Consider the following 57,072-nt stretch of genomic DNA (forward strand, 5'->3'; position numbering starts at 1 on the left):
CGGGGCGGAGCGGGCAGCCGACAGCTAGGCCGCCCGGCGCATCAAGGAGGCCGCCCGGCCCAGCAAGGCGCACAACCCCGCTCCGGCCTCATTCCCAAACTATCCACTCAAATCCGCCAAACTGCAGACCCATTGCCTCAGAATGACCGGTTTTCAGCGTTTTTTGCCGAATGGGTCTGCACTTTGGCGGCATCCCCTAAAATTGACAGCAGGTCGAAGGAGACACGATGGATACGCATACGATCCACACCATTGCTACGCATGCTCACACCGCCACGGGGGCCGACAGCACCAGGCGGCATGCCCTCGCCCAACGAGCAAAAACAGGCGACCTGGTGAGGATCGCTCCAGGCTACTACCTCGATACCGAGGCAATCACCACGCATCCTGCCCCGAACGTGGCCGTCGATCTGGCGCGACTGCTGGCCATTCAGCACAGGCACCCGCACCTGATCGCATCCGGCCCCACCGCCGCGTGGCTCCGGGACTTACCGCTTCTGCGCGAGCATCCACTGCACGTCACCACGACCTCGGACCATCACCCGCGTCCGGTCACGCTTCCCGAGATTCAGGCGGGCCTCCTCCATGTCCCAGCCGTCACGGTGCGCCCGCACCGACCGCGCGGCGGGCGATCGCCAGCCATGGTCCGCTGCGGCGGGGAGATCATCAGCGCAACCCTCGAGGACACAATCATTGAGTGTGCACTCACCCTCAAGCAGGAGGAGGCTTTTGTCGTAGCCTGCACCGGCTTGCATGAACTGGCACGATATCGGCGTTTCTATCGCGATGATTCCCGTCGGCGCGAGGAGAACAACCGGTCTCGATTGCTTCGTATCATCGGTTCCATAGGACCGCATACACCGGGAAGAACCTCTGCGCGCTGGGTGATCACACACGCGGACGCAGGGTGCGAGAGTGCGGGGGAATCGCGCTTGCTTTACCTGCTGGTGCGAGGTGGCCTGCAGGGGTTGGAAACTCAGTACCCGGTTTCAGCAGCAAATAAGTGGTACTTCATCGACATCGCACTGCCTGAGGCGCGCATCGGCATCGAGTTCGACGGCCGTGGCAAGTACGGTTCCGATGTTGACTCGGTCCACCGTTCCATCGAGGCCGAGGAGCGCCGCCAGCGCTTACTCGAAGCGCAGGGCTGGCGGATCCGCCGCTTCCGATGGGAGGCTCTCGCCCACCCCGAGGAAGTCATTGCACAGATCCGGGCGTTGCACGGCCGCAGCTAGTTCAGTCGTGCAAGGTTGAGCCTCAAACAGGCTCCGGGCATTGGGGCGCTGGGCACTGGGGCGCTGGGTGAGGTTTCCGCACGTCACCAGGGACGGGATCCGACCTAGGTCTGCGCATCGCATACTCCCACACCGCTTGGATACCCCCGCAGGGGTTCGTCCTTGCACCATTTGTCGCACTCGCAACCACAATCCGCCAAACTGCAGACCCATTGCCTCAAAATGACCGATTTTCGGCGTTTTTTGCCGAATCGGTCTGCACTTTGGCGACTACATCACCTCAAGTCGCGGCCTCACCGCCACCGAACAAGGGGCATTGCATCATTAGAGATCGAACACGCCGACGAAACGCCGATAGCCTGCTTCAAATGCGGCGAAACCCCGACCACAGCCGGTGCGGAGGGCACCGTAAGACCGGAGGGCACGGCTGCGGGGCCTGGCTGCAGCACCCAGGAGTGATGGCAGAGACACATACCCAAAATCTCGCACGTAATTTCCCTTGGTCAGTTTTTAATTAGCCCCACAAACGTTGCAATTCCAACGGTCTGAATTCAAAATTTGAAATAGTCGCGGGGGAATTAGGTGCGACATTTTTGGGGAACCATGCCGAGGCCAGGGCGGAGCGGGCAGCCGAAAGCTAGGCCGCCCGGCGCATCAAGGAGGCCAGCGACAGGTCCGCCCGGCCGACAGCGATTACGACTCGGCGACCTCAGGGCGCGACTCACCCGAAGGCTCCGCCCCAGCCTCGTCCACGGACACCGCGCCGCGCGGCTCGCGCAGGGCCAGGCCGCGGTATCGGTTGATGGCCGCGCCCACGTCGATGAGGCGCGGGCGCGCCAGGAACGCCGGGTAGGAGCGGGCCCCGAACTTGCAGACGGCGTCCAGGCCTTCGGAGGCGAGGCGACGGCCGAGCTTGGCCATGAGCTCGGGCATCGACTGCTTGCCGGCCATCTCCTCGAGGACGCCGCGCACGCACCAGGCGATGGCCTCGGCCTGCCCGGGGTCGACGACGCCGGCGACGTCGGAAATGTCGACGGCGGTGCGGTCGATGGTCAGCACGGACGTGCCCGAGGCCTTGGTGCGCGGGCGGTCCACGCGGGCCTTCGCGGCGGGTACGCGGGGTGCGGCCTCCCAGGAGGTTGGGGCGTCGGTGCGGGGGCGCGGCAGGTCGGCGACGACGGAGCGCGCCCGGGAGGTGACGTCGAGGCAGCGGTAGTTGTCCATCATGAGGACCCGGTCGGCGGCGTCGAGGAAGGCGCCGGAGCCGCCGACGACCATGATGAGGGAGACTCCGGCCTCGGTGAGGGAGGTGACGCGGTCGACGAGGGGCGTGATGGGTTCCTTCTCGGCGGCGACGAGGTCACGCATGCGCGTGTCGCGGATGAGGAGGTTGGTGGCGGAGGTGTCCTCGTCGATGAGGAGCGTGCGCGCGCCCAGCTCGAGGGATTCGATGATGGAGGCGGCCTGCGAGGTTGAGCCGGAGGCGTTCTCGGTGGAGAAAGACGTGGTGTCGGCCCCGCCGGGCAGGTGGGTGATGAACGGTGAGATGTCGACGCCGGTGACGGCTCGGCCGTCGGCGGCGCGCACCTTCGTGGCGGTGGGGTCGGTGGCGACGAGTTCGCGGCCGTCGCCGGGCACGTGCGCGTACACGCCCTGGGCGATGGCTTCGAGGAGCGTGGACTTGCCGTGGTAGCCGCCGCCCACGATGAGGGTCAGGCCCGGGGGGATCGCCATGCCGGACACCTCGCCGGCGTGCGGCAGGGTGACGGTGGCGCGCAGGGACTCGGGGGCGGCAAAGGCGACGACGCCGTCGCCGGCCAAGGGCGCTTCGGACACGCCGGAGCGGCGCGCAAGCATGGCCTCGTCGGCGACGAAGGACACCCACCCGCGCTCCTCGAGGATCCCCTGGAGGGCGCGGTAGTCCTCGTAGGCGGCGACGTGGCCGAGGAGGCGGGAGCGTTTGCGGGTCGTCGCAGAGTCCTCGGAGACGAAGTCGAAGCAGTCCATGACGATGTTGGGCACGTCCACGTCGAAGAGGCGGGCGGCGCTCTTGCCCAGGATCGTGCGGCCTCGCGCGGGGAGCTTGACCTGGAAGCGGACCTCGACACGGTCAGGCATGACGGTGGCGTAGGAGCGCTGGAGGATCAGGGCGCCGGCGCGGGCGATCGACACGTCGCGCGCGCCGCGGGCGCGGATAGCCTCGTCGAAGGCGCGGGCAATGAAGTCTGCGGCGGCCAGGCGGGCGTCGGACGAGGCCAGGGTGGCCTCGGGCAGTCCCATGGCCTCGGGGCGGGCCCAGGCTCGCAGGGATGAGGGCGGGGCGTAGGGGTCGGCCTGCACGTGGTCGATGGCGAGGGTGAAGTCGCCGTAATCCCAGGTGCCGAGGGTGTTTTTGTAGAAGCCGTAGGGTCGGCCGTCCGCGTGGCGGAGTTGGTCGAGCAGGTCAGCGTCGGTTCCGGAAATCGAGCGCGAGGGGGCTTCGTATCGGGGAGTCATGCCTTTAAGAATACAGGCGGAGCCTGCGGGAACGGGTCACCGTTCCCGCAGGCTCGCAGGTGTGATGAGTCGCGGCGCACGCGGCTCTCGGGAGCGCGCTCAGTCGAGGATGCCAACGATGATCGCCACGACAACGAGGAAGAATATGAAGCTCGTTGCGATGATCGTAACAACCTTCGCGGCCTTCGTGACGGTGAGGGTCGGAGATGGGGCACCCATCCGCTCGGCCTTCGAGTGATTGACAATTGCCCAGACCATCGCCGGGATCGTCAGAATGAGAGGCGCAACGAAGAAGCTCACCACCGCCAGGACCATCGCGAAGATCGCCTGGGTCCTCATGCTGTCGAATTCGCCGGACATCGCCGATGAGTACATCGGGGACCCATAGACAGGCTGGCCGTAGCCGCCCTGTCCGTAGCCCGGCTGGCCGTAGGCACCCTGTCCGTAGCCGCCCTGGCCGTAGCCCGGCTGTCCGTAGGCACCCTGGCCGTAGCCCGGCTGGCCGTACCCCGGCTGGCCGTAGGCACCCTGTCCGTAGCCCGGCTGGCCGTAGGCGCCCTGGCCGTACCCTGCATTAATGGCCTGGCCGTCAGGGGACTGCCCATACATAGAACCCGAAGCGTAGGGGTTAACGGGGTCGCTCACGATCGTCTCCACATGATGCCGTTGACTATGACGGACCACATCCTAGCAGCGAGGGAAGGAAAGGCGCGGGCCCGGGGAAACCAGACGTTTCCCCGGGCCCGCGCCTGTCAAGCGTCATCAGTGGGAGGATGCTGCCGCGCCGATAAGACCGAAGAGCAGGAAGAGCAGGAAGCCACCGACCATGAACACGATCTGAATGATCGCGCAAATCTTCGCGGTCGAACGAGCACCCTCCACGTCGCTCATCACGTCCATCGGGGCGCCGTACATCTGGGCATCCTGCACCAGCTTGTTACCCCAGATCCACATGCCACCAGAGAGGAAGAGGCCGCCAAACAAGAAGCTCAGGAACGACAGCAAGCGCACCGTCGACGCGTTCGAACGCAGACTCTGCACCGCCGGGTTCATGGCGTAGACGCCCGGCTGGCCGTAGGCCGCCTGGCCATAGCCCTGCTGGGGTGCTTGGCCGTATCCGGGCTGGCCGTAGGCCGCCTGGCCATAACCCTGCTGGGGTGCTTGGCCGTAGGGGCCCTGGTCGGCGGGGCCCTGCTGCATGTAGGGGTTAACAGGATCGCTCATGGGAAACTCCAAATGGATGTGTCGTAAATGCAGGATTCATCCTAGCGCACGACTCGCACGAATCAACGAGGCCGTGGCCAATTCCTCCTTGACGGGCAGGTGAGCGGCGGCCCGAGCACCATCCCCGGCCTCGCCTCAACGCGCCCCGGCCTCGTCCCGCGCGCACAAAACGGCGCGGGGGCCGGTTTCCCGACCCCCGCACCACCCGACAAACGGGCGCCACGTCACAGCATGCAGGACACGCAGCCCTCAACCGCCGTGCCCTCCAGGGCCATCTGGCGCAGACGCATGTAGTACAGGGTCTTAATACCCTTCCTCCACGCGTAGATGTAGGACTTGTTCAGGTCACGAGTCGTCACCGTATCCGGGTAGAACAGCGTCAGCGACAGGCCCTGGTCCACGTGCTGGGTGGCCACCGCGTAGGTGTCGATGATCTTCTCCGGGCCGATCTCGTACGCGTCCTGGTAGTACTCCAGGTTCTCGTTCGTCATGTACGGCGCCGGGTAGTAGACGCGGCCGATCTTGCCTTCCTTGCGGATCTCCACGCGGGAGACGATCGGGTGGATCGACGACGTCGAGTTGTTGATGTACGAGATGGAGCCCGTCGGAGGCACGGCCTGCAGGTTCTGGTTGTACATGCCGTACGTGGCGACGTCGGCCGCCAGGGCCTCCCAGTCCGCCTGGGTCGGGACCTTGATGGACGAGGCGGCGAGCAGCTCACGGCACTTGTCCGTGGTGGGAGCCCACTCCTCGTCAATGTACTTGCGGAAGAACTCGCCCGACGCGTACGCGGAGTCCTCGAAGCCCTCGAAACGCTCCCCGCGCTCGCGCGCGATTGTGCACGAGGCCTTGATGGCCTCGAACAGGACCGTCATGAAGTACATGTTCGTGAAGTCGAGGGCCTCCTCGGAACCGTAGTGCACGTGCTCGCGCGCCAGGTAACCGTGCAGGTTCATCTGGCCCAGGCCAATCGCGTGGCTCATCGCGTTGCCGCGCGCAATCGACGGGACCGAGCCGATGTCCGAGAGGTCCGAGACGGCCGTCAGGCCGCGGATCGCCATCTCGATCGTCTTCGAGAAGTCCGGGGAATCCATGGTCTTCGCGATATTGAGCGAACCCAGGTTGCAGGAGATGTCCTTGCCGACGTGCGAGTATGACAGGTCGTCGTTGTAGGTCGAGGCCTCGGACACCTGCAGGATCTCCGAGCACAGGTTCGACATGGTGATGCGCCCCTTGATCGGGTTCGCCTTGTTCACCGTGTCCTCGAAGACGATGTAGGGGTAGCCGGACTCGAACTGGATCTCCGCGATCGTCTGGAAGAAGCGACGAGCGTTGATCTTGCGCTTGTGGATGCGCCCGTCATCCACCATCTCGTGGTACTTCTCCGTCACCGAAATCTCGGAGAAGGGCACACCGTACACGCGCTCCACGTCGTAGGGGCTGAACAGGTACATGTCCTCGTTCTTGCGGGCCAGCTCGAACGTGATATCCGGGATGACGACGCCCAGGGACAGCGTCTTGATGCGGATCTTCTCGTCCGCGTTCTCACGCTTGGTGTCCAGGAACTGCATGATGTCCGGGTGGTGCGCGTGCAGGTATACGGCACCCGCGCCCTGACGCGCGCCCAGCTGGTTCGCGTAGGAGAAAGAGTCCTCGAGCAGCTTCATGACGGGCACGACGCCGCTGGACTGGTTCTGAATCTTCTTAATGGGGGCGCCCGACTCACGCAGGTTCGTCAGTTGCAGGGCGACGCCGCCGCCGCGCTTGGACAGCTGCAGCGCGGAGTTGATGCCGCGCGCGATCGACTCCATGTTGTCCTCGATGCGCAGCAGGAAGCAGGAGACCAGCTCGCCGCGCGCCGCCTTGCCGGCGTTGAGGAAGGTCGGGGTGGCCGGCTGGAAGCGGCCGCTCATGATCTCGTCAACGAAGCTGCGAGCCAGCTCGATGTCGCCGCGCGCCAGGTACAGGGACACCATGGCGACGCGGTCCTCGAAGCGCTCCAGGTAGCGCTTACCGTCGAAGGTCTTGAGCGTGTACGACGTGTAGTACTTGAACGCGCCCAGGAACGTCGGGAAGCGGAACTTGTGGGCGTAGGCCTGCTTGTACAGCTCCTTCACGTCCGCGAAGTCGTACTGGTCGAGCACATGCTGCTCGTAGTAGCCCTCATCCACCAGGTACTTCAGCTTCTCCTCAAGGTCGTGGAAGAACACCGTGTTCTGGTTGACGTGCTGGAGGAAGTACTGGCGAGCGGCCTTACGGTCCGCGTCGAACTGGATGTGTCCGTTCGCGTCGTACAGGTTAAGTTGCGCGTTCAGCGCGTGGTAGTCAAGCTCCGGCGAGGGAGCGTCCTCTACGCCTGTGTCGGTGTAGTTTTCTGCCAAAACTGTTCCAGTCCTTCGCGAACTCTGGAGACATCCTCGGGCGTACCGAGGAGCTCGAACTTATACATGTGGGGGACCCCCAGCTTGGCCGCGATGATGTCGCCCGCAATGCAGTAGGCCTTGCCGAAGTTAGTGTTGCCCGACGAAATGACGCCCCTGCACAGGGCCCGATTGTCAGGATTGTTGAGGAACTTGATGACCTGTTTGGGCACCGCTCCCTTGAGATTGCCGCCGCCGTAGGTGGGCACGATGAGCACGTACTCGTCGGTCACGCGCAGAGGTTCATCCTTGGGAAGCAGCGGAATCCGCGCGGCCGGGAAGCCGAGTTTTTCCACGAAACGGCGGGTATTGCCCGTCGCCGACGAGAAGTAGACGACGCTGCCCATAGTGTTCCTTCCGACTTGTCGAGACGGTGAGTTTCTAGTGTCTCACTGACGAGGCCTTGGCGGGGGCGCCTCGGTCGCGTGTCCCCGTGTGGGATGGTCGACGCCGCATCGGACCCGGTGTGCGCGCCTGTTTGCGGCTGGTGTGCTAGCGAGCAGATACGACCGTTTACGCTGGTCGCACAGCGTGTCACGCACGGCCACCCCGAGGGATTCCGCGCCGTTTGCGCGAGGGGACCACGGCCTCGTCAATGCCCGGTTATGCGAAAGCCCCGGCCGGGCGGCCGGGGCTTAGCGGCGCGACTCAGGCCGACATCGCCAGGGCTGCGGCGGCGATGGCCTTGATGCGGTCGGGGCGGAAGCCGGACCAGTGGTCCTCGCCGGCCACGACGACGGGGGCCTGCTGGTAGCCGAGGCCCTTAATGAAGGCGAGGGAGTCCGCGTCCTGGGTGACGTCGATCTTCTCGTAGGAGACGCCCTGCTTGTCGAGGGCGCGGTAGGTCGCGTCGCACTGGGGGCAGCGGGGCTTGGAGTAGACGGTGATCGACATGTTCGTGTCTCCTTGCGGCCTGGGGCCGGACGTTGCTTACCTAATTGGCTTTCTGGCGGCTCGTTCGCCGCGAACACCACAACACTACACCTTGGGGCCACCTGCGCAACCGACCCCTAGATGTTGTGTGCAACGCTCCTGGGGACAGCCAATGGGAACACCCTGTGGACAGAGCGGGCGGTCAGGATCACACCCGCCATTCGCGCACTTGTCGCCCCCCTGACGAAGGTCCCCTCAGATGCGCACAAACACGTGGGTTTATCGCTAACCCTGCGCCACCAGAGCACCCTCGCGCGGAGCCCCCACACCCCTGTGAGCACTGTGGACAGTGTCGTCACCAGCCTGTGCATAACCGCATGACAAACAGTCAATTTGTGACGAGCGCTACATCAATTCGAGAAGGCTTGGGCGTGTCGCACCCGCACATCTAGGGGTCGTTGGCAGACAAGTACCCCTAGATGTAGGGGTTGGGAGCCATTTCGGACAAATGCCTGAAATGCCGCGGAAAGCTGCGCGGGACGGGCTGCCTGGGGGCCAGGCGGGGCCTGGGGGCATGGGTAGGCGGCCCACTGCCGGGCCGCCAGCACCACGGGCCACCAGCCCGCCCCCGGCCGCCAGCACGCGGCCGCCGGACACAGGTCCGGCAGCCAGGAAACTTACAGCCCCAGGAACGCCTTGATTGCGGGCATCTCCCGCACGGCCTGAACCAGGCCGGCTCGGTAGGTGGCTTCGAGGCGCTCGCGCCGCGACTCGGTGTTGTTGATCCACAGGTTGTCGGGAGCGAACACGTAGGCCTGGCCTCGTTCCTCGAGTTCGAAGAGGAAGCGGCGTCCCGCGTTGTAGCGGTCGGTGCGCAGGGCGACGCCCTCGAAGACGGACGGGAATGAACGGTAGGCGGTGCGCAGGAGGGCGCCGACGCTGGCGGGCATGGGGTCTTTGACGAAGTCGCGGGGACGGGTGAGGACGACGAGGAGCTTGCGGTATCCCTCACGCAGGGGCTGGTCGAAGGGCAGACCTCCGTTGGGGCCGAGCGCGCCATCGACGTAGGTGTCGCCGTCGATTTCGACAGGCGGCATGAGGATGGGCAGCGTGGAGGAGGCTCGGATAATGGGTCCGAGCGTATCCAGGGTGCTCATTTCTTCCTTGGAGAACCAGCGTTCTTCGCCGCGCGATGCGTTGAAGGTGGCGACGCGCGTGATGGCCGGGTTCGCCAGGAAGGTGTCCATGTTGAAGGGCAGCGCGCCGTCGGGGTAGCAGATCTGCTGGTAGATGTACTCGGCATTGAAGTAGCCGTGCCCCTTGCGGAAGTGTTTGAGTCCGCCAAACTCGGGGTCTTCGACGAGGTCAACGAACGTGTCGTGAGAGCGCTGAGCGTCGCGGGAGGTGAAGTTGCACAGGTGGCTGGAGCCCGCGGAAACCCCGGAAATGTGGGGGAAGTTGATGCCTTCGGCGATGAGTCGGCTGACGAGCGCGGCCGTGTAGGCGTTGCGCATGCCGCCGCCTTCGAAGACGAGGGCGGTGTCGTCGATGGTGACCATCGTGGCGATGGATTCTTCGGGGGTCGGGTAGTGCTCTGGCGTTTCCTTCACGTGTCGACCCTACCGCCGCGCCTCGAACCTACGCGCGCGTACCCCCGGTGAAGACCACGTAGTGATAAAAGTAGAAGCGGAACGCGGTGCCCAGGGCGAAGCCGACGACGTAGACGGCGATATTGTCGGCCAGCGCCGAGGTGAGCTCGAGGAAGTGGTGGGTGAAGAGGAGGCAGAACTGGGAGATCCCGATGCCGCAGGCGTTGGCGAAGAGGAAGAGGATGGCCTCGCGCGTGGCGTTGTCTCGGGTGCGCCCGCGGTAGGTCCACAGGCGGTTGGCGACCCACGAGTACAGGGTCGCTATCACGGCGGCGATAAACTGGGCGGTGTTGGGGTGGCCGGCGAGCACGCCGAGCGGGCCGTACTGCAGGAGGTTGAACAGCCCCATGTCGATGACGAAGGCGGTCGCGCCGACGAGCCCGAATTGGATGAATTCGCGCACCCAGGCGAGGAGCCGCTGGGTGAAGGTCATCGACGAGGCCTGGGCCCCTTCCCCTTCCGCCTGCCCTTCGCCGGTGGTGGGGTGGGTGTGGGCGTGCGGCGCGCTGGGTTGCGCGGGTGCCGCGGGGTCGAGCGCGGCAGCGGATCCGCGCGAGGGTTGTTCGTCGATCACTCCCCTAGTGTCGCATGCCTGCCCGCTCGCTTCTACCGTCAGTTCAGTATGTCGGCATCACCACGCCACCCCCCAAATTTCGCACGTAATTCCCCAACCCCCCTTCTGAACACCCCCTCAGAAACCGCAGAATTCCAACGATCCCATTTCAAAACCTGAAATACACACAGGCGAATTACGTGCGACTTTTCTGAGCAACCACGCCTTGGCTGCGTCATGACAGGCCCGCACCCCAAGCAGCCCGGAGCACAACCAGGCCCCAGAGCCCAGACCGGGCCCGGGAGCACAACCGGGCCCGGAGCCCAGCCGGCCCCCAGAGCTCGACGAGAGCCCCGCCTCTAAGATGGTCCCCATGACTGAGACGACCCCGCACCACGCACCCCAGGCCTCGCCAAACACTCCCCCGGTTGCCCCGAAACGTTATGGGCATCGGGTACGCGACCAGTTCGGACAGCATTTTGATGACCCGTGGGATTGGTTGCGCGACGGCGGCAACCCCGAGGTCCGCGCGCACCTGGAGGCGGAGAACGCGTGGGCGGACGCGGTGACCGAGCCGACGCGCGAGGCGGCCGCGCGCCTCGTGGAGGAGGTCAAGGCCTCCACGGCGCTCACCGACGTGACGGTTCCGATCCGCGAGGGCGAGTTCTGGTATTTCCGGCGTTTCGCGGAGGGCCAGTCCTACGCGACGCATCACCGCGCGCCGGTTCAGCGCGACGAGGCCGGGGTGCCGGTCCCGCTCGTCCCCCAACCGGGCGTGCCCACCCAGGGTGAGGAGCTCCTCGTCGATGAGAACGAGTGGGCGTGCGGGCAGGAGTTTTTCCGCCTGGCGGACCTGTATCCCTCCCCGGATGGGCGCCTGATCGCGTGGGCGCGGGACACGAGCGGGGATGAGCGCTACACGTGGGTCGTGCAGGAGGCGTCGGGGCGCGTCATTGACGAGGCTGTTGTGGACGCCGGATATGGCTTCGCGTGGGCGGATGATTCCGCTTCCTTTATCTACATGGGCGTGGACGACGCGTGGCGCGCGTGCGACGTGTGGTGGCACCGCGTGGGCACGCCTCGCGAGGCCGACGAGTTGCTGTTGGTCGAGCCGGACGAGGGCTTCGAGATGGGGTTCGCGCCCTCGGGCTTCCCGGGGCACGTCGTCATTCATTCCTCGTCGTCGACGGCGGGCCGCGCGTGGCTGTGGCTGCCCGCCCACCCGTCCGTGCGCCCGCTGCCGCTCATGCCGGTGCGCCCGCGCACGCTGGTGTCGGCGGATTCGGCCGGCGACCGCCTGTTCATCGTGCATACGGGGCTGACGCAGGAGGGCTCGCTCGCTCAGGCGATGCTGCCCGCTGGGGGGTCGCCCGAGGCCTTGGCGCGCCTTGGCGTCACGTCCTCCTCCGCGTATAGTCGCCAGGCGCTCGCGGATCGCACGCCGGGCACTCCCCTGCCGGAGGACGAGCCCGCGCCCCTCACCCCGTTTGAGTCCTGGGAGCCGCTGCGCAGCCCCGGCCCCGGCGAGCGCATCACCGACGTCGAGGCCCACGCGGGCTACGTGGCGCTCTCACTTCGTTCGGGCTCGCTCACGCAGGTCGACGTGTGGGATCGCCGCGAACAGACGCCCACGTGGCGGCGCGTGGAGGTCGATGCCCCGGTGCGCACGATCGCGACCGTGCCGACCCCGTGGGCCGATCCGCTGCGCGTGGAGTTCCAGTCGCAGACCGTGCCCCCGACGGTCGCCGAGGTTTCTCTGCCGGACCCCACCCCCGCGAGCACCCCCGCCCCGGCATCCCCGGAAGGACGCGGAACCGATAACACGGCCCAGGCCTCGTCCCCCGAGGACCCGCACCCCGAGAACCCCGAAGGCGCGACCCTGACCGTGCGCACCCTGCGCACCCGCGAGGCGCCCGGCTGGGACCCCGCCGAGTTCGTCGAGGAGCGCGTGTGGGTGCTCGCGCGCGACGGCGCGACCCGCATCCCCGTCACCCTCATCCACCACCGCGACGCGCGCCCGGACGGCACGCACGCGGGCTGGCAGATCGGGTACGGCTCCTACGAGGTCAGCTACGACCCCGAGTTCGAGACCCTGCGCCTGCCGATCCTGCGCCGCGTCGTCTACGCGATCGCGCACGTGCGCGGCGGCGGCGAGATGGGCCGCGCCTGGTACGAGGACGGTAAGGAGCTGGTCAAGGAGCACACCTTCACGGACTTCATCGACGTCGCCGACTGGCTGGTCGACTCCGGGTGGGTGGCGCCCGGCCGCCTGGTCGCCGAGGGCCGCAGCGCCGGAGGCCTCCTCATGGGCGCGGTCACCAACGCCGCCCCCGACCGCTTCCGCGCGATCCTGGCGGGCGTGCCCTTCGTGGACGCGCTCACGACGATCCTGGACCCGACCCTGCCGCTCACCGTCGGCGAGTGGGAGGAGTGGGGCAACCCGCTGACCTCGCGCGCCGTGTTCGACGCGATGAGCCGCTACACGCCGTATGAGAACGTGCCCGACGGCGTGCTCCTGCCCGCGATCATGGCGACGACGTCGGTCAACGACACGCGCGTCGAGTTCATCGAGCCCACCAAGTGGGTGCAGCGCCTGCGCGAGGCCACCGGCCAGGTTCCCTTCACCGGGGACGAGGCCGGGGCTGGGCAGCGCTGCAATTGCTGCGATTCGGGGGCGGCCGGGGATTCCGGTGCGGTCGGCGTCGACTCCGGCGGCGGCGAGAGCACGGGCGCGGAGGCCAGCCACGGCCTCGTCGCCGCGCGCGACCCGCGCGAGCGTCCGATCATCCTGCGTACCGAGATGGTCGCCGGGCACGCCGGCCCGTCCGGGCGCGAGGGCCGGTGGGCGGCGCGCTGCGAGGAGTTCGCCTTCGCGCTGGGCCAGGTGGGCGTCACGGTGTAACAGGTGGGGGCGGTCTTCGTTGGAAGACCGCCCCTCTCGCGTTGCGTCACTGTGCCGCGCGGCTGCACGCGTTACTGCGCGCCACCGTCCCAGCCGGGGCGCAGGGTGAAAGCTTCAATCTCTCGCACGTGGCTATCGAGAAAGCTCGGACTCTCGAGATAGCCCGCCAGTTTGGAAGTCGTCCAGACCACGCGCCTCTCTCCGCTCTCCCACGGTGTGAAAGACAGGGTGACGTGGTGATCGTCCCAGCGATCCTCGAGCGCGTAGACGCCCGTCTCAGTCACTTGGAACAACACTCGCGAGGAGTCCTCCATTGTGTGCGAAAACAGGTAGCGACCTCGCCCACTCGTCAGGTCCACTGTAAACGCATCCCCGTCTTCGCTGATGAACCGGTACTCGTCACCAACCTGGACCCCTCTGTAGTGAAAAATGCTGCGGTCCCTGTTCACTTCGATGGGATTTTCCTGTTCATCGATCACGGGAACGATCGTGCGCTGTCCGGTCGACAGGTCCCAGCGTTCGAGAACCATCGTTCCTTCCTCTCTCCCTTCTGCCATCACACGCGTGGCCCGAGAGTCGCCCGTTTGGACGCTCGGTATCGTGATCACGTCCCCCTCGCAGGCGAACTCTCGCTGCCCCGACACCAAGCCGTCGATCATTGGCGCGACACCAAGGAGTCGAGGAGTATCACCATCACGATCATTCAACTGAATGACGACAGACAGCTCCTCCGGTTGCTCACCATCGCCGCCCGACTGTGCGGAGTAAGCCTCGAAAGCCTCTGACTTCATGCGCCAGAGCTGCTTCGTGTCAACAATCGACAGGATCCGGTCCCCGCACTGCCCCACGTCCCCACGCGTTCCGGGAGTTGACACACTCGTCACGCTTCCATCAAGTTCGATCGTATCGACTTGATAAGCCAGGTCCATCTCGTAAGAAACCACGATGATTCGGCCGTCCGACAACTCATAACGCTGGACCTCCGAGGAATTCCATCCGGATCGTTTGTCCCGACGCGTTCCGTGCTCCGTCGTCAGATAGTCCCACTGCTCGGAACCGTAGGAGATCCCACGTTCGGTCCACAGAAGTTCGCCAACATTTTCTTCTTCAAGAAGAGCAGCTGTGTGCTTTCCTTGAGCGTCCAGAAGCATGATCCAGTTGTCATGAATCGGCGCGCTCAGACCGGACTGCGATCGCGCTTCACCCATGCGAATAGCAATCACAGCCTCACCCGTACTCAGCTCATCCACCGACGAACTGATCAGGTAGCCCTTCGGAATGCAGCTCCACATGAGCAACCCAAGCGCGAAGGCAAGCGCGAGGAGACCCCACGGGCGGGACCGCTTCCGCTTCGCCGTACCACTTCCCTCTCGCTGAGGCGCATTCGTCTCGTGCTGTTCATCGCTGCGAGTGCTCATGGTCGTCTCCGTCCTCATCGTTGCGGCGAAGGGCGCTACCACGCCCACCCCCGATTTTAGAGCACGAGGCAGAGGCTGCCCCGGCCTCGTCCCGTTGCCCGAACGAGCCGTGCCTCGTCCCCCTTCCGATCAGGCCTCGGGATGCCGATAGGATGAGGGCATGACGATTACGGCGGCAGCAGACGGTTCTTCCCTCGGCAATCCCGGGCCCGCGGGGTGGGCCTGGTACGTGGACGAGGACACGTGGGACGCGGGCGGCTGGCCGCAGGGCACCAACAACATCGGTGAGCTGACCGCTATTCTGCGTCTGCTCGAGGCCACGGCCGAGACCGGCGAAGAGCTGCACATCCTCGCCGACTCGCAGTACGCCATCAACGTCGTGTCCAAGTGGCGGCTCGGCTGGAAGAAGCGCGGCTGGACGAAGGCCGACAAGAAGCCCATCAAGAACCTCGAGCTCATCCAGGAGATCGACCGCGCCATGGAAGGGCGCCGCGTCACCTTCGAATGGGTCAAGGGCCACGCCGGGCACCGCATGAACGAGCGCGCCGACGACCTCGCGCGCGCGTGCGCCGAGGCCTACCAAGCCGGGCGCACACCCGAGCCGGGCCCCGGGTTCGGAGGCGGCGGCGCGCGTGTCAGCACGAGCGCAACACAGGCGAACGAGGGCGAAGCCGACGCACCCACTGCATCTCCGTCAGCAACCCCTCACGATGCCACCGCCGCTGATGCGCCAGCGACTGCATCTTCTTCGCGTGGCAGTTCCACCGAGGATACCGCGCCCTCTTCGTCAAAACCGGCACAGCCGCAGGGCATTGCCACCTCTGACGTCCCCGCGACCGAGCCACCTTCGCGCAGCGCGTCGGCAAATGACGCGGGCCCGGCCACCACGGCCTCGGCCGCTGCACCCGCTTTTCGTTCTCATCCCAGTGTTTTCTCCGTATCCACACAAGCGCGCGGACCAGCGGAGGAAGCCACGGCCTCGTCGACGAGCGAGGCCTCGGAGAGCGCGGCGTCAGTAAGCACCGCCGACGCCCTCGCCCGCGAGCGCGAGTTCATCCTGGCGTGGACCGGCGGGGACGAGGCTGCGCTGGCGGCCATGACGGACGCGCGCACGACGCGCATCTGGCCGGGCGGCGCGGCGACCACGACGCTGGGAGGGCCCTCGCCCGCCTCGCCGTCCGTGGGCCGCATCGACGTACAGGACTTGGGCGGCGCGTTCCTGACGCGCTACCGAGTGCGCTGGGAGGGTGGCGCGTCGCTGGAATCCAGCGTGTGGGCGCCGGCGACTTCTGGTGAGCCGCGCCTGGTCATGGTGCACCACCAGTCGACGCTGATCGGCTGAGAGCGGGTCATCGCGGGCAGGTGTTCGCGGGCGTGCACAGCTTGCAGGCACGGGGCGCGTTAGATAATCCCGCGGGGCACCGGGCCACAGCGCGGAGATTACGTCTCGACAGCCAGCCGCACGCGTCCCGGCCCAACCCAGCCCCTCACGCGGATAGGTTGCTCGCATGCGGATAGGTTATGCACACGCGGATAGGTTATTAAGGTATCCGCATCGTCGTAGCCTATCCGCGTAGTCATTTCCTATCCGCGAACCCCAACGATCACCTGCGCGACGCTGCACCAGTTAGGGAGCATTACACCACCTCCTATCTGGTGTAATACCCGACTAAGTGCTGTAACACCACTTAAGAACAAGCCCAAACGCGGAACACCCCCAACCGAGCGTGCCACAGGGCCATGCTGCGGTGTCCGTGGGCGGCGGCAGGGCCTGGCCGGGCTTCGAGATCGATCACTCCGAGCCGAAGGCTCGCGTGTGGCGATCTCGCGGGCGGGCCACCGCCCACGGGCGCACCAAGCAGACAAGCCCTTAGAGCTTGGCGCCCTCGAAGCTGAAGATGTCGAGGAACTTGCGCGCGCGATCCGAGGACGGGTCCGCGAAGAACTTGCGCGGCGGGTCGACCTCGACGATGCGGCCCTCGTCCATGAAGACGATGCGGTCGGCGATCGCGCGGGCGAAACCCATCTCGTGCGTGACGATGAGCATGGTCATGCCGGTGCGCGCCAGTTCGAGGACGACGTCGAGGACCTCGCGCACCATCTCCGGGTCGAGGGAGGCGGTGACCTCGTCGAGGAGGAGGATCTCGGGGTCCATCATGAGGGCGCGCACGATGGCGACGCGCTGACGCTGCCCGCCGGAGAGCTGGCGCGGGTAGTCGTCGGCACGGTCCGCCAGGCCGACGCGCTCGAGCAGTTTGTGCGCCCGCTCCTCGGCGTCGGCGCGCGATTCTCCCGCGACGAGGCCGGGGGCGAGCGTCAGGTTCCCCATGACGGTCAGGTGGGGGAAGAGCTCGTAGGACTGGAAGACCATGCCGATGCGGCGGCGGACCTCGGGCCAGGAGACGCCGGGCGCCGCCAGGTCGGTCCCGTCGAAGAGGATCTGCCCGGAGTTGATGGGCTCGAGGCCGTTGATCGTGCGCAGCAGCGTGGACTTGCCGCAGCCGGAGGGGCCGATGATGACGACGACTTCACCGTCGGCGACGTCGAGGGAGACGCCGCGCAGGGCGTGGTGCCCGCCGGGGTAGGTCTTGTCGAGGTCGACGAGGCGCAGCTGCGGGTCGGAGGTCAGTTCTGCCATGTTTTCTCCATGTGGCGTGAGAGGAGCGAGATGGGCCAGCAGATGAGGAAGTACAGCGCGAAGATCAGGCCGTAGATCCACAGCGAGGCGGTCGGGTAGTTGAAGCGGTTGGCGTCGATGATCTGCTGTCCAACCTTGAGGACTTCGACGACGCCGATGAGGACGACGAGGGATGTCGTCTTGATCATGCGGGTGATGAGGTTGACGGCCGGGGGCGCGAGCCTGCGCAGAGTTTGCGGCAGGATGACGCGGCGCATGGTCTGCCTCGGGGAGAGCCCCAGAGCGTAGGCGGACTCGTACTGGTGGCGGGGGATCGCGACGAGCGCGCCTCGCACGAGGTCGCCCATCTCGGCGCCACCCCACAGGGTGAAGACGAGGACGGACGCGGTGATGCCGTCCAGGTTGATCCCCGCGACGCGCGTGAGCCCGAAGTAGGCGACGAACAGGAGGACGAGCTGGGGCATGATGCGCACGAACTCGAGGTAGAGCTGCATGAGCCAGCGCAGGGGCCGCCACCGCGAGCGCATGCCGAGGCCGACGAACACACCGAGCACCAGCGACAAGACGACGGACAGCGCGGAAATGCCGACGGTGACGCCCAGGCCCTCGAGGATGCGCACGAGGTTGCGGCCCTCGAAGATGACGTTAATTCCCAAATCCGCCACGGCGCACCTTCTTTTCGATGAGTCGGGCCGCGATGGACACGGGCAGGAGGATCACCAGGTAGGCGAGGACCAGGAGGATCAGCGCTTCTGAGGTGTTGTAGGACATGCCGATGAGGTCTTTCGCGACGTACACGAGGTCGGGCAGGGCGACGACGGAGACGACGGAGGTTTCCTTGATGAGGAAGATGACGTTGGCGGCGAGCGGCGGCACGGAGGTCGCGATGGCCTGCGGGAGGGCGACGTGGCGCAGCGTCTGCGTGCGCGTGAGGCCGAGCGCGGACGCCGACTCCCACTGGATCGTGGCGATCGAGTCGAGGCCGGAACGCAGGGCCTCGGCCATGTAGGCGCCGCCCAGGAAGATCAGGCCGACGATCGCGCAGGTCTCGCCGCTCCACTTGATGCCCACGCGCGGCAGGCCGAAGTAGATGAAGAAGAGCTGCACGAGCAGGGGCGTGTTGCGCGACAGTTCGACATAAGCGGCGCCGATCTGGGTGGCGACGGGGATCCGGTACTGCCGGATCGCGGCCACGAGCAGGCCGACCGCAAGGGAGCCGACGATGCCGATGGCCGCGATCCTCAGGGTGAGGATGGCGGCGTCGACGTACAGGGGCGCGTATCGCGCCAGGATCTCAAGATTCATAAGCGAAATCTGGGACGAGGCCGTGGCCACGCCGGGCGATCACCCGCGGCGGGTGGACCCGTGAGGGGGCCACGGCCTCGTACCTGCGTCAGTTGGTGGAAGTGGTGTCCACGCCGCCTTCGACGACCAGGTCGTCGGGGGTCGCGGCGTCACCGTAGACGGGGGCGAGGGTCTGCTCGTAGTCCTTGTGGAAGAAGTTTTCCTCGCCGAGGTCCACGAGTTCGTTGTTCAGCCAGTCGAGGAGGGCGGTGTTGCCTTTCTTGACGGCGGCCGCGATGTAGCTGGTCTCGCCCAGGCTCTTGATGCCGACGCTGAAGCCGGGGTGCTGGATCGCCCAGGCGATGACCTCGGTGTTGTCGGTGGAGAAGGCGTCGCCGCGGCCGTCCTCGAGGGCCTGGTAGGCGTCGGAGTACTGGTCGTACTTCTGGAGCTTGACCTCGGGGTGGTTGGCCTCGAAGTAGGCTTCTGCGGTCGTGCCCTTGGTGACGATGAGGGTCTTGCCGGCCAGCTGGCTCACGTCGGTGATTTCAGCCGAGGTGGGCGAGACGACGCCGAGGGAGACCTTGAAGTAGGGGTTCGCGAAGTCGACCTTTTCGGCGCGTTCGGGGGTGACGGTGAAGTTGGCGAGGGTGATGTCGACCTTGTTGGAGGCGAGGACCTCGGTGCGGGCGGCGGCGTCGACGGGGACGTACTTGGCGGTGACACCCAGGTCGGCGGCGATACGGTCGCCGTAGACGACGTCGTATCCGGCGGGCTTGCCGTCGGCGTCAATGTAGCCGAAGGGGGCCTTGTCAGAGAAAATGCCGATGACAATTTCGCCGGATTCCTGGATCTGTTCGGGGGTGCGGTCGCCGACCTGCGCGCCCGAGGAGGACGAGGAGGTGGCCGCGCCACCGGAGCATGCGGCCATGCCGAGGGCTGCGACCATGGCGACGGCGGCCGTGGCGAGTCGAAGGAATGGCTTCTTGCGTGCGTGAGTGGCGCTCATGAGGGCTCCTGATCTGCGGATTGAATGAGGGACGCCGAGGCTGGTGGCACCTCGGCGTTGACATTGATCCTTCCACCACCTGGAAGGATTTGCGAGGGGCTGGTCCACTTTTGACACAATGTGACAGCCGATAGACACGTGAATACCCCTTTATATAAGATGGGACTTAGGACCCACAAAAACGTGGAAATCATCACGTGCATGCGCGCCCGCTCGCATATGCACGGGCTAACGCGCCAGAATTGCACCCGTGCCTCAGCCATTCCACAGCGTGAACGTCCCCATGCCGGCGAGCCCTACCCGCGTCGAGATCATCGAAGGTCTGCGCATCACGGCTCCCGTCGCGGCTGGCTATATCCCCCTCGGCCTGGCGTATGGCCTACTGGTCGTCCAACTCGGCCTGCCCTGGTGGATCGCCCCAGCCCTCTCCCTGGCCGCCTACTCGGGGTCAGCCGAGCTGCTCGTCGTCACCCTGGCCTCGCACAACACGCCCCTGGCGGTGATCGCCGTGACAATGCTGCTGGTGAATTTCCGCCTCCTATTCTTCGCGTTCTCATTCCCGCTCCAGGTCGTCGAGGGACGCCTCGCGCGCCTGTTCTCGATGTACGCCCTAGTCGACGAGGCCTACGCCCTGACCGCCGCTCGTCCCAACGGCTGGACGAAGCCTCGCCTGCTAGCCATGCAGGTGCTCTTCCATCTCACGTGGCTCGTCTCGGGCCTCGTCGGGGTGCTCGCGGGAGGCCTGATCCCCACGCAGATCGAAGGCCTGGACTTCGCCCTCACGGCCCTGTTCATCACGCTGACGCTGGACTCGGCGCGCTCGGTGCGCGAACTCCCCTCGGTCGCCCTGGCCGGCGCCTCCTTCGTGGTCGCGATGGCGGCGCCCCCGTCCCACCGCCTCCTCGTGGCGCTGCTGATTTTCGTCGCATGCCTGGCAGTGCGTCACGTCCTCAATCGACGAGGCATCCTGCGCTCCCCCAATCCCCTTCCCCCGGAGGACGGGTCAGCTTTCACGCGCAAGGGGGACGCCTCATGACGACGTCGCTCACCTACCTGCTGACGATCCTGGCCCTGGTTTTCGTCATCGACTTTACGCTGCGAGCGCTGCCCTTCAAGATACTGGAGCCGCTGCGCGGCTCGCGCTTCGTCTCCGACATGGCGGTGTGGATGCCGCCGGGGATCATGCTGATCCTGGTCCTATCGACGCTGACACACAACGCCCACACGGCGGGAGACCACTGGTGGGTGGCCCTGGCCGCCACGGGCGTGACGGTCGCCGTCCACCTGCTCAGCGGCCGCAAGCTCCTGTGGAGCGTCGGCGCAGGAACGCTCGCCTACATCGCGCTGCTGAACTGGTTCTGATGAACTGGCTCTGAGCGCCCCGCGCCCCAACCTCGCGCCCCTCCCCCAAAGTCGCACCCAGCTGCGCCCCAACCCCGCGCCCCCCCTAAAAGTTGCACGTAATTTAACTTGGTCATTTTTCGAGACACCCCACAAACGTTGCAATCCCAACGACACGATTTCAAAGTCTGAAATACTCGCAGGGGAATTACGTGCGACATTTTTGGGGAACCATGCGGGATAGGCTGCCGCCACGCGCAGCCCGAGCGGAAGGCGCCGAAGCGCCCGAGCGGATAGACCCCACACCCCAACCCCGCGCCCCTAAAAGTCGCACGTAATTTAACTTGGTCATTTTTCGAGACACCCCACAAACGTTGCAATCCCAACGACACGATTTCAAAGTCTGAAATACTCGCCGGGGAATTACGTGCGACATTTTTGGGGAACCATGCGGGATAGGCTGCCCCCACGCGTCACCCGGGTTCGAGCGACGCAACAGCGCCACACCAAACCCGCTACCATTGTGTCCATGCACACAGAGTCGTACATTCACCACGGTCACACGGTTTACGAGCACCGCCTCCAGGTCCCCCTGGATCACCTGCGCCCCGCCGGCGAGGACAACCCGACGATCGAGGTGTTCGCCCGCGAGGTCGTGCGCAAGGGCCGCGAGGACTCCCCCTACGCGGTGTTCCTCCAGGGTGGCCCGGGCTACCCGAGCCCGCGTTTCGGCACCTTCACCGGCGGGTGGATGAACCGGCTCCTCCAGGACTATCGGGTGGTGCTCCTCGATCAACGAGGCACGGGCCAGTCGACCCGCATGGACGCCCAGGCGCTCTCCCACTTGGACACGGACGAGGACAAGGCCGCGTACCTGCGCCACTTCCGCCAGGATCAGATCGTGTACGACGCGGAGGCGCTGCGCCGCGAGCTGTGCGGGGATGACCCGTGGACGACGCTCGGACAGTCTTTCGGCGGTTTCATTACAACCTCGTACCTGTCGCTGGCTCCCCAGGGATTGAAGGCCAGCCTGATCACGGGAGGCCTGCCCGGCCTCGTCCATGTGGACGACATCTACCGCCTGACGTATGAGCGCACGGCGGCGCGCAACCGCGCGTACTTCCAGCGCCACCCGGGCGACGAGCGCACGGTACGCGAGCTGTGCGCGCACCTGGCGGACACGGAGGAGACGCTGCCGACGGGCGAGCGCCTCTCCCCCGCGCGCCTACGCATGATCGGCATGATGCTGGGCGGCCAGGGCAACACGGATCAGCTGCACTACCTGCTGGAGGGCCCGTGGACGTCGGTTCGAGGCCAGCGCCGCCTCTCGTCACAGTTCCTGGCGGCGATCGGCTCGCAGGTGGACGTCGCGCCGATTTACGCCGTGTTCCAGGAGTACATCTACGCGTGCGCGACGCCGGACCTGGTGGGTACGGCGACGGGGTGGGCGGCGGATCGCCTGGCCGAGGAGGTCCCGGGCTTCGCGAAGGACGCGGACCCCCTCGACGACAAGGAACCCTTCTACCTGACGGGCGAGCATTTCATGCGCCGCGTGTTCGACGAGGACCCGGGCTTGGCGCCACTGAAGGGCGTCGCGGAGATTCTCGCGTCGACGACGGAGGCGGCCCCGGTGTATCTGCAGGACGTGCTGGCGCAGAACACGGTGCCGGTCGCGGCGGCCGTGTACTACGACGACATGTTCGTGCCGCGCGAGCTCTCCCTGGACACGGGTGACCTGATCGGAGCCCGCCACTACATCACGAACGAGTATCAGCACGACGGCTCCGCCTATTCGGGCGGCGCGGTCGTCTCTCACCTGCTTGACCTGCTCGCGGATTGATCCGCTCAGGTGTGGACCCCCGCGGTATCCGCGGATTCTGACTGAAAGGACTGGCTATGGCCTCGTCTCACTCTTGCCCCTGCTCCTGCCCGTTGAAGGACAACCCGACCCGCGCCGCGGGCCTCGCCGTCGGCGCGGGCGCGACGCTCGCCTGGTACGCGCTGCCCGATTACGTGCGCTCTCGCCCGCTGCGCGGCCTCATCAAGACGGGTCTGCTGGGCGCGATCGGCTGGTCGATCGTGGCGATGATGCCCGAGGACGGCGAGCTGCCGCCCTACGACGACGAGACGGACTGCTCGAAGGGGTCGCCAGTGGCCGACGACCCGCTCGACGGCGTCACGGAGGCGGAGCCGCGCGAGCTGGCGGTCTTGGCGGGAGCGGCGCTGGGCTCGGCGGTGCTGACGGTGGCCGTGGAGCGCTGGCTGTTCCGCCGCGGTGAGCGCCGCCGCGCCGCGGGGGTTCGCCTGGCCCACACGAGGCAGGGGCTGGCTCTCGGGGCCCTGGAGGCGGTTGCGACCGTGGCGACGCTCGCGGGCGAGGGACGGGGCAGCTGCTCGACGAACGCGTAAGTAATCGGTGCCAGGCCACGAGGCCTGGGCGAGCAATGCGTGACCCGCGCGGCCGACGGCGCTCCGGTTTCGGGGTTCCCCGGCTGCGCGGGCGTGTGTGTACACCTTGGCGTGTGTCTTGCGCGGGGACTGTGCTGCGCGTCCGTCAGCGCCGATACGTCCGAACGACCCGGAGGGCTGCGCGTGCCAGGCCCAAGCCGCAGGCCATGATGAGAATCGGGAGACCCACGGCCGCCCACCACGACGAGGCCCTCCCAACGAGCGCCAAGACCGCCCAGATGAGCGGAGGCAGGATCATCATGATGGTGGCCAGTGTCGCCATGATCGAGCTGACCGGGAGCTTTTCGTAGATCCTGATGAAGGCTGCGCGGGGGCTCATTCCGAGGGCTGTGCCGAGCTTCGCGGTGTCTGCTTTGAATGAGCGGGCCACGCGAGAAACAAAGATGAGGGAAGCAAGCAGGCCGATCACGACGGCGACCGTGCGCAGGCCGACAGCGTACACCAGGCCGGCAAGGAGCCACGCGACAGCGTACCCAGTGAGCACGTACACGCACGCCCTGAGCATGTTCCCGAAGACCATCCAGTTAAGTTGGAGCGCAATATCACCCTGGTCGGGGTCTGTGGCGAGGATGTCGGTATAGAGGCGGGCGCTCTCGTCGGCGTTGTCCTTTTGCTTGATCCAGGCGAGTGCCTTGCGCGCGTGAAGGTTGTCGGGTTCGATCTCGAGGACGCGCGCGTAGACCTCTTCGGCTTCCGGGGAGCGCCGCTCCTGGAGGACGTCTCCGAGTTTGCTCAGCACGTAGACGTCTTCCGGGGCTTGACGCGCGGCTTCACGCGCGACGGCTTCGGCTTCTTCCATCCGACCGTTACGCAAGAGGCTGATCGCGTGGAGGGACTGGTAGGGGATCCAGTCGGGATCGAGTTCGATCAGGCGCGACGTGTGCTGAAGGGCGGCCGCATCGTCCGGCTCGACGATGGCCAGCCAATAGAGCGCGGTGTCGTTGTTGGGTTCTGCTTCGAGGGCTCGCCGCGCGCAGGCGTACGCCTCGTCTCTCTTGCCCATTCCCGCGAAGGCGACCGCGAGGAAGCAGTTGACGGCCGCAACGAGAAGAGGGGTTGTCTGCGGGATCGTGACAAGGAGCTCGATGGCTTGTTCCTGTCGCCCAAGGTCGATGAGCGCGTGGGCGCGCTTAATCTGCTCGCGAGCGGAGCTTTCGTCTGTCATTGTGTTCTCTCAAGGGCAGGTACCAGGCCCGCAAGGGCACTCACAGCAGCTTGTTGGCCTTCATGTAGGCGGCCAGGTCGTCGTATTGGCCGTCACGGTTGCCGTACTCGACAATGTTGCGCGCCGAGGAGAACCACGGGCCCGCGCTGGGGCGCACCTGCTTGAGGGCGTTCGCAAAGTCCTGCATAGTCATCATGCGGACGGTGCCGGTGCGCAGGGAGTCCATCATGGCGAACTCGGCGGCGCTGTCGACCAGGTGGGCCAGGTCCGCGCCGGTGAAGCCGTTGGTCTGGCGCACGAGGACGCCCAGGTCGATCCCCTCCATGGGCCTGTCCTTCAGGTAGTGGTAGAGGATCGAGTGGCGCGCGGGCGCGTCGGGCGGCAGGACGGCGACGGATCGGTCGAAGCGCCCGGGCCTGCGCAGGGCGGGGTCCACGTCCCACGGCGTGTTCGTGGCTGCCAGGATGAACAGTCCTTCGTTGTCGGCACCGATGCCGTCCATTTCCATGAGGAGCTGGTTGGTGACGCCTCGCCACGCGGCGCTGGTGGATTGGCTGCGCTTCTGCCCGATGGCGTCGATCTCATCGAGGAAGAGGACGACGGGCGCGTGCTTGCGGGCGGTGACGAACAGGGAGTGGAGGTTCGCTTCGGAGTTGCCGATGAACTGGTCGAGGATGTCGGTGAGGGTGACGTTGATAAAGGACGCACCGATCTCGCCGGCGAGCGCACGCGCGATGTAGGTTTTGCCGCATCCCGGGGGGCCGTAGAGCATGAGTCCACCCTTGAGGCTCTTGCCGTAGAGCCTGCGGAGTTCGGGGTTGCGCAGGGGCGCCAGGAACGCCATGTTGAGGCGGTCTTTGACGTCTTGCATGCCGCCGACGTCAGCCAGGGTGGAGGTGGCAATTTCGACGTCCCACACGTCCTCGGCGGCGGGCGGTGCCTCGTTGTAGACGGGTTCGGCACCGTTGACGAAGGCGGGCGCGGGGCCGCCGACCTGTTCCTCGGCGCTGCGCCAGTCGAAGTTCTGCGACTCGCCTCCCTGGGTGGGTGTGTTCGACGAGGCCGGGGTGGCCTCGTCGGCTCCGCTGCCCGAGGCCGGGGTGGCCTCGTCGGCTCCGCTGCCCGAGGCCGGTGCTGACTTCTGGGGCGCGGGCGCGGTCGGCGTATCCGCGGGCTGAGGGGTCGCGGCGGGGGCTGCCATGGCCTCGGCGGTGGGAGCGACCTGCGCGGGGGCCTCGGGAACGCCCAGGGCCGAGCGCATGAGGGCGGCGGCGCGCTCGTTGGTCGGCTCGGAGGCGAGGACGACGCCGAGGTGGGGAACAGCGTCGGTGCCTCGCCCGTCGGCGATCAGGAGTTCAGCGAGGTGCAGGCGCAGCGGGACGTCCCCTGGTCGATCGCTAACGACGGCCGTGAGGGAGTCAATGAGGGGATTCGTCATGCCCCCAAGCCTACCGGGCGGTTGCCTCATCTCCGTCCCGAATGCGGCGGTGGGCTACCCTACCCGATGCCGATCATGATGCATATGAGGAAGAAGCCGACGATGGCGGCGATGTACAACGAGGTGACAGCGTTGGAAAAAAACTCGGGGAATCGGCTCCACAGGCGCATGAAGGACAGTCGCACGCCTCGCGGCAAGGTTCGGTTGAACGTGGAGATCTGGACAGCCACGTAGACGCGAATACTGACGACCGAGGCGACGTACAGCAGGAAGACCCCCCAGTAGGCGCCGGGGAATAGGAATCGGGCGACGAACAGGTCGAAGAGTAGGCAGCACAGGCCGGAGATAGCGGCGACTTTCCCGCCTTTGGGCAGCACGGCGCGGATGCGGCGCAGCATGGTGCGGTAGGCGGCGGAGACGGCGGGTTGCATCTCGATAGCGTAGGAGGAGCGCACCACTCCCTTGAGGGGGCAGGCCAGGGAGTCGAAGGCGAACTTGGCTTCGTCCAGGTCCGGGTCATTGTCCTTGGCGCGACGGAACGCCCACTGTGCGACGTTAGGATCGATGGGCTCCCACAGGGCGCCGTAGGCCATCAGGAACTCGACGTCGTCGACAAAGCTATTGACGGCAACCTGCGAGACGGGCAGCGCCTCCTCGTAGCGCCCGAGGTCAACGAGGCACAAGGTCAGCTCGCGGGCAATCTCGGGAGATTGGGGATGGAGGCGCATGCCAGCCGAGGCCACCGCCGCGGCGTCGGCCACCAGCCCCTGTCGGCGCTGGGCCCGGGCCATGAGGGCGAAGGGCGCAGCCATGTCGTCGCCGTAGGAGTGGGCGCGCGTCGCGTATTCCTCACACAGGGGGTAGCGGCCGAGGCGGTCGGCGCAGGCGGCGGCCTGAATGTCGCGCCGGTAACAGGCGTCCTCGCCGATGACGTCGATGGCCTCGAGGATACTCAGGGCCGCCCGGTAGTCGCGGGCGGCAATCGCGGCATCAGCGTCAGCAAAGGTAGGCGTCGTCATGGCCGATACGATACCGCTCCACCCGGCATCTCGTGGGTGCGTCCACGAACAACCCATCCGCGTCCGTGAGTTTGTCTACGAGACTCGGCCGGGCGCTTCAGAGCACCCACCTCACCCCACGGGTATCCTGGTGGGAGCACGCGAGGTCGCCCCGGCCTCGTCCGTCCGACACTGTACGTAGAGGAGCCCCCATGGCGACCGAGCCCGTGTTCGAGGCCATCAACTGGAACAAGATCCAAGACGACAAGGACCTTGAGGTCTGGGATCGCCTGACGGGTAACTTCTGGCTGCCTGAGAAGATTCCGCTCTCCAACGACCTGCCGAGCTGGAAGACCCTCACCAAGGACGAGCAGCTCATGACGAACCGCGTGTTCACGGGCCTGACCCTGCTGGACACGCTCCAGGGCACGGTCGGCGCGGTGTCGCTGATCCCGGACGCGCGCACCCCGCACGAGGAGGCCGTCTACACGAACATTGCGTTCATGGAGTCGGTGCACGCCAAGTCCTACTCGTCGATCTTCTCCACCCTGCTGTCCACGGAGGAAATCAACGAGTCCTTCCGCTGGTCCAACGAGAACGCGGCCCTGCAGAAGAAGGCCGAGATCATCAAGTCGTACTACGACGGCGACGACCCGGAGAAGCGCAAGGTCGCCTCGACGATGCTCGAGTCCTTCCTGTTCTACTCGGGCTTCTACGCGCCCATGTACTGGAGCTCGCACGCCAAGCTGACGAACACGGCTGACCTGATCCGCCTCATCATCCGCGACGAGGCCGTCCACGGCTACTACATCGGCTACAAGTACCAGCTGGCCGTGAACGAGTCGAGCCAGGAGCGCCAGGACGACCTGCACGACTACACGTACTCGCTGCTGTACGAGCTCTACGAGAACGAAGAACAGTACACGGAGGACCTGTACGATCCGCTCGGCCTGACCGAGGACGTCAAGAAGTTCCTGCGTTACAACGCGAACAAGGCGCTCATGAACCTGGGGTACGAGGCCCTGTTCCCGCACGACGCGACCGACGTGAACCCCGCGATCCTGGCGGCCCTGAGCCCCAACGCGGACGAGAACCACGACTTCTTCTCGGGTTCCGGCTCGTCCTACGTGATGGGCGAGGTCGTGGACACCGAGGACGAGGACTGGGACTTCTGATCCTGCCAACGCGGCCGGGCGCGCCCGGCCGCGTTGTCTGTGCGTGGCCCGGCAGTGTCGTGTGCCCGGCCACGTCGTCTATACGCTCCCTTTCCTGGGTCACTCACCCAAAAGTCGCACGTAATTTAACACGGTCATTTTTCGACATAGCCCACAAACGTTGCAATTCCAACGACCCGATTTCAATATTTGAAATAATCGCAAGGGAATTACGTGCGACATTGTTGAGGAACTACGGGACCACGGGACCACGACTGCAAGAATCTGGCGTGTGCACGACGCGGGCGCACGCCCGGCCGCGTTGTCTGTGCACGCTCCCTTTCCTGGGTCCCCCACCCAAAAGTCGCACGTAATTTAACACGGTCATTTTTCGACATAGCCCACAAACGTTGCAATTCCAACGACTCGATTTCAATGTTTGAAATAATCGCAAGGGAATTACGTGCGACATTGTTGAGGAACTACGGGACCACGACTGCAGGAATCTGGCGTATGCAAGACGCGGACGCACGACGCGGCCACATCGTGTGCCCGGCCGCGTTTTCTGTGCGCGCTCCCTTTCCTCGGCTACTCACCCAAAAGTCGCACGTAATTTAACACGGTCATTTTTCGACGTAGCCCACAAACGTTGCAATTCCAACGACTCCATTTCAATGTTTGAAATAATCGCAAGGGAATTACGTGCGACATTGTTGAGGAACCACTCCGTGGAGCCCCAGAGCCGCAGAGCCGTGGAGCCGTGGAGCCGCAGAACAACGGGGGTGTCCGCCGTGTAGCGAACACCCCCGATGAGCGGTATCACGATCCGCGACTACTTGGCCATCGCGTACTCCTTGCGGCGCATCCCGCACCCGCCGGCCAGGCCGACCAGGCCCGCGGCCACCGCGAGGTAGGGGTAGATGCCACCGGCGCCAGCCTTGGGCAGCTCGCCGACCTGTGTGTCGACGACGCGGATACCCGGCAGGGCGGCGTCACCGCTGGCATCAGCGTCGGCGGGCAGGACTCGCACGGAGGTGAAGCCTTGGTCCGGTCCGTAGTCGGCCACGACGACGGTCGAACGCGCGTCATCGGTCCCAACCTCGATATGGAAGGGAACGGGGCGCGGCAGCAGGACGTGCCCTGCGGGCGCGCGGGTCTCCACGAGCCAGTAGGTGACGCCCTTCTCCAGGGACGAGACCACGAAGCTGGATCCACCATCAAGTACGCTGACCGGGGTCCCGTTGAGCTCCGCGTTGTCGTAGATCGCGAAAGCAGCGCCGTCGAGCGGATACGTTCCGTCGTCGTTCGGGGTGCCGACCGGCTGTGTTCCGGCCTTCTCGACGCGGATCGAGCGCGGGCGAGCGGGCGCACAGGCCTCGTTGTTGGCGCTACCGTCGTGGTCCTTGGGGCCGGCGACCTCGTTGTAGAGGCCGTGGCCCGGAACGAGGCGCTCGTTTTCGGTGCGGCACTCGAGCAGCGATTCCTTGTAGCCCTCGGCGCTCTTGTCGCGCGCGACGCGGAAGCGGATGAACCACGTGACGGAGGCGCCCGGCTCGATGTCGGTCCCCTCGGTCAGGACGTAGTTTTCGGTCGGGGCCAGCTCGGGGACCCGATCAATGTCCTCCGGCTCGGTGGTGATGCGCGCGGATTGCACGGTCAGGCCCGGCGCGAAGTCGGGGCGATCCACCACCCAGCCCGTCGAGCCCTTCACGTTGCCATCGTTGGTCGCGGTAATGCGGTAGGTGACGGTGATGTCGTCAGTCGTCGCGCCATCAACGCCGTCCAGTTCCTTTTTCAGGCGCAGATTCGGGGATTGCAGCTGGTTGGTGAAGGTACAGGTGATCGGCAGTGCCGCGGCGGACGAGGCCGGGGCAACCTCCGAGAAGTCGACACCGCCGGTGGTCGCATCGCGGGTGACGTTCACGCGCTCACCCACGCCATTCAGGCAGGTCACATCCGTCATGGCCCACACCGGCGAGCCCGACAGCTCGCTGGTCTCCCACGTGGGCCCGAAGTAGCCGGGCTTCGGGGAGTATCCGGGCAGGACGGGGCCGGTCTCGGCGATCACGAACTTCGACTGGCCGGGGATGAAGGCTTTGTAGCCGGAGGTGGCGGAGCTGTTCTCCCCGTAGCCCGTGGGGGTGAGCTGAGACTCCGAGAAGGAGCCGTCAGCCACGAAGCCATCGGCGGCCACCACCGTCGTATCCGGCGTGCCGGTCATGCCGCTCCAGCCATCGACAGCCCGCGTCGTGAAGGTGAAGGGAGGGATAGTCCCGCCCACGCCCTCGGAGTCCTCCGTGATCGCCTTGGCGACGCGCACGTAGCGCTCCTGTTGGAACGAGCCATACATACAACCAAATGACGACCTGTTCTCCTTCGTGACGAACGTCGCCACCGGCTCCACGCCCGCCGGTGGCTGGGCGGGGCAGTTGCCGTCCGCGTTGGGCACGAAACCGTAGATGAAGAGGCGGTGCGGCATCCCGTTGATCATGACGGTCTTCTCAGACGTGGTCTTACGGATCGTCAGGATGTCGTCAGAGCCGGGAGTCTGGCCAGGAGCACCCGCATTCTCGGGGTACTTCCAGGGTTCCCTGTTCGCGGCGGGCGGGTTGGGATTCTTGTAGATGTCCGTATCACCCTTGCCCGCGCCCACGTACTTGTGGCAGTACCAGGTAACCTTATCCCCGCGCTTACGCGCCTTGTAGGGCGCGCCGGGAGGACAGTAGGTCCCACTGGCTGCGTCTTTGTACTCGTAGGGGCCACCCGCGCGGGGCACCGCGGTCGTCTCCGTGTCGTTGTCGGTTTCCTGCTGGTCGAAGGGGAAGGACTCCTCCAGGTCTCCGATGCGCACATCGAAGGTAGAGTGCACCCAGCCGTTCCACGTAAGAATCGTGAAATTGTTGTGGCGCACGGCCCCGATCAGGAAGGGCTCGCCCAGCGTCACCGTTCCGGGATCGTTGGGCTTGAAGCCCAGAGCACTCGTCGTGGAGGCGGAGATGTAGTACGGACTGTATTCAGCAGTAGCTGTGTAGGGCTTGCCTCGAACGATGTAGGACCAGTAGTCCCCACTCTCAGCCACAGATGCTTTCAGCCACGGCTGAACCTGTGTGCCGCTGGTGTGCTTGATCGACGACTGGTTCGGGTCGCTCGAGTTGTAGCGCGACTGGCCGCGCACGACACCGAAGTAGCCGTTGTCGGGCACGAAGGTTGTGCGATCTCCTTCAGTGTTGTTGATGACGGTGGCACCGATACGTCCCTCGGCGCGATTGAAGGACGTCGTGATCGCGCCCGGCGTTTCGAGCGGCGCCTCGGCGCGCGTCGGCTCAACGGTGGCCGTCAGCGCGGGTAGGGCGGCCGCAGCGGCGACGAGGCCTGCTGCCAGGGCGCGGCCGATATATCGGCGCGGTCGTCGCACCGGTCGAGACCGGTGCTGAATGGGTGTGATGTCGTTCATGGTTCCCCCCAGGATGCCAATGGTTACTGACTCACCCTATCAATTATCTAATAATCGTGCGCCAGACGTGGGCACATCTCTCATTTGGCCCCCGACCTGCACGTTTGTGACAAGTCTTTCAATACTTCCAGCCCTTACCTTTTCCATACAATTAACCGCATGGCGACAATGACACAAAGGATCCTGACCACCCTCACAATTCCACCGCCACAAGCGATAGCGCGGCCACCCTGTCAACACCACACGCAGACACGCCCCACAAAGACTTCAACCACGCTTCAAACAGAACAAGGTCGCGACACTCGCTCGATCAGACCCAGATATCCTGTTACCTCCCACACACTTATCGTCACACATGCACCACCTGCACCATGTGCAACAAGCGCATCACGAGCGAGTATTCCCCGACATAACGGGCATCTCGCGAATAACACCGAGCAATAGCCGATCGCGAACATCCCGACACTTACAACCCCACGACCACCCGCGACAGTTAGACTGGGACAGGGAGCGCATAGCTTCCACACAGTCCGTACGTCGCGCACAAGGCGCGGGGGAATGAGGAGTGCACGATTATGAGTATCTTCGACCGCTTTGAGAGCGCCGTCGAGAGAGGCGTCAACGGCGCCTTCTCGCGCGTGTTCCGGTCGGGGATTAAGCCCGTGGACATCACCACGGCGATCCGCCGCGCCATGGACGATTCTGTCCAGGAAGTCTCCGCGTCGCGCATCATCGCAGCGAACCACTTCACCGTCTACGCCTCACGCGAAGACCTTTTCTCCCTAGAAGCGTCGCTCGACGTCCTCGCCGACGAATTCGCCCAGCAGGCGACCGAGCACGCCTCCACCAACGACTACTCCCTCATCGGCCCCGTCAGCGTCGAATTCGTCGCCGACCCCTCCGAGCCCAGCGGGACCCTCAAGGTTGCCGCGGAAAACCGCAGGGGTGCCGCCGCCCCCGCCACGGCCTCGTCCGCGTCCCCCGAACACCCCATCATTGACGTCGACGGCGACAAGTGGCTCCTCACCGAGCCCGTCACCGTCATCGGCCGCGGCTCCGAAGCCGACATCGTCGTCAATGACTCCGGCGTCTCGCGCCGCCACCTTGAACTTCGCATCACCCCCACCGGAGTGATCGCGACCGACCTGGGCTCCACCAACGGATCCTTCGTCGAAGGCCACCGAATCGACGCAGCGACTCTGCTCGACGGCAACCAGATCGTTATCGGACGAACCAAGATCCTCTTCTGGACCCACCCAGACCAGAGCGGAGTTTAATGAAGTGACCACAGACCTCGCATTTACCGTTTTTCGCATCGGGTTCCTGGTGCTGCTCTGGCTCCTCGTGCTCGCGGCCGTCAACACGCTGCGACGCGACATCTTCGGCACCGTCGTGACCCCGCGCGGCAAGGGGCGCGACAAGGCCGCTTCGCGCCGCAAGGCCTCGCGTACCAAGCGCAAGAACAAGAAGCGCACGTCCTCCAACCCCCTGGCCCCCAAGGACCTCCTGGTCACCGGCGGGCCGCTCGTGGGTACCATGCTGCCCCTCGGCGAAGCGCCCATCGTCATCGGCCGATCCCCCGCATGCACCCTCGTGCTCGAAGACGAGTACGCCTCCAGCCGCCACGCCGCGCTCACCCCGCAAGCCGACGGCTGGTGGATCGAAGACCTCTCCAGCCGAAACGGCACGTTCATCGACGACGAGCGATTGAGCGCACCGCGCCAGCTCAAGACTGGCGACATCATCCGTATCGGCCAGACGACTCTCGAATTGGTGGGTTGATATGCCAGGAAAAGCCGTTCAATTCCACTACGCTGCCCGCTCCGACGTGGGCCTCGTTCGCTCCAACAACCAGGACTCCGGCTACGCGGGCGCAAACCTGCTGGTCCTCGCCGACGGCATGGGTGGCCCTGCCGGCGGCGACATCGCTTCCTCGGTGGCCCTGGCCCACCTCGTGCCCCTCGATACGGACTCGCACCCGGCTGACTCGATGCTGCCCCTCCTGCGCGAGGCCCTCCTCGACGCGCACGAGGAGCTCACCGACCGCTCGAGCCGCGACCGCGACCTCGAGGGCCTGGGCACCACCTGCATCGCGCTCATGCGCTCCGGCAACCGCCTGGCCATGGTCCACATCGGCGACTCGCGCGCCTACGTGCTGCGCGGCGACACGCTCACGCAGGTCACGACGGACCACTCCTTCGTCCAGTACCTGGTCGACACCGGCCAGATCACGCCCGAAGAGGCCGAGCACCACCCCAACCGCAACGTCGTCCTGAAGATCCTCGGCGACGCCCAGGCCGACGTCGCCCCCGACGAGACCATCCGCACGGCCGTCGTCGGCGACCGCTGGATGCTGTGCTCCGACGGCCTGTCCGGCCTCGTCTCCCCCGAGACCATCGGCCAGGTCATGGCCGACTTCAAGGACCCGGGCGAGTGCGCCGAAGAGCTCATCCGCCTGGCCCTCCTGGGCGGCGGACCCGACAACATCACGTGCGTCATCGCGGACATCGTCCCCGCCGGCACCTACCCGCCCGCGCCCCCGCAGATCGTCGGCGCCGCGGCCATCGACCGCAACGCCAAATCACGCGGCGGCGAAGGAGCGGCGGCGCGCGCTGCCGCCCTGGGAGCCAAGGCCTCGGGCCACGGCACCGACGACGATGACGCGCCCGTCGAACTCAAGCCCCGCACTTCCTGGTGGACACCCATCTTCGTGTCTCTCGTGACCGTGCTCGTGGTCGCCGCCTCCTGGCTGTCCTGGAAGTGGACGCAGACCCAGTACTACGCGGTGGGCCAGGACGGCTACGTCGTCATCTACCAGGGCATCCCCCAGGCGATCGGCCCCTGGCGCCTCTCCCACGCGATCGAGGTCTCCGACGTCGCGCTGTCCGACCTGTCCCCCGTGGACCGCCAGCGCCTCGACACGCCGGTGCTACGCTCCACGCGCCAGGAGATCGACGACTACATCGAGGGCCTCAAGCGTTCCTCCGTCACGCCCTCTCACGAGACCAACCAGCCGAGCCTCCAGTCCGGCCAGAGCCAATCCGGGGTCCAAAGCGGAGAGGACTCCTAATGGCAACAGTCTCGATCGCACCGGCTAAGCCGCGCCGTTTTCTTGAGCTGGGCCTCATGGCCCTGGCCCTTACCGTCGGCATTTCCGGCTACGTCCTGACCTCGCTCAACGTCACGGATACGATCCCCGCGAACCTGCTCCCGCAGATCGGCGTGCTCGTCGCGCTCGCCATCATCGGGGAAATCGGCATCCACTTCCTAGCCCCCTACGCGGATCCCGTGATTCTCCCGATCGCGGTGGCCCTCACGGGCCTGGGCCTGGCGATGATCTACCGCCTCGACCTGGCGTATGAGGCTGGCGCTGTCGGGGACGTGGTCGGCTTCCGCCAGGCGCTCTTCGTGGGCGTCGCGATCGTCATTGCCGCCATTATCTTGATCTCGCTGCGCGACCACCGTATGCTGCGCCGCTACACCTACACGTTCGGCATTCTCTCGCTGTTCCTGCTGCTCCTCCCGATGGTCCCGGGCCTGGGCCAGGAAACCTTCGGCGCGCGCGTGTGGATTCGCCTGGGCCCCGTCTCGATTCAGCCCGGCGAGCTCGTCAAAATCACGCTGGCGATCTTCTTCGCCGGGTACCTGGTCACCAACCGCGACAACCTGGCGATCGGTGGCCGCAAGTTCCTGGGCATGCGCCTGCCGCGCGCCCGTGACCTCGGCCCCATCCTGGTCGTGTGGCTGATCGGCATCGCCATCCTGGTCCTGCAGCGCGACCTGGGCACCTCGCTGCTCTTCTTCGGCATGTTCGTTGCCATGCTGTACGTGGCCACCAACCGCGTGTCCTGGCTCTTCATCGGCTTCATGCTGTTCGTGCCCGCCGTCGCATTCGCCGTCAAGTTCTTCACCCACGTGCAGACGCGCTTCAACGGCTGGCTGTACGCCCTCGACCCCGAGTACTACCACGGCACCTCCTACCAGCTCGTCCAGGGCATCTTCGGCCAGGCGTCGGGCGGCCTCATGGGAACCGGGTGGGGCCGCGGCTACCCGCATCAGGTTCCGCTGGCGAACTCCGACTTCATCCTGTCCTCGCTGGCCGAGGAGCTGGGCCTGGTCGGCATGGCCGCGATCCTGGTCCTGTACCTGATTCTCGTCCAGCGCGGCCTGCGCGCGGCCCTGACGGTGCGCGACGGCTTCGGCAAGCTTCTGGCCACCGGCTTGAGCTTCTCGCTGGCCATCCAGCTGTTCGTGGTTCTCGGCGGCCTCACGCGACTCATCCCGCTGACGGGCCTGACCGCCCCCTTCCTCGCGGCCGGCGGCTCCTCGATGGTGTCCTCGTGGATCACCGTCGCCCTGCTGATTCGCGTGTCCGACGCTGCCCGCCGCCCGGCGTCCACCCAGTCTCCCTGGACCTCTGGAATCCAGGCGGCGCTGGGGGTGAGTGAGTAGGCATGAACGCACAGATTCGCAAGATTTTCGTCGTTGTCCTCATCATGTTCGCCATGCTGGGCCTGGCGGTGACGAACACGCAGTTCATTTCCGCGCCCTCTCTGAACGCGGACCCGCGTAACGTGCGCACCAACCTGCACGCGGCCGAGATCGACCGCGGACCCATCATCGTGGAGAAGACGGCCATCGCCTCGTCTGAGCTCGACGACGACAACCACTACACGCGCGTCTACGACCAGGGCTCCCTCTACGTGTCGGCCACCGGCTACTTCTCGTCGGTCGGTTACGGGTCGACCGGCATCGAAGCTGCCCAAGAGAACGTCCTGGACGGCCAGTCGCAGACCCTGCTCGGACAGCGCCTGCGCAACCTCCTGACGGGCGAAAAGCGCCAGGGCGGGGGCGTCGAGCTGACGCTGCGCGCCTCCATGCAGGAGGCAGCTGCCGCCGCGCTCGGCGACCGCAAGGGTGCCGTTGTGGCCCTGGACGCCAAGACCGGCGCAATCCTGGCCCTGTACTCGTCGCCGTCCTTCGATCCGAACGCACTGGCCTCCCGTGACGCCGGCGAGGTGCAAGACGCGTACGCGACGCTGGACGCCGACCCGAAGAACCCGATGCTCAACCGCACGATCTCGGAACGCTACGCGCCCGGCTCGACGTTCAAGGTCCTCACCGCGATCGCACTCATCGAGAACGGCATTGCCAATCCCGATACCCGCATGGACTCGCCCGTGTCGACGACCCTGCCGGGCACGAACACCGAGGTCTCCAACATCGAATCCTCGACCTGCGGCGACGGCAAACCGACGCTCACCGAGGCCTTTGCACGCTCGTGCAACACGACCTTTGTGCTTGCCTCCGAAAAGCTCACCACCCAGCAGCTCACAGACGTGACGAAGCGCTTCGGCTTTGGCCACGAGCAGGAAATCCCGCTGACGGTCATCCCCTCCGTGTTCCCCGCGGACGCGGACAGCGCGCAGCTCGCCATGAGTTCCATCGGCCAGTACACGGTCCAGGCGACGCCCATGCAGATGGCGCAGGTCGCGCAGACGATCGCCAACGGCGGCCAGATGATGAGTCCCTACCTGATCAAGCAGATCGTGGACGCCGATAACCAGACCATCCGCAAGACCAAGGCGACGGAAGCCGGCCGACCGATCTCCGCCGACACGGCCTCGAAGGTCACCGGCATGATGCAGGCGGTCGTCTCCCAGCCGTACGGCTCTGGAACACCGATGGCCCTGCCCAACGTCTCGGTCGCTGCCAAGACCGGCACCGCCGAAACCGGCGACGGCGACCGCGCCAACGCGTGGGCCATCGGCTTCGCGCCCGCGGACAACCCCCAGATTGCGTTCGCTGTCATCGTCGAAGGCGATGAGACGAACCCCACGCCGCACGGCGGTGACGTTGCCGGACCGGTCGCTAAGGCCGTCCTGGAAGCGGGGCTCCAGTGAGTGTTCCACGGATGACATCAGGCGCCGGGCGCGTGCTCGGCGGACGCTACACCCTGCTCACCCCGATCGCTCAGGGCGGCATGGGTGAGGTCTGGAAGGCCCGTGACCGCGTCAGCGGCCACATCGTGGCCGCCAAGGTCCTGCGTCCCGAGCTGGCGGGCGAGGAGCTGTCCCTGTCGCGCCTGCGCCTCGAAGCGCGCAACTCGATGTCGATTTCCCACCCGAATATCGCGAACACGCAGGACTCGGGCGAGGAAGACGGCATCGGCTGGATCATCATGGAGCTCGTCGACGGCTACCCGCTGACGGACTACCTGCGCGGCGGTTCCCGCATCGAGCCCGAGTACCTCATGCCGATCCTCGTGCAGGTCGCGATGGCACTGGGTGCCGCCGCGCGCGCGGGCGTCGTGCACCGCGACATCAAGCCCGCGAACATTATTGTTCGCCCTGACGGCATGGTGAAGCTGACGGACTTCGGCATCTCACGCGCCAGGGACCAGGTGAACCTAACCGCCGCGGGCATGGTCATGGGTACCGCCCAGTACCTGCCTCCCGAGCAGGCCATGGGCGAGCTGGCCACGCCGATCGGCGACCTGTACGCGCTGGGTGTCATCGCCTACGAGGCCGCCGCCGGTCGGCGCCCCTTCACGGGCGAAACTCAGGTCGACATCGCGTTCGCGCACGTCAACGACCCCGTGCCGCCCCTCCCCGACTTCGTCCCGGAACCGCTGGCCGACGTCATCTTGCACCTGCTGGAGAAAGATCCGGCCAAGCGCCCCGAATCCGGCTCCGCCGCCGTGCGCGAAATCGCCGGCGCCGCCAAGGCCATGGGTATCTCCGTGACGCCTCGCCCACTGCCGCTGCCCAAGGCCGCGCAGCAAGCCACCGAGACACGCACCCCCGTCCAGCCCTCCGTGCCGATCCTCGCCCCCGTGCGTCACCTGACCCGCCGCACGCTGCCCGACGAGATGCTCCAACCCCCGTCAGGCCTCGTTCCCCGCGTCCGCTCCGTCACGGGCCGCCACGCGGTCGTCCCGCGCATCATTGACGAGGCGACCACGATCGCCCCGTCCTCCACGATGATTCCGATCACCGGGCGCCACCCTGTGCTCCCGCGCATCATCGACGAGCCCGCGCCGCCGCCGTCGCCCAACCCGCTCTCCCCGCCCACGCGGGTGCGCCGCATCATCCCCGATACCACCGGCGAGCAGCCCCAGGTCTCAGGTTCGAAGCCCTCCCTGACGTCGACGGGCCGCCACGCGGCCGTTCCCTCGGCTCCCCAGGGTCCAATCTCGGCGTCCATCCCCACGCGCGTGGTCTCCAAGCCCCCCGCGGCTGCCCCAAGCCCCGCCATGCCCGAGCCGCCCGTGCCCCGGCCCATCAAGTCCTCCCCCCCGAAGGCCAAGGAACCCTCAACGGTCACCCCCATCGACCCGCGGCAAGAAGCAGCGCCCACCAAGCCTGTGAAGCGCGGCAGGAACGGCAAGCCCGTATCGGCGCCGGACCAGGCGAGCCCTGCGTCCTCCGATAGGGCGCGCACCGGCTCGGCGCCCACGGCCACCAAGCCCGCCACGGCCAAGTCGGCGCCCACAAAGCCGGCCGCACCCAAACCCGCTCCCGCTCAGCCTGCGGCTGCCAAGCCCGCCACGGCCTCGTCGGCACCGGTCGACCAGACCGCCGAACGCCGCGCGGCCCTCAACGAGCGCCTGCGTCAGCGCGCACAGCACCGCCAGGCCGAGGACGCCGCCGAAGAGCAGCGCCGCGCCCAGATCGCGCGCGAGGAGGAAGACCGCCAACGAGAACTGCGCGAGGCACGCGAAGCACGCCAGCGCCGTGAGGCCCGCCAGCGACGCGAGGCCGAACAAGCCCAGCGCAAGTCGGCCCGCGCCGGCGCAACGAGCGTGCCCCAGCCCACCAGCGACGCAGGCTCGGATCGGCCCAAGGCCACCAAGGCCTCGTCGAAGAAAACGACGAACACCGGCTCCACGCCACGCGTGTACGGGACCGTCCCGCAACCCGGCAAGAGCAAGAAAAACAATAAGAAGGCGTCCACACGACCGCGCCGCTCGGTCTACGAGCCGAGGCCCGAGAAGACCTCGCGCGGCCCGCAGTGGCACGAGCTCGACGCCCGCTCAGCCGAGCGCAAGCGACCCGCGGCAAAGACCGCGTACTCGCGCAGCGTCGTCGCCCCGCCAGTGCCTGCGTCTAAGAAAATTATTCGCCTAGTGGTCATCGCACTCATCGTGGGTGCGCTGATCCTACTCGCAGCCTTTACGATCAAGTCCATGCTGAGCTCCCTCATCCAACCTAACGCGGGGGCAACCATTACCGAGGAGGTTAGGACATGGCACAGCCCATGGCCCACCGTCTAGCCGGCCGATACGAGGTCCGCTCGCTCATTGGGCGCGGCGGAATGGCCGAAGTCCACCTGGGCTTCGACACTCGCCTGTCGCGCGTCGTCGCCATCAAGATGCTGCGACGCGACCTGGCGCTGGACTCGATCTTCCAGGCACGGTTCCGCCGCGAGGCTCAGTCCGCTGCGTCGCTGAATCACCCAAACATCGTCGCCGTGTACGACACCGGCGAGGAGATCGTGTCGGACGCGACCAACAGGTCCCTTGCCATCCCGTACATCGTCATGGAGTACGTCGAGGGGCACACGGTCAAGGAGCTCATCTCCGACGGCACGGCCGTGCCGATCAACGAGGCCATCGAGATCGTCTCCGGCGTCCTGTCCGCCCTGCAGTACTCGCACGCCAACCACCTGGTGCACCGCGATATCAAGCCGGGCAACATCATGCTGACCCCCGAGGGCAAGGTCAAGGTCATGGACTTCGGTATCGCGAGGGCCCTGACCGACTCGCAGGCCACCATGACGCAGACGAACGCCGTCGTCGGCACCGCCCAGTACCTCTCCCCCGAGCAGGCCCGCGGTGAGACCGTCGACGAGCGCTCCGACCTGTACTCGACCGGCGTCGTCCTCTTCGAGCTGCTCACGGGCCGCCCGCCCTTCAAGGGCGACTCGGCGGTGGCCGTCGCCTACCAGCACGTCGAGCAGATCCCGCCCACGCCCTCGTCGATCCTCTCCGACATCCCGGATTCTCTGGACCGCGTGGTGCTCAAGGCCCTGGCGAAGAACCGCGACGACCGCTACCGCAGCGCCGCCGAGATGCTCTCCGACCTCCAGCGCGTCGCACGCGGCATGGACGTGGGCGCCCCGCCCGCCGACTCGTGGGCGACCGAAGTCCTGCCCTCCGCCGGCCTCGTCGGTGCGCGCGCTGCGGTGCCCGCGGCCACCTCCACGGTGAGCGCGCCCGCAGCCGGGGTCTCCTCGACCTCGACGTCGCTGCCCGCGGTCAGCTCCGACGGGGACGCCGCCAGCAAGGCAGCGGCGGCCCGCAAGCGCCGCACCGCGATCATCATGACGCTCGTCGTCATCGCACTTCTCCTCATCGGCGGCAGCGTGTGGGCTCTGAGCCGCAGCGCCGCGACGCCGGAGGCCGTCTCCGTACCCAACGTCGTCGGCCTGTCCCAGGCGGATGCGAAGTCCCAGATCGAGGCCGCCGGCCTCGAGTGGGAACTCAACCCCGAGAAGGTCGCCTCCGACACCGTCGAGAAGGACTCGGTCGCCTCGACCGACCCCGCTGGCGGCGCCCAGGCTGAGAAGGGCTCGACCGTGCGCGTCACGATTTCCTCGGGCCCCGACTCGGTCACCCTGCCCGACAACCTGGTCGGCATGAGTCCCGACGATGCCCGTCAGGCTGTCGAGGCCTTGGGCCTGAAGTGGGAGGTTAACTCCAGCAAGGTCGCCTCCGACACCGTCGCCGAGGGTAAGGTCGCCCAGACCAACCCCTCGCCCGGCTCCAAGGTCAAGGCCGGCCAGACGATCACCGCGTACCTGTCCTCCGGCTCCGACCAGGTCGAGGTCCCCGACCTGGTGGGCATGAGCCAGGACCAGGCGCGCAGCGCCCTGAAGGCCGTCGGCCTGGAACTGGGTAACGTCACGACCGTCGACTCCGACAAGGATAAGGACCGCATCGTCTCCCAGGATCCCGAGACCGGCTCCAAGGTCAAGAAGGGCACCACGATCGCCGTGTCCATCTCGACCGGCAAGGCCGCCCAGGTTGAGATCCCCACCGTCGTCGGCATCAGCCGCGAGGACGCCGAGGCTCAGCTCAAGGCCCTGGGCCTGACCGTGACCGTCGAGGAAGTCAGCGGCAGCCAGCCCAGCGGCCAGGTCACCGCCGTCGAACCGGGCGAAGGCTCCAAGGTGGACAAGAACTCGACCGTGAAGCTCAAGGTTTCCAAGGGTTCCGCATCTCCGACGCCCAGCCCGTCGCCCTCCACCAAGAAGTGAGCCCCCGGCCACCCAACGATCAGGGCCCGCACCGACAGGATTCTTCCTGGGGTGCGGGCCCCGTCGTATGCGCACGCCGAATGGCGGGCGTGGAGCGAGTGCTGCGGGGCGGGGTGTTGTGTGCAGGGTGGCGCGGGGGCATGTGTGAGCGCGCAGTTTCAGGCACGAGGCCTGGGTTGCGTTCCGGCTTCGTGGCGGCGCCCTCGGTCGTCTCCTCAGCTGACTCAGCACGAGGCCTGGGTTGCGTTCCGGCTTCGTGGCGGCGCCCTCGGTCGTCTCCTCAGCTGACTCAGCACGAGGCCTGGGTTGCGTTCCGGCTTCGTGGCAGCGCCCTCGGTCGTCTCCTCAGCTGACTCAGCACGAGGCCTGGGTTGCGTTTCGGCTTCGTGGCGAACGTGCTCAGCTGCTGTGGCGTGCGGGACGTATGACCGGAGCGTTAGCCCGATAGGTGGCACCATGGGCCCCTTGATGCGCACGTTAACCCGTTTGGTGGAGCGTGGGCGGGGCTGCCCACGCTCCACTCATGGGGCCCACGCTCCACTCACGAGGCCTACGCTCCACTCATGGGACCTACGCTCCACTCACGAGGCCCACGCTCCACTCATGGGGTCCACGTACCACGATCCCAGCACAAGCTCGCCGACGGGCACAAAGCCAACTCCGATTCCGCGCCAGGCGCGACCCACGCGGATAGGTTGCGCGCACGCGGATAGGTTATGCGTTCGCGGATAGGTTATTAACCTATCCACATGCTTCAAACCTATCCGTGAGCTGATTACCTATCCGCATGTGACCGCCCGCAGGCAAGCACATCTGCGTCCCCGTAGATGACCACCAGTCCTAGCCGGGCATCGAGACAACGCGACGAACCGAAGCCCTGCAGCATAGGCAGCAAACGGACTAACAGGGCCAGCCGACCCGCGTGCTAGCATATGGTTACTTCATCACCATATGACTGCGACCCATATGCTGGGCTCCCAGTCAGACCTGGAGCGCAGATATGAGTGACACGACGCAGGACGTTGAGCATTGGGACCCCGATGAGGATGCCACCATCATCGTGCCCATCGAAGACGATTACGCCCTCGTGATTGGACCCAACACCAAGGGACTCGAAAAGATCAATAGCTTGTTGGTGGCTGATCGTGCGCTTAACGATCTCATCGCATCAATTGGCGAGGGAGCGTCACTGACTGGAGGAGCAGCCTCAGCGACCAACGCAATCCAGCACATGTCCGGCCTCTACAAACTGGATGCCGTCACCAAGGCACACCTAGCCGCGGGCAACGCACTCACAAAAACCGCAGATGGCAGATTAATCGGAGTCGTCAGAAACACGGGTGGACAAATCAGCCGCCAAGCACGCCTCATTCCCGTGTCGGCTCCCCAGATCGCGGGAGCGATCGCAGCCATCGGACCTGCGGTTGCAATGGCTGCTGTGCAGATGCAGCTCAACAACATTTCCAAGCAGATATCAGCAGTTCAGCAAACTGCCACACAAACGCTGCAGGTACTCACTGACTCAAGGAACGCCGATTACCTAGGTGATTGTCAGACCATCAATGAGGTCTATCAAGCTAGCTCCAACCATGGCTACGTGTCCGAAACAGACTGGTCGATAGTCTCACCCCTCGTTCCCCGCATCAACTCCCATAGGCGCTACTACAAGAAGCAGGTTGCAAACCACCAGCGGGTACTCAACGACACTCAGCGAGATCTGTCGAGAACAAGAAAGTACCTACAGGACAACGTCAGCAATATCCTCGCGGACTCATCTGCAGCGTTCGAGACGCTCCGGGCATGGGCAAGCCTATCTGTGCTGCGCCGTGCACGGGCCCAAGCTCACGGCGAACACCCCCACGCCGAACTACCTCAGATTCTCCAGGAAGTTGAAGCTGACCGGGAGATCCAGCGCATGCTCCTCATGGGCCTCATGCGCGAACTCCGCATTATCTCTGAACTTCCCGGTGCATCATCGTTCTTTTTCTCGCAGAAACGGCAAGATAAGACAGCTTCTCGCGACACGGCGACGAAACTCCTCGAGCAGCTCAACGAGCTTGAGCAGCAACTGGGCATCAAAGAAAACCCTGTGCCCAACCCTGATGTCACGTGCGCGCCCGCCAACTACGATGTGTCTCCCTACACCAAGATCCTGCGCTGGTATCTGGACGAGGGCGAAGAGCTCAAGGCACTCACTTTCCCCATTGACAGACTCTCACACAGTCTTCTGGCCAAGGCGCCCAGTCAGTTTGCTAGCGGGGTTAACAACCGGGCCTGGTTGGTGCTCCCACATGCCCAGGACTCAACGGAATGGAGCCTGGGCTGGGTGAAACGCGCTACCGAAAGAGCAGTAACGGTCTCACCTGAGATGGTTGCCGTTACCGGCCGCCGCATCATCACCGCTGACCCACAGGAGTTCATTCAAAAGGGCATTGTCAAAGAAGAGTTCCCCATCAACGACGTGACTCCAACGTTCACGGACACAGATGACGCGCTCCCGGAGCTGCACCTCACGCAAGGGGAGAAAAAATCTCGCGAGTGGTGTTTCCCGAGCGCCGCACGCGTCGAAGCGCGCAGCATCGCTGAGATGCTCGTCGACGATCCCGCGCAGCTCCTACCGCCCGCGAATCCTGAGCTTGCCAACACGCAGAGAGACGAATTAGAGGCCGCAGACCGGGGCGACCCGGAACTCGCAGAGAACCCGGAGTCCGTAAAGAACGACGAATCGCCAGATCCAGGACCGGAAGAAGCCCCCACGCAACCTACAGCGTGAACCGATCCGCGACGACGGGCTTGAGGGACACGGCCCGCTCGCGCGCGGACACGTCGCCGCAGGCGGCCAGCCAGTTGGCGAACATGAGGTGCCCGGACTGGGTCATGACGGACTCGGGGTGGAACTGGACGCCCTCGAGGGGAAGGGTGCGGTGGCGCACGCCCATGATGATGCCGGACTCGGTGGTCGCGGAGACCTCGAGCTCGTCGGGCATAGTCGCGGGGTCGATCGTGAGGGAATGGTAGCGGGTGACGGTCAGCGGCGAGGGCACGCCCTCGAACACGCCGCGCCCGTCGTGCGTGATGACGGAGGTCTTGCCGTGCATGAGCTCGGGCGCGTGCCCGACGGTCGCGCCGAACAGCTCGCCCAGGGCCTGATGCCCCAGGCACACGCCCAGCATCGGGATCTCACGCTCAGCGCAGTCGGCGATGGTCTGCAGGGAGGCGCCGGCGCTCTTGGGGTCGCCGGGTCCGGGGGAGATGAGGACGCCGTCGTAGCCGGCCTCGAACCATGCGGGATCCACGACGTCGTTGCGCACGACGTCGACGGTGGCGCCCAGGTGGCGCAGGTAGCCCACGATCGTGAAGACGAACGAGTCGTAGTTGTCGACGCAGAGGATTCGTGCCATCGTCGGTCCTTTCATGTACGAGGCCGTGGCCCCTTCTCCGGCCTCCATCGTAGGGTGCTCCCTCGGTGGGCGCGCGACCGCTGTCCGACAAACGGGCGGTGCGGCGCGGAAAGCGGCGGCATAGAAAGCGGCGACGCATTCACGAATGAGAGACGGGAGACCGACCCGCGCCCGTGGGACAGCCGAGCAGAAATTCCCACATCCACGGTTCGCAACCCCGCCCAACGCCCGAGGATACGGCACGAGGCCGGGGTGGCCCCGGCCTCGTCCCTTCCCAGAGTGAGCGGCTCAGGCGCCGCCGACGGAGGACTGCCCCAGCTCCAGGTAGGACTGGACCCAGGGGTAAACCCAGGTGAACAGGGCGGCGACCGCAGCGCCAATCAGGATGAGGGATTCAATGACCTTGAACCAGGTGGGGCCGGGCAGGTGGCGGAAGATCCATGCGTACATGTGGGGTCCTTCAGTTCGTGGGTTCGTCGACGAGTTCGGCGGGGACGCCCGTGTCCTTGGGGGTCCAGGATTCGAACTTGAGGTGGACGATGTAGCGTTGCCAGTTGCCGTATTCGGGGTGGCAGGTGGTCATGGTCATCCAGCGCTCGGTGGGGGTTTCGGACCAGGAGACGTCGTCGATGACGGGGGCGACGACGCGCATCTGGGTGGGGTCGGTGGCGTCGATGATCTCGGAGGAGACCATGGAGTAGACGAGGTAGCGGTCGTCGACTTCCACGACGACCTTATCGCCCTGGGTGAGGCGGTCGATCCAGCGGAAGTTGTTGCCGTAGGTGCGGCGGTGGCCGGCGACGGAGAAGTTGCCGACGCCGCCGGGCTGGGTGGTCATGTCGTAGTGGCCGGCCCATCCCTGGTCGAGGACGTAGGAGGTGGTGCCTTCGGCCAGCGGGATCTTCATCCAGTCCCAGGTGGGGACGTGGATGAGGCCGTAGACTTCGCCGTCGCCAACCTCGCGGTCGAAGGCGGGCGGGTCGTCGGTGCGGACTTCACCGAGGGTGCGCTTGGCGGGCTGGTGTTCTTCTTCGTACGAGGCAATGGTTTGTTCGACCTGTCCGGCGACCTGGTAGGTCGTCCAGTAGAGCTGCCAGACGGAGAAGAGCCCGATGACGACGGCGAAGGTGATGAGCAGTTCGCCGATGACGCCGACGATGTTCCAGAAGATGCTGGAGCCTTTTTTCTTCGCGGGCGCGTTTCGTGCGACGTGTTCACCCATGCGTTTCCTCCACGGTTGCGTAGTTGACAGTAAGCGAGGTTGCGGCAGGCGCGAAGCTCAGAGAGTCCTTTGTCTGCATGTCCCACCCGAGTCCATATTTTGTCACGTAGGCCTGGTAATTCACCATACGTGGATTTGCGGTAACCGTCGCGCGCAGGGTGTCAGGGTCGCCGATTGCTTGGATCACATAGGGTGGGGAGTAGCTGGTTCCATCGACCAGGATGACGTTGCCGATGCAGCGGATGACGGTCCGGTTGGTGATGCGCACGCCTTGGACGGTCATGGCTTCGGCGCCGCCGGCCCACAGGGCGTTCATGGTGTCCTCGATGTCCTGTTGGTGGATGACGAGGTCGTTGGGTGTTGCGCCGGCGGGGATGCGTCCGGGGGGCGCGTCGGAGAGGGTGATTTGGACGCCCGGGCCGCTCACGGGCCTCGTGGATAGGGCGGTGAAGGCGTCCTCGTGGGGTGCTGCGGAGGCGGAGGTGGAGGAAAAGCCTTGGACTTGGGCGTCGAGGGCGGCGACCTCGCTGTCGAGGACTGCGACCTGGGCCTGTCGCGTGCGCACGAGGGTTGCGAGGTCCGAGGTCCCGGCTGGGTTTTTGCGTTCGTTGAGGGAGGAGACGGAGAAGAGCAGGCCGGACGCGATGGTGACGGCGAGGACTCCGGCCACGTGGCGGGCTTTGCGTGAGGGCATTGTTCCCCTTCCATGGCGCTGCGTTTTGGCACTTCCTAGGTCCGAGACTACGCTAGAGTATCGACTAATTCATCACCGCCGGGCGGTTTTCTTCCCGCGCGGGCCAGTAGAGAGGACCCGACGTGGCCGAATCGAAGAAGCGTAAGAAGAATGGGCACGAGGTCGAGGACGATACCGAGATCAAGAGCTGGACGGATGGCATTCCGCTCAGCCCGGCCTGGTGGGCGCCCACGTTTGTGACCCTCATGATTGTGGGTCTGCTGTGGGTTGTCGTGTTCTACATTTCCCAGGGCATTTACCCGATTCCGAAGATTGGCCAGTGGAATATCGCGGTGGGTCTGGGCACGATGATGGTGGGCTTCTTGATGACGTTGCGCTGGCGCTGAGCGCGCGTCGTCGTTCGATACGTGAGTGGGGCGTTCCGGCTGCGGCCGGGGCGCCCCACTTCTTGTCATGGACGAGGCCAGGGCGGGCTATGCGGACATACGCGCCGCCATGACAACAAGTCTGGTAGCGTCGTCACATGGATACTATGTCACGCAACACATATGGATGTTGCGCTGCCGATCCTCTACACCCACGCCACTCGTCAAGAGGATGGCATGTGCCGTACTACATCGGGTTTGACTGGTGATACCGCTCACCGCTCCCAGGTTTCGTCTTCCTGATGACAAGACCCCTCCCACGCCGCGCGCGCAGGATCGGCGGAAGTGGCGCATGGTGCCCGTGGGTGTCGCAATCGTTGCGATCGGGATTGGCGCCGCGCTCGTTGCGCAGTGGGCCGTGCAGAACCATCGTCTTCAAGGCTCACAGTTCTCACTCACATGTCTGTCACTCTATGCCGCCGCTACTCTGCCGAATATAGCCGAGCGAAGTCTTCATCCGATGTCCAGACCGCGCCCACGATTCATGAATTCATCAATTGTGATTCCCGGGAGCTACGAGCAAATAGGGCTTGTTCTGACGGGCTGCTTGCTGTGGTTGTCGACCGTCGTCACGCTCGTGCTGGGTTTGATGATGCGCCAACCATTGAGCGCCATCGCCGTGGCGTGCGCGACCGCGTGTTTTGCATATATGTTCGGTACGAGCTCGCCGCTCGCGGATCTGCGGATAGCCTTCGGTGACCGGCAGACGACGACTCTGACTGAAGAGGGGATTCACTTTCACTTTCCGCCTCTTCTGTCGATTGAGGAACACAAGCGGAACACGGAGGTGTGGGTCCGCTGGAAGGACCATCTCGCCATCGGCTCGGTAGACGACGTGAACATTTTGTTTTCCGGTGATCTCACCCATCAGGGACGTTGGACGATCTCCTCTCACCATCTCGGGCTGCCCTACACGGGCCTCGATGCCCTCATGCGTCACTTCGGCGCACACCCCGAGGACCGTCCCCTCCTGTCCTCGCCCGAAGGAGTCACCCTGGTAGCGCGCATCCTCAAGGATGCCCGCGCACGCCTGGCAGGAGGCGCAGAGGAAGGGGCCGACTAGCCACGCATGGCCCGCGGCCCGTCACAGCGCGGGGCTCGAGGGCCACGGACCACGGTGTGAGCGCCGGAGACGCACGCGAAGACACGAGGCCATGGTTGCCTCATGCGCGCCTGAGGGTCACGCTCGGCTGAGCTGGACTCGCATCCCAGCGTCGTACATGCCGTGGAGGGTGAGCCCGGCGAGGCCGTCTTCAAGGCGGTCGGGATGCGCGCTCGCGAAGGACATGACGGTCGTGGCGCCGGCCTGCAGGATCGCGGGGGACGCGGGTGCCGAGGGCCCGAGGACGACGGTGTGGGCCTCGGAGGCAAGCGCAAGGAGGCGCGGCATGGTCTTGTTGACGAACGCGGAGCCGGAGATGAAGACGTAGTCCATCTCGGGGAGCAGGTATTCGCACGCGGAGTTCAGGAAGAGGCCGGGGCGGGCTATGCGGACATACGCGCCATCGTGACAACAAGTCTGGTAGCGTCGTCACATGGATACTATGTCACGCAACACACATCCGGACATTGCGCCACCCGTCCTCTACGCCCCGATCGCTCAGCGGGAGGACGGCGAGATCAGGTTTGCACTGGCGCACATGTTTGACACGACCCGTGTACTGCTCGTCTACACGTCGCTTGATCGGCTGCTAGATGGAATGGGCAAGACACAAGGCTGGGCACTCATCGAGACGAATCGGCTCCCAGAACTCAAAGAGGAGATTGGCTTCGACAAGCTTGAAGTCGATCGCTACATAGATCCTGAAGCACGCATAGCGAGGGCACAATGAGCGCAGATCTACGCATTATGGAAGGAGTAATACAGTCAGAAGTGGATTCCCATAATGGCCGGAGTGAGAGAGCGACACAAAAGGCGCAGGATCTCCCCATTAAGGTCGACGCCGGAGTCGCAACTGATATCATCACCGACATCATGGGCACGCTCGACTGTTCTGGATCAGGATTTGCTGACAAATCCAAAGAATTTGCAGAAAACCTAGAAATTCTACTGAAAAAACACCAGGAAAGCGAAGACACTGCCACCCAGTACTTCATTAAAGCAAAGGATCAACTCAAGGAAGAATCGTCGTCATGAGTTTAATTTCAGGTAACGGAAGCAGTCCAGAGTTTTCAACCAGTTCCATTGATACGAGAATCTATGGAGATCCCGAAATAATCCGCGATGCTGCAGCAAAAGTCTACGAGCTATACGACGTTCTACACGACGCGTCCTACGACATGGCACTGCCTCATGCTCGTTATACCGAGTATTACTGGTCAGGCATGACAGCACGCGCATACTGGGATGCGATCAGCACTTTCGAAAAGCGCACAAGAGATAATGCTAACTACATCTATGAGGTGTGGAATGCCCTACGAGCATATGCGCAACAGCTCGACTATCACTACCGCGACATGGAGACAATCCGCACCAATGCCCTACGTTGCGGCCTCACTATCGCCAATGATTACGACATTTTGGCTCCCGAACCGGCCGGAACGCCGCCGACAGCTCCCCCAGTGACCGCCCCAATGCGCGACCAGGACCTCTATCGCGTTGAGCTTGCAGAGCACCAATTCCAGATCCAAAAGGCTATTGATTACGACGGCCTGTCGCGCGAAACGCAGCTAGTCCGCGACGACCTAGACGATTGGGTTCGCAAACATTTACTCAATCTGCAAGCAAATCCTCCAAAAGGCTTTCTTAGTTACTTAGACGAGAGCACGCACACCTACGTCGAGCGCCCGTGGCAGACACTAGTAATCGCAGGCGATGGAGGCTTTGCCCTTCGTGCAGCTTCTCGACAGAATGCACTTGAGAAGAGCGCATCTGATTTAGCGCAACTGACGAAGCTACCCGGCATCCACCAAGTGCGTCCATACATGGACGCTAAACTTAGTCAGTACCTTGAGAGTAGTGCCGCTGCGCGTTCAGCAGCTTCACACTCGTCAATAGCAACGAAGGTTACCACGGGATTTTCTACTGCAGTTCTCGCCTACGATGTCGTTAGCTCTGACGAACCGACGAAAGAGGCCGTATCTGGCGGCGTCGCAATGTATCTAGGAGCAGCAGCCGGAACAGTTGTTGGCGGATTAGTCACGGCCGCTTCTGAGCGTCCTCAAGCTGGTGTTGTTGCTGGAACTGCTGCCAGCGTTGTAACTGAAAATATTGCGAAATCAGTCATTAAAGTTACCTATGACCAGATTCCATTAGAGTATCGCGAACGCATAGATAATACCTTGTGGCATTTGCCGTACTACATCGGGTTTGACTGGTGATACCGCTCACCGTTCCCAGGTTTCGTCTTCCTGATGACAAGACCCCTCCCACGCCGCGCGCGCAGGACGCGAGGGCGCGGCGAATACTGCCCTCCTGTGCGATACTCGTCGCGTGTGTGATTGGCACCGCACTCGGCGCACGGTGGGCCGCTCAGATTCCTAGTTATTCGATCTGGCAGTTCGAACTAGCGTGGGTGTCACTCAACCTTGGAGCGACACTGCCGCACATTGTCGAGCGAAGCCTTCACGCGCTCTTCAGGCCGCGCCCACGATTCATGAATTCATCAATTGTGATTCCTGGGAGCTACGAGCAAATAGGGCTCGTTCTCACGAGCTGTGTGACATGGTTGTCGGCCGCCTTCATGCTCGTCTGGGCCACGATGATGCATCAGCCGGTCTTCGCTGTCCTTACTGCGTCCGCAACCGCAGTACTGGCCTTTTTCTTGTGCTCGCGTCGCCCGCTCGCGGATCTGCGGATAGCCTTCGGTGACCGGCAGACGACGACTCTGACTGAAGAGGGGATTCACTTTCACTTTCCACCCCTCCTGTCGACTGAGGAACACAAGCGAAACACGGAGGTGTGGGTTCACTGGAAGGACCATCTCGCCATCGGCTCGGTAGACGACGTGAATATTCTGTTTTCCGGTGATCTCACCCATCAGGGACGTTGGACGATCTCCTCTCACCATCTCGGGCTGCCCTACACGGGCCTCGATGCCCTCATGCGTCACTTCGGCGCGCACCCCGAGGACCGTCCCCTCCTGTCCTCGCCCGAAGGAGTCACCCTGGTAGCGCGCATCCTCAAGGATGCCCGCGCACGCCTGGCAGGAGGCGCAGAGGAAGGGGCCGACTAGCCACGCATGGCCCGCGGCCCGTCACAGCGCGGGGCTCGAGGGCCACGGACCACGGTGTGGGCGCCGGAGACGCACGCGAAGACACGAGGCCGTGGCTGGCTATCGGGTCTCAGCCGAGCGAGCGGGCCACGGCCTCGTTCTCGGGTCACGCTCGGCTGAGCTGGACTCGCATCCCGGCGTCATACATGCCCTGGGGGGTGAGCCCGGCGAGGCCATCTTCAAGGCGGTCGGGATGCGCGCTCGCGAAGGACATGACGGTCGTGGCGCCGGCCTGCAGGATCGCGGGGGACGCGGGTGCCGAGGGCCCGAGGACGACGGTGTGGGCCTCGGAAGCGAGCGCAAGGAGGCGCGGCATCGTCTTGTTGACGAACGCGGAGCCGGAGATGAAGACGTAGTCCATCTCGGGGAGCAGGTATTCGCACGCGGAGTCGGGGTAGTCGCCCTCGAGGACGTTGCGTTCGAGGATGGTGAGCTCGGCGGCGTCGGGCATAGCAGCGGGCGCGAAGGGGAAGTGGCCGATGACGGCGACTCGTTTGCCGGCGACGAGGGGCGCGTAGGGGTGGAAGGTGCGTGCCCAGTTGTTTTCTTCGCAGGGGCGGAATCCGTGGGCGAGGGCGCGTACTGGGTGGGAGTGGTAGGCGTTGACAGCTGCCATGCCGATGCCGGCGTCTTCGAAGTTCCAGGATTTGGCCAGGGCGGCAACGTCGCGCAGGGGGCGGCCGACGAGGTCGGAGGGATCGTCAGTGAAACGGGGACGGGATTGGACGTTCATCCCGAAGGCCATGCCAACGCCGTTGTCGCTGGTGGCAACACGGCGCCACTTGCCGTCGGTGTGGATCTGGGCGACGGTGATGTCGGCGGGGATCTCGTCGATGAGCTGGTCGTACAGGTCCCAGGGGCTGGTCATGGTATCTCCTGTGGGGCGCATGAGGAAGGGTCCGGCACTATTTGCCGGACCCTTCCTATATTAGGTCATCCTTAGATGCCATGCGCCTGACGACTGTTGACCCGTTACGCGCCGTGGGCCTCGAGTAGGACGCGGAACGCCAGCGCATTGACCGCAATCATGCCCGCGATCATGCCGAGCGCTACGAGCGCCTGGTGCCGATTCTGCGCGGCTTCCGTGAGGCCCGGACGCGGGCGGGCCATGCGCACCAACACCCACGTGGCGCCCACGCCGGCGATCGCCCCGCCGAGGTGCAGCTGCCACGCGACCGCACTGCCCAGAAAGCCGAACACCAGGTTGATGCCGAGCAACACCAGGATCGGCCTGGTGTCGGCGCCACCCAAGCGTTGCAGGACGAAAATCGCCCCGAAGAGGCCGAACACCCCCGCCGACGCACCCGCCGCCGACGCGAACGCGTACTGAGGCTGCAGCAAACACCAGGCGAGGATGAACGCCGATCCGCCGAGCGCGCTCACCAGATACACGATCAGGAAGCGCCACCACCCAAGAACAGGCTCAATCGAGCGACCCACCACGTACAGGGTCAGCATGTTGAACACGATGTGGAAGAACCCGATATGAACGAACGCCTGAGTCAGGATCATCCACGGGTGCGACGCGAGGAACGCGGGGACGAGTGCAAGTGACGCCCCCACGCTTGGCGCCAGCAAGGTCACCGCATATACGACGACGCAGATCGCCATCATCGCGTAGGTGACGACCGGCGCGCCGGCCGCCGCCGCGCGCGAGGCCTGGCGCGCCCAGCCGCGCTTGGATGACGTGCAGTCCACGCAGATCGAGCGCACCTCGGTGGGGATCGCGCAGTCCACGCACATGGGCCGGTTGCAGCGCTTGCAGTAGTCGACGCTGCGCACGCCCGGGTGGCGCGGACAGTCGGGGGCGGCGCGCGGGTCAGAGCGCTGGCCGTAGCTCGGCATGCTCATAGCTTCCCTTTCGGCAGGCGGGTAAGGGACGAGGCCGGGGCGCACCATCCCGGTCACTGCACTGAGCAGCGGGGGCGGCCCCGGCCTCGTCGATGATGAGGGGAGAGGGTCAGTCGACGATCTCGATCGAGTTGATGACCTGCTCCGTCACGGGGCGGTCCTGGAGGCCCGTGGGGGTCGTGGCGATGGCGTCGACGACGCGCTTGGACTCCTCGTCGGCGACCTTACCGAAGATGGTGTGGTTGCCGAGCAGCCACGGGGTGGGGGCCACGGTGATGAAGAACTGGGAGCCGTTGGTGCCGCGGCCCATGCGCTTGCCGGCGTTGGCCATGGCGAGCAGGTAGGGCTCGTTGAAGTTCAGCTCGGGGTGGATCTCGTCGTTGAACTGGTAGCCGGGGCCGCCGGTGCCGGTGCCGAGGGGGTCGCCGCCCTGGATCATGAAGCCGGGGATCACGCGGTGGAAGATGGTGCCGTCGTAGAGGGGACGGGAGGTCTTCTGGCCGGTCGAAGGGTCGACCCATTCGCGCTCGCCCTTGGCCAGGGTCACGAAGTTGGTGACCGTGTTGGGGGCGTGGTTGGGGAACAGTTCGACGGTGATGTCGCCGGCGGAGGTGTGAAGAATAGCTTTCATGACTGTAATGGTCGCATCTTTTCCTGGTGGTTTCCTGACCGTCGTTCAGCTCACGCCCGCTAGTGGGCTGCACATCACAGGCGGATGTAGCACAATAGGACGTGAGTGGCGCATGTGCGCCCCCGTTAATGTGGACAGGATCGGAGACAACATGGCTACCTCGCCGACTTTCGATGCAGATAAGCTGCGTGCTACCTCTGAGCAGCTTCGCGACGCCGCCGCCGTTTACGCCGGGAAGGTTGCCGTTCGGGCTGCCGATCTGGCGAACCAGGGCGTTGATTGGGCCGCTCCCCGTGCCCAGGCTGCGCTGACCAGCGCGATCGAGCACGCGACCCCCGCAATTGAGAACGCCGCGGCTCGCGCGCAGGCCGCCGCCGCGCACGCCGGCCCCGCGATTGAGAACGCTCGCGAGCACCTGGTGGATGACTACCTGCCGCGCGCGTCCCTCGCTGTGAACCAGGCGGGCGCCGCCCTGACCGCTCGCGGTTCGCTGTCTGATCGCGCTCGCCGCGCCTCCGAGGTGTCGGCTGTCGCTCTGACGACCCCGACCCGTAAGCGCCGCAAGTGCCGTTTCCTGCGCGCCTTCGGCCTGACCGCACTGGTCGGCGCCGCCGCCGGTGCGGGCTACATCCTCTGGAAGCGTTCGCAGCCGATCGAGGATCCGTGGGCCGAGGAGTACTGGGCCGATCTGGATACGGATTCCTTCGTGCCGGAGACGGACGCCGAGAAGGCTACCTTCGAGCACTGACGCTTCGAGGTTTTAGCTGCTTGGTGTGGGGGCCGCGACGCATTGCGTCGCGGCCCCCACCCGTTGCGTCGCACCGTGATTCACAAGTTGCCAAACACGACGATGCAATAGGCTCCGCCCATGATGAGCCAGAGCATCACGTTCAGGATTATCCCTTGCAGGCTCAACATTCTTTGCGTACGGGTCGTGGACGTGAACAGACGGATGCACCCCCAGAGGAAACCGATGACGGACAGGGCAATGAGAGTCAGGGCGAGCAGGAAAAACTCACCGAACAACTGCGTCCTCAGCATGCTGATCAGTACCACGACGATGACTAATCCGGCTATGCCGCACCCAGGCGAGACCATGTCGACTACGCCCGCCCGTGACTGGCGCCGACAGGTTCCCGGGACTTGCGTGGCTGGCTGGGAGTGGCCGCCAGGATGCGGCTGCTGGCTCGCTTCAGCCCCCAATCGACCTGCGCGATACAGGTGGTGTGGACCCGCGGGCGTATTCGGAGCACTCATGATTCACCTTTCATTCAGCTACCGGCAGCGCTGCGCGCCCGCAGCAACGCTGAACGCCGACGGATCTGCCCCTAGCAGGCCGGGGCCGGGGCGGCGTCACCCAATCCTCGTAGCCGTGTATACCTGGAGCAGCATATAACCAACGACAGCGATCACCCATGGCGCAGCGTTCAGGATGACTCCCCACCGACACCAGGACTTCTGACGCTGCGTGATGCTCGACCCGTAGCCGACCAGCCCGCTCAGTCCTCCCACGAGATTGAGATGGAAGAGTAAACCCCCTCCCCACACGAAGGGGACATAGAAAGCAAGAATCGCGAGTTCGGAATTCTTCCCGTCTAGTGACGCCAGATAGAGGAAGAATCCGACACAGATGAGCAGGGCGATCAGCACCCATCCCGCGATGCCACACCAGACGCCAATCTTGTCGTTTGCACGTAGTTTCACCAGCCGAGGGTCAAACCCCTGCCTCTGGTAGACACCCGGGTGGGGCATGCCGGGCTGGTAGGGCATACCCCCATAATTGCGTGGATCCACCCCGTTGGTATGCCATTGACTCATGTTTTTTCCCTTGCACCTAGCACGACGCTTCACGCGGCGGTGATGATCGCCTCATGAGGAGGAGCTTCGACGTTCTCCTCAAAGGCTACGACGGAATCAGCGGCAACACGAGCATGGCGACGAAGAAGATGACATGCGGGCTCGCGTTCAGGACGATTCCGAGCCAGTTCAGCTTCCACTTCGTCATCTTGTCCCCCGCGCGCACCAGCCCGGTGATCCCGCCGACCAGGTTCACGGGTATCAAGAAAATCGAGGCAAAGAGCGGGTAAAATCCGATGACTTCCTTGCCCGAGGGATCCGGGTCGGATTCGGTTGCGAGTATCGACAACCACATGAGCAGCACAGTCAGGCCGATAATCACCCAGCCGGCGATGCCCAGGCCAACGGACAGCTTGTTGACCCGCGGGGGCAACTGCGCATAGGGGCCGACCGCATAGGCCTGTGGATACCCCTGATAGGGCGCCGCACCCGGGTACGGGTTCGCCCCCTGCAGCGCAGGCTGTACGGGCATTCCCATCTGGGGAGCTCCCTGCGGCGCGGGCTGCCCCGCAGGCTGCTGACAATAAGGCGTGCTCATCAAGTCCTCCTCTGTTGCACCGACATGCGGCAACGAGACTGTGAAGAACCCACACATCCCCCGTACCGAAAAGTCTTTCAAGAATTGAGATTAACGGTAAGTTCCTACCGGCGCAACGGACACTCACACGAGGAGAGCACGCAACACCTGGGCAACCCCGGCCTCGTTATTGGAGGGCGCCACGAGGCATGAGGCCTCCTCGCGTCACGCGACTACACCATCCACGTCCAGGTGCCGACAATGATCCACGGCAACACAT

The 57,072-nt window shown here is 65.1% G+C and carries 51 protein-coding genes and 1 pseudogene (1 of these 52 only partly in view); 23 read left to right on the top strand and 29 right to left on the bottom strand.

All coding sequences use genetic code 11. The features are described 5' to 3' along the window. Positions 1-227: 227 nt before the first annotated feature. The gene (locus O3669_RS04975; protein WP_371523882.1) at positions 228-1,235 is read left to right on the top strand and encodes a DUF559 domain-containing protein; all 1,008 of its coding nucleotides are present in this window, start codon (positions 228-230) and stop codon (positions 1,233-1,235) included. A gap of 693 nt (positions 1,236-1,928) precedes the next feature. Here the strand turns inward: O3669_RS04975 and O3669_RS04980 are convergent. The 8 genes from O3669_RS04980 to O3669_RS05015 all read right to left on the bottom strand — a co-directional run bounded on the left by O3669_RS04980 (position 1,929) and on the right by O3669_RS05015 (position 10,471). Next, positions 1,929-3,731 carry a P-loop domain-containing protein gene (locus tag O3669_RS04980; RefSeq protein WP_371523883.1) on the bottom strand — a complete coding sequence of 601 codons (1,803 nt, stop codon included), beginning with the start codon at positions 3,729-3,731 and terminating at the stop codon, positions 1,929-1,931. 99 nt (positions 3,732-3,830) lie between these two features. After that, positions 3,831-4,376, bottom strand: coding sequence for a hypothetical protein (locus tag O3669_RS04985; protein ID WP_371523884.1), 546 nt, complete (start codon positions 4,374-4,376; stop codon positions 3,831-3,833). Positions 4,377-4,493: 117 nt separating this feature from the next. After that, complete coding sequence (locus O3669_RS04990) at positions 4,494-4,955, bottom strand: hypothetical protein (protein WP_295969256.1); 462 nt, start codon at positions 4,953-4,955, stop codon at positions 4,494-4,496. A gap of 224 nt (positions 4,956-5,179) precedes the next feature. Further along, entirely contained in the window at positions 5,180-7,336 is a 2,157-nt protein-coding gene (gene nrdE / locus O3669_RS04995; RefSeq protein WP_371523886.1) for a class 1b ribonucleoside-diphosphate reductase subunit alpha, read from the bottom strand. Beyond that, positions 7,306-7,722, bottom strand: a complete 417-nt coding sequence (nrdI, locus tag O3669_RS05000) for a class Ib ribonucleoside-diphosphate reductase assembly flavoprotein NrdI (protein WP_371523887.1) — start codon at positions 7,720-7,722, stop codon at positions 7,306-7,308. Before nrdI ends, nrdE begins: the two co-directional genes overlap by 31 nt. A 301-nt stretch (positions 7,723-8,023) precedes the next feature. After that, complete coding sequence (nrdH, locus tag O3669_RS05005) at positions 8,024-8,269, bottom strand: glutaredoxin-like protein NrdH (protein ID WP_314769226.1); 246 nt, start codon at positions 8,267-8,269, stop codon at positions 8,024-8,026. Between the two features lie 656 nt (positions 8,270-8,925). Beyond that, positions 8,926-9,858, bottom strand: coding sequence for a patatin family protein (locus O3669_RS05010; RefSeq protein ID WP_371523888.1), 933 nt, complete (start codon positions 9,856-9,858; stop codon positions 8,926-8,928). A gap of 28 nt (positions 9,859-9,886) precedes the next feature. Next, positions 9,887-10,471 carry a GtrA family protein gene (locus O3669_RS05015; RefSeq protein ID WP_371523889.1) on the bottom strand — a complete coding sequence of 195 codons (585 nt, stop codon included), beginning with the start codon at positions 10,469-10,471 and terminating at the stop codon, positions 9,887-9,889. 343 nt (positions 10,472-10,814) lie between these two features. Between O3669_RS05015 and O3669_RS05020 the strand changes: the two genes are divergently transcribed. Continuing rightward, entirely contained in the window at positions 10,815-13,352 is a 2,538-nt protein-coding gene (locus O3669_RS05020) for a S9 family peptidase (RefSeq protein WP_371523890.1), read from the top strand. A gap of 71 nt (positions 13,353-13,423) precedes the next feature. On the opposite strand, the gene O3669_RS05025 is transcribed toward O3669_RS05020, so the two are convergent. Further along, on the bottom strand, positions 13,424-14,770 hold the full coding sequence (locus O3669_RS05025) for a hypothetical protein (protein ID WP_295969589.1): 1,347 nt from the start codon (positions 14,768-14,770) through the stop codon (positions 13,424-13,426). A gap of 160 nt (positions 14,771-14,930) precedes the next feature. Here O3669_RS05025 and O3669_RS05030 point away from each other — a divergent pair, with 160 nt between their 5' ends. Beyond that, positions 14,931-16,112, top strand: coding sequence for a ribonuclease H (locus O3669_RS05030; RefSeq protein ID WP_371523891.1), 1,182 nt, complete (start codon positions 14,931-14,933; stop codon positions 16,110-16,112). Positions 16,113-16,640: 528 nt separating this feature from the next. Here the strand turns inward: O3669_RS05030 and O3669_RS05035 are convergent. From O3669_RS05035 to O3669_RS05050, 4 genes are all read right to left on the bottom strand, one after another. Beyond that, the gene (locus O3669_RS05035) at positions 16,641-17,408 is read right to left on the bottom strand and encodes an amino acid ABC transporter ATP-binding protein (protein ID WP_371523893.1); all 768 of its coding nucleotides are present in this window, start codon (positions 17,406-17,408) and stop codon (positions 16,641-16,643) included. Next, positions 17,396-18,073 carry an amino acid ABC transporter permease gene (locus O3669_RS05040; RefSeq protein ID WP_295919844.1) on the bottom strand — a complete coding sequence of 226 codons (678 nt, stop codon included), beginning with the start codon at positions 18,071-18,073 and terminating at the stop codon, positions 17,396-17,398. Before O3669_RS05040 ends, O3669_RS05035 begins: the two co-directional genes overlap by 13 nt. Next, on the bottom strand, positions 18,054-18,713 hold the full coding sequence (locus O3669_RS05045) for an amino acid ABC transporter permease (protein WP_371523894.1): 660 nt from the start codon (positions 18,711-18,713) through the stop codon (positions 18,054-18,056). Before O3669_RS05045 ends, O3669_RS05040 begins: the two co-directional genes overlap by 20 nt. A gap of 88 nt (positions 18,714-18,801) precedes the next feature. Beyond that, a complete protein-coding gene (locus O3669_RS05050; protein ID WP_371523895.1) occupies positions 18,802-19,701 on the bottom strand; it encodes a cysteine ABC transporter substrate-binding protein in 900 nt (299 codons plus the stop codon). Between the two features lie 283 nt (positions 19,702-19,984). Here O3669_RS05050 and O3669_RS05055 point away from each other — a divergent pair, with 283 nt between their 5' ends. The 4 genes from O3669_RS05055 to O3669_RS05070 all read left to right on the top strand — a co-directional run bounded on the left by O3669_RS05055 (position 19,985) and on the right by O3669_RS05070 (position 23,451). Further along, positions 19,985-20,737 (top strand): AzlC family ABC transporter permease, encoded by a 753-nt coding sequence (locus O3669_RS05055; protein WP_371523938.1) that lies wholly within the window; start codon positions 19,985-19,987, stop codon positions 20,735-20,737. Beyond that, on the top strand, positions 20,734-21,063 hold the full coding sequence (locus O3669_RS05060; protein WP_371523896.1) for a branched-chain amino acid transporter permease: 330 nt from the start codon (positions 20,734-20,736) through the stop codon (positions 21,061-21,063). The genes O3669_RS05055 and O3669_RS05060 overlap by 4 nt, the downstream gene beginning before the upstream one ends. 508 nt (positions 21,064-21,571) lie before the next feature. Continuing rightward, positions 21,572-22,882 (top strand): alpha/beta fold hydrolase, encoded by a 1,311-nt coding sequence (locus O3669_RS05065; RefSeq protein ID WP_371523897.1) that lies wholly within the window; start codon positions 21,572-21,574, stop codon positions 22,880-22,882. Positions 22,883-22,938: 56 nt separating this feature from the next. Beyond that, on the top strand, positions 22,939-23,451 hold the full coding sequence (locus O3669_RS05070) for a peptidase S9 (RefSeq protein ID WP_295968785.1): 513 nt from the start codon (positions 22,939-22,941) through the stop codon (positions 23,449-23,451). Between the two features lie 145 nt (positions 23,452-23,596). Here the strand turns inward: O3669_RS05070 and O3669_RS05075 are convergent, their stop codons facing one another. Genes O3669_RS05075 through O3669_RS05085 form a run of 3 tightly spaced genes read right to left on the bottom strand, consistent with a single transcriptional unit; the run spans position 23,597 to position 27,133 of the window. Next, a complete protein-coding gene (locus O3669_RS05075) occupies positions 23,597-24,676 on the bottom strand; it encodes a hypothetical protein (RefSeq protein WP_371523898.1) in 1,080 nt (359 codons plus the stop codon). A gap of 40 nt (positions 24,677-24,716) precedes the next feature. Then, on the bottom strand, positions 24,717-26,114 hold the full coding sequence (locus O3669_RS05080; RefSeq protein ID WP_371523899.1) for an AAA family ATPase: 1,398 nt from the start codon (positions 26,112-26,114) through the stop codon (positions 24,717-24,719). Positions 26,115-26,173: 59 nt separating this feature from the next. Then, complete coding sequence (locus O3669_RS05085; RefSeq protein WP_371523900.1) at positions 26,174-27,133, bottom strand: tetratricopeptide repeat protein; 960 nt, start codon at positions 27,131-27,133, stop codon at positions 26,174-26,176. Positions 27,134-27,324: 191 nt separating this feature from the next. Between O3669_RS05085 and nrdF the strand changes: the two genes are divergently transcribed. Continuing rightward, positions 27,325-28,287, top strand: coding sequence for a class 1b ribonucleoside-diphosphate reductase subunit beta (nrdF, locus tag O3669_RS05090; RefSeq protein ID WP_371523901.1), 963 nt, complete (start codon positions 27,325-27,327; stop codon positions 28,285-28,287). Positions 28,288-29,098: 811 nt separating this feature from the next. On the opposite strand, the gene O3669_RS05095 is transcribed toward nrdF, so the two are convergent. After that, the gene (locus O3669_RS05095; protein WP_371523902.1) at positions 29,099-31,720 is read right to left on the bottom strand and encodes a prealbumin-like fold domain-containing protein; all 2,622 of its coding nucleotides are present in this window, start codon (positions 31,718-31,720) and stop codon (positions 29,099-29,101) included. 575 nt (positions 31,721-32,295) lie between these two features. Between O3669_RS05095 and O3669_RS05100 the strand changes: the two genes are divergently transcribed. The 8 genes from O3669_RS05100 to O3669_RS05135 all read left to right on the top strand — a co-directional run bounded on the left by O3669_RS05100 (position 32,296) and on the right by O3669_RS05135 (position 44,753). Continuing rightward, a complete protein-coding gene (locus O3669_RS05100; protein ID WP_295968002.1) occupies positions 32,296-32,997 on the top strand; it encodes a DUF3662 and FHA domain-containing protein in 702 nt (233 codons plus the stop codon). 4 nt (positions 32,998-33,001) lie between these two features. Next, positions 33,002-33,502 carry an FHA domain-containing protein gene (locus O3669_RS05105; RefSeq protein WP_295920982.1) on the top strand — a complete coding sequence of 167 codons (501 nt, stop codon included), beginning with the start codon at positions 33,002-33,004 and terminating at the stop codon, positions 33,500-33,502. Position 33,503: 1 nt separating this feature from the next. Further along, entirely contained in the window at positions 33,504-34,790 is a 1,287-nt protein-coding gene (locus O3669_RS05110) for a PP2C family serine/threonine-protein phosphatase (RefSeq protein WP_314770160.1), read from the top strand. Beyond that, a complete protein-coding gene (locus tag O3669_RS05115) occupies positions 34,790-36,172 on the top strand; it encodes an FtsW/RodA/SpoVE family cell cycle protein (protein WP_314770161.1) in 1,383 nt (460 codons plus the stop codon). Before O3669_RS05110 ends, O3669_RS05115 begins: the two co-directional genes overlap by 1 nt. 2 nt (positions 36,173-36,174) lie before the next feature. Further along, the gene (locus O3669_RS05120; protein ID WP_371523903.1) at positions 36,175-37,623 is read left to right on the top strand and encodes a peptidoglycan D,D-transpeptidase FtsI family protein; all 1,449 of its coding nucleotides are present in this window, start codon (positions 36,175-36,177) and stop codon (positions 37,621-37,623) included. An 11-nt stretch (positions 37,624-37,634) separates the two neighbouring features. After that, positions 37,635-39,995 (top strand): protein kinase, encoded by a 2,361-nt coding sequence (locus O3669_RS05125; protein ID WP_371523904.1) that lies wholly within the window; start codon positions 37,635-37,637, stop codon positions 39,993-39,995. Continuing rightward, the gene (gene pknB / locus O3669_RS05130; RefSeq protein WP_371523905.1) at positions 39,968-41,980 is read left to right on the top strand and encodes a Stk1 family PASTA domain-containing Ser/Thr kinase; all 2,013 of its coding nucleotides are present in this window, start codon (positions 39,968-39,970) and stop codon (positions 41,978-41,980) included. The genes O3669_RS05125 and pknB overlap by 28 nt, the downstream gene beginning before the upstream one ends. 1,000 nt (positions 41,981-42,980) lie before the next feature. Further along, a complete protein-coding gene (locus O3669_RS05135) occupies positions 42,981-44,753 on the top strand; it encodes a hypothetical protein (protein ID WP_371523906.1) in 1,773 nt (590 codons plus the stop codon). On the opposite strand, the gene O3669_RS05140 is transcribed toward O3669_RS05135, so the two are convergent. From O3669_RS05140 to O3669_RS05155, 4 genes are all read right to left on the bottom strand, one after another. Continuing rightward, positions 44,743-45,381, bottom strand: coding sequence for an aminodeoxychorismate/anthranilate synthase component II (locus tag O3669_RS05140; protein ID WP_371523907.1), 639 nt, complete (start codon positions 45,379-45,381; stop codon positions 44,743-44,745). The genes O3669_RS05135 and O3669_RS05140 overlap by 11 nt on opposite strands. Positions 45,382-45,669: 288 nt before the next feature. After that, positions 45,670-45,831: a hypothetical protein gene (locus tag O3669_RS05145; RefSeq protein WP_314770194.1), complete on the bottom strand. Its 162-nt coding sequence runs from the start codon at positions 45,829-45,831 to the stop codon at positions 45,670-45,672. A 10-nt stretch (positions 45,832-45,841) separates the two neighbouring features. After that, on the bottom strand, positions 45,842-46,603 hold the full coding sequence (locus O3669_RS05150; protein ID WP_315284310.1) for a class E sortase: 762 nt from the start codon (positions 46,601-46,603) through the stop codon (positions 45,842-45,844). Further along, complete coding sequence (locus tag O3669_RS05155) at positions 46,596-47,297, bottom strand: DUF881 domain-containing protein (protein WP_371523908.1); 702 nt, start codon at positions 47,295-47,297, stop codon at positions 46,596-46,598. The genes O3669_RS05150 and O3669_RS05155 overlap by 8 nt, the downstream gene beginning before the upstream one ends. Positions 47,298-47,419: 122 nt before the next feature. Here O3669_RS05155 and O3669_RS05160 point away from each other — a divergent pair, with 122 nt between their 5' ends. Both O3669_RS05160 and O3669_RS05165 read left to right on the top strand, forming a co-directional pair. Continuing rightward, entirely contained in the window at positions 47,420-47,683 is a 264-nt protein-coding gene (locus O3669_RS05160) for a cell division protein CrgA (RefSeq protein ID WP_295969263.1), read from the top strand. A 523-nt stretch (positions 47,684-48,206) separates the two neighbouring features. Beyond that, positions 48,207-48,785 (top strand): hypothetical protein, encoded by a 579-nt coding sequence (locus O3669_RS05165; protein WP_371523909.1) that lies wholly within the window; start codon positions 48,207-48,209, stop codon positions 48,783-48,785. 117 nt (positions 48,786-48,902) lie between these two features. Here O3669_RS05165 and O3669_RS05170 read toward each other — a convergent pair. Continuing rightward, a pseudogene (locus tag O3669_RS05170) lies at positions 48,903-49,199 on the bottom strand (Rossmann-like domain-containing protein); the annotation flags it as partial. Between the two features lie 58 nt (positions 49,200-49,257). Between O3669_RS05170 and O3669_RS05175 the strand changes: the two are divergent. The 4 genes from O3669_RS05175 (at position 49,258) to O3669_RS05190 (ending at position 51,897) form a co-directional block, all read left to right on the top strand. Next, positions 49,258-49,554: an SAV_915 family protein gene (locus tag O3669_RS05175; RefSeq protein ID WP_314770197.1), complete on the top strand. Its 297-nt coding sequence runs from the start codon at positions 49,258-49,260 to the stop codon at positions 49,552-49,554. Beyond that, positions 49,551-49,859 (top strand): hypothetical protein, encoded by a 309-nt coding sequence (locus tag O3669_RS05180; RefSeq protein WP_315284319.1) that lies wholly within the window; start codon positions 49,551-49,553, stop codon positions 49,857-49,859. The genes O3669_RS05175 and O3669_RS05180 overlap by 4 nt, the downstream gene beginning before the upstream one ends. After that, positions 49,856-51,043: a hypothetical protein gene (locus O3669_RS05185; RefSeq protein ID WP_371523910.1), complete on the top strand. Its 1,188-nt coding sequence runs from the start codon at positions 49,856-49,858 to the stop codon at positions 51,041-51,043. Before O3669_RS05180 ends, O3669_RS05185 begins: the two co-directional genes overlap by 4 nt. 338 nt (positions 51,044-51,381) lie before the next feature. Next, positions 51,382-51,897, top strand: a complete 516-nt coding sequence (locus tag O3669_RS05190; RefSeq protein WP_371523911.1) for a hypothetical protein — start codon at positions 51,382-51,384, stop codon at positions 51,895-51,897. A gap of 145 nt (positions 51,898-52,042) precedes the next feature. Here O3669_RS05190 and O3669_RS05195 read toward each other — a convergent pair whose 3' ends face one another. The 3 genes from O3669_RS05195 to O3669_RS05205 form a co-directional block, all read right to left on the bottom strand. After that, positions 52,043-52,804 (bottom strand): Rossmann-like domain-containing protein, encoded by a 762-nt coding sequence (locus O3669_RS05195; RefSeq protein ID WP_371523913.1) that lies wholly within the window; start codon positions 52,802-52,804, stop codon positions 52,043-52,045. A 104-nt stretch (positions 52,805-52,908) separates the two neighbouring features. Next, the gene (locus O3669_RS05200; RefSeq protein WP_371523914.1) at positions 52,909-53,787 is read right to left on the bottom strand and encodes a rhomboid family intramembrane serine protease; all 879 of its coding nucleotides are present in this window, start codon (positions 53,785-53,787) and stop codon (positions 52,909-52,911) included. A 109-nt stretch (positions 53,788-53,896) separates the two neighbouring features. After that, positions 53,897-54,418 (bottom strand): peptidylprolyl isomerase, encoded by a 522-nt coding sequence (locus tag O3669_RS05205; RefSeq protein WP_371523916.1) that lies wholly within the window; start codon positions 54,416-54,418, stop codon positions 53,897-53,899. A 151-nt stretch (positions 54,419-54,569) separates the two neighbouring features. Between O3669_RS05205 and O3669_RS05210 the strand changes: the two genes are divergently transcribed. After that, positions 54,570-55,166 carry a hypothetical protein gene (locus O3669_RS05210; RefSeq protein WP_371523917.1) on the top strand — a complete coding sequence of 199 codons (597 nt, stop codon included), beginning with the start codon at positions 54,570-54,572 and terminating at the stop codon, positions 55,164-55,166. A gap of 80 nt (positions 55,167-55,246) precedes the next feature. On the opposite strand, the gene O3669_RS05215 is transcribed toward O3669_RS05210, so the two are convergent. The 4 genes from O3669_RS05215 to O3669_RS05230 form a co-directional block, all read right to left on the bottom strand. Then, on the bottom strand, positions 55,247-55,675 hold the full coding sequence (locus O3669_RS05215; RefSeq protein ID WP_371523919.1) for a hypothetical protein: 429 nt from the start codon (positions 55,673-55,675) through the stop codon (positions 55,247-55,249). A gap of 96 nt (positions 55,676-55,771) precedes the next feature. Next, positions 55,772-56,236: a hypothetical protein gene (locus tag O3669_RS05220; RefSeq protein WP_295920777.1), complete on the bottom strand. Its 465-nt coding sequence runs from the start codon at positions 56,234-56,236 to the stop codon at positions 55,772-55,774. A gap of 85 nt (positions 56,237-56,321) precedes the next feature. Further along, the gene (locus tag O3669_RS05225) at positions 56,322-56,813 is read right to left on the bottom strand and encodes a hypothetical protein (RefSeq protein WP_371523921.1); all 492 of its coding nucleotides are present in this window, start codon (positions 56,811-56,813) and stop codon (positions 56,322-56,324) included. A 212-nt stretch (positions 56,814-57,025) separates the two neighbouring features. Next, positions 57,026-57,072: the final stretch of a hypothetical protein gene (locus O3669_RS05230; protein WP_315283552.1), read on the bottom strand. The gene runs 319 nt beyond the window's last position; 47 of the gene's 366 nt are visible here — the last part of the coding sequence; the start codon falls outside the window, past its right edge; it ends in the stop codon at positions 57,026-57,028.

This window comes from Pauljensenia sp. 20925_1_34 (genome assembly GCF_041432775.1).
Taxonomy (GTDB): Bacteria; Actinomycetota; Actinomycetes; order Actinomycetales; family Actinomycetaceae; genus Pauljensenia.

Excerpts from the sequence above, each read along its gene's own strand:
- O3669_RS05110 (WP_314770160.1), top strand. The coding sequence starts at position 33,504 with ATGCCAGGAAAAGCCGTTCAATTCCACTACGCTGCCCGCTCCGACGTG.
- O3669_RS05120 (WP_371523903.1), top strand. The coding sequence starts at position 36,175 with ATGAACGCACAGATTCGCAAGATTTTCGTCGTTGTCCTCATCATGTTC.
- O3669_RS05185 (WP_371523910.1), top strand. The coding sequence starts at position 49,856 with ATGAGTTTAATTTCAGGTAACGGAAGCAGTCCAGAGTTTTCAACCAGT.
- O3669_RS05215 (WP_371523919.1), bottom strand. The coding sequence starts at position 55,675 with ATGAGTGCTCCGAATACGCCCGCGGGTCCACACCACCTGTATCGCGCA.
- O3669_RS05115 (WP_314770161.1), top strand. The coding sequence starts at position 34,790 with ATGGCAACAGTCTCGATCGCACCGGCTAAGCCGCGCCGTTTTCTTGAG.
- O3669_RS05225 (WP_371523921.1), bottom strand. The coding sequence starts at position 56,813 with ATGAGCACGCCTTATTGTCAGCAGCCTGCGGGGCAGCCCGCGCCGCAG.
- O3669_RS05145 (WP_314770194.1), bottom strand. The coding sequence starts at position 45,831 with ATGTACGCATGGATCTTCCGCCACCTGCCCGGCCCCACCTGGTTCAAG.
- O3669_RS05060 (WP_371523896.1), top strand. The coding sequence starts at position 20,734 with ATGACGACGTCGCTCACCTACCTGCTGACGATCCTGGCCCTGGTTTTC.
- O3669_RS05085 (WP_371523900.1), bottom strand. The coding sequence starts at position 27,133 with ATGACGACGCCTACCTTTGCTGACGCTGATGCCGCGATTGCCGCCCGC.
- O3669_RS05180 (WP_315284319.1), top strand. The coding sequence starts at position 49,551 with ATGAGCGCAGATCTACGCATTATGGAAGGAGTAATACAGTCAGAAGTG.
- O3669_RS05220 (WP_295920777.1), bottom strand. The coding sequence starts at position 56,236 with ATGAGTCAATGGCATACCAACGGGGTGGATCCACGCAATTATGGGGGT.
- O3669_RS05195 (WP_371523913.1), bottom strand. The coding sequence starts at position 52,804 with ATGACCAGCCCCTGGGACCTGTACGACCAGCTCATCGACGAGATCCCC.
- O3669_RS05135 (WP_371523906.1), top strand. The coding sequence starts at position 42,981 with ATGAGTGACACGACGCAGGACGTTGAGCATTGGGACCCCGATGAGGAT.
- O3669_RS04990 (WP_295969256.1), bottom strand. The coding sequence starts at position 4,955 with ATGAGCGATCCTGTTAACCCCTACATGCAGCAGGGCCCCGCCGACCAG.
- O3669_RS05055 (WP_371523938.1), top strand. The coding sequence starts at position 19,985 with ATGCCGGCGAGCCCTACCCGCGTCGAGATCATCGAAGGTCTGCGCATC.
- O3669_RS05025 (WP_295969589.1), bottom strand. The coding sequence starts at position 14,770 with ATGAGCACTCGCAGCGATGAACAGCACGAGACGAATGCGCCTCAGCGA.
- O3669_RS05140 (WP_371523907.1), bottom strand. The coding sequence starts at position 45,381 with ATGGCACGAATCCTCTGCGTCGACAACTACGACTCGTTCGTCTTCACG.
- O3669_RS05020 (WP_371523890.1), top strand. The coding sequence starts at position 10,815 with ATGGTCCCCATGACTGAGACGACCCCGCACCACGCACCCCAGGCCTCG.
- O3669_RS05125 (WP_371523904.1), top strand. The coding sequence starts at position 37,635 with ATGACATCAGGCGCCGGGCGCGTGCTCGGCGGACGCTACACCCTGCTC.
- O3669_RS05155 (WP_371523908.1), bottom strand. The coding sequence starts at position 47,297 with ATGCCCTCACGCAAAGCCCGCCACGTGGCCGGAGTCCTCGCCGTCACC.
- O3669_RS05210 (WP_371523917.1), top strand. The coding sequence starts at position 54,570 with ATGGCTACCTCGCCGACTTTCGATGCAGATAAGCTGCGTGCTACCTCT.
- O3669_RS05100 (WP_295968002.1), top strand. The coding sequence starts at position 32,296 with ATGAGTATCTTCGACCGCTTTGAGAGCGCCGTCGAGAGAGGCGTCAAC.
- nrdI (WP_371523887.1), bottom strand. The coding sequence starts at position 7,722 with ATGGGCAGCGTCGTCTACTTCTCGTCGGCGACGGGCAATACCCGCCGT.
- nrdF (WP_371523901.1), top strand. The coding sequence starts at position 27,325 with ATGGCGACCGAGCCCGTGTTCGAGGCCATCAACTGGAACAAGATCCAA.
- nrdH (WP_314769226.1), bottom strand. The coding sequence starts at position 8,269 with ATGTCGATCACCGTCTACTCCAAGCCCCGCTGCCCCCAGTGCGACGCG.
- O3669_RS05095 (WP_371523902.1), bottom strand. The coding sequence starts at position 31,720 with ATGAACGACATCACACCCATTCAGCACCGGTCTCGACCGGTGCGACGA.
- O3669_RS05205 (WP_371523916.1), bottom strand. The coding sequence starts at position 54,418 with ATGAAAGCTATTCTTCACACCTCCGCCGGCGACATCACCGTCGAACTG.
- O3669_RS05050 (WP_371523895.1), bottom strand. The coding sequence starts at position 19,701 with ATGAGCGCCACTCACGCACGCAAGAAGCCATTCCTTCGACTCGCCACG.
- O3669_RS05070 (WP_295968785.1), top strand. The coding sequence starts at position 22,939 with ATGGCCTCGTCTCACTCTTGCCCCTGCTCCTGCCCGTTGAAGGACAAC.
- O3669_RS04975 (WP_371523882.1), top strand. The coding sequence starts at position 228 with ATGGATACGCATACGATCCACACCATTGCTACGCATGCTCACACCGCC.
- O3669_RS05030 (WP_371523891.1), top strand. The coding sequence starts at position 14,931 with ATGACGATTACGGCGGCAGCAGACGGTTCTTCCCTCGGCAATCCCGGG.
- O3669_RS05035 (WP_371523893.1), bottom strand. The coding sequence starts at position 17,408 with ATGGCAGAACTGACCTCCGACCCGCAGCTGCGCCTCGTCGACCTCGAC.
- O3669_RS05150 (WP_315284310.1), bottom strand. The coding sequence starts at position 46,603 with ATGGGTGAACACGTCGCACGAAACGCGCCCGCGAAGAAAAAAGGCTCC.
- O3669_RS05075 (WP_371523898.1), bottom strand. The coding sequence starts at position 24,676 with ATGACAGACGAAAGCTCCGCTCGCGAGCAGATTAAGCGCGCCCACGCG.
- O3669_RS05200 (WP_371523914.1), bottom strand. The coding sequence starts at position 53,787 with ATGAGCATGCCGAGCTACGGCCAGCGCTCTGACCCGCGCGCCGCCCCC.
- O3669_RS05065 (WP_371523897.1), top strand. The coding sequence starts at position 21,572 with ATGCACACAGAGTCGTACATTCACCACGGTCACACGGTTTACGAGCAC.
- O3669_RS05175 (WP_314770197.1), top strand. The coding sequence starts at position 49,258 with ATGGATACTATGTCACGCAACACACATCCGGACATTGCGCCACCCGTC.
- O3669_RS04980 (WP_371523883.1), bottom strand. The coding sequence starts at position 3,731 with ATGACTCCCCGATACGAAGCCCCCTCGCGCTCGATTTCCGGAACCGAC.
- O3669_RS05045 (WP_371523894.1), bottom strand. The coding sequence starts at position 18,713 with ATGAATCTTGAGATCCTGGCGCGATACGCGCCCCTGTACGTCGACGCC.
- O3669_RS05165 (WP_371523909.1), top strand. The coding sequence starts at position 48,207 with ATGAATTCATCAATTGTGATTCCCGGGAGCTACGAGCAAATAGGGCTT.
- pknB (WP_371523905.1), top strand. The coding sequence starts at position 39,968 with ATGGCACAGCCCATGGCCCACCGTCTAGCCGGCCGATACGAGGTCCGC.
- O3669_RS05080 (WP_371523899.1), bottom strand. The coding sequence starts at position 26,114 with ATGACGAATCCCCTCATTGACTCCCTCACGGCCGTCGTTAGCGATCGA.